The organism is Mesotoga sp. Brook.08.105.5.1 (assembly GCF_002752635.1).
In the GTDB taxonomy this organism is placed as follows: domain Bacteria; phylum Thermotogota; class Thermotogae; order Petrotogales; family Kosmotogaceae; genus Mesotoga.
Window position 1 is genome coordinate 1 of sequence record NZ_AYTW01000031.1, and the last position, 57671, is coordinate 57671.

The following is a 57671-nucleotide window of genomic DNA, read 5'->3' on the forward strand; positions in this document are numbered from 1 at the left end:
CAAAAGCAACAAGTCCTATAAGCAAAACTGCAAAAATCTTCTTCATTAAAACAACCTCCCTTAATCCCAACAGGCTAAGTGTAGATAAATCAATGACCTTCAGGAATCTTCCACAGACCCGGTCCACCATCAACGGTTATCTCGTCCTCGGGGATCTTCCAGAGTCCAGGTCCTGCAAAAGCCATACTTCCAAAAGCAACTAAACCCAATAGAATGATCGCAACAATCTTCTTCATCCAGTACACCTCCAAATCAGTCAACTTCCTTTTTACCTTCTCGATTCACCGTTGCTAATGCTCGTCTTCTTCAGGTATCTTCCACATACAATGCACCCCCTCGGTCAAGTGTTTGAGCAATAATGCGTACATTAACTGCTTTAATTCTCAGATACTTAGTTCTCACATCGTCAAGAATCAGTTGAAAAGAATAAGTCACTCGATGATCCATGGATCTAGAAACTTTCCATCAACTTAAGATTACAAGTCTATTGTAGATCACGTTCAGCTGATTTCTAAAACTTATCAAGAGAAAGCATAGAGATGATAATCGATATTGACGGTCTGTAAATGGTTATAATTGCAGATTCTCAAGATCTAATCGTGTAATCATACGCCTGAAGTATTATATAGTTTTAATCAATATATTCATTTTAATCTTCTTAATTATTCAAGTGGAGTCGTCGCTAGATCAGGAAGAAATTGATCAAATTACTCATGCGAATGAAAAATTCGATGTTTGCAATCAAAAGAATGAAGTTTTTCTTGACTCTATTGCACATGTGTGGCTCAGAAGCCAAATAATATAAGGTTTATAGGGGAAGGAACAAGCTCATGATTACTCCCATCAAACCCGTTCCGAGAACAATCCAGATAACTGAAGGTTTAAACTTATAGAGGATGTAAAAAGCAGCAATGCCAAGAATGAGTGCAAAAATACTATTGATAGATTCAATCCCAATTCTGAAAGTCGCCGAAAGAATCAGCGCGATTATGCCCAAACGTAGTGCATTGAATACTTCGACTGTATCGATCCACTTAGACACAAATTTCAGGATTTTCAATATCAAGAAGATCCAGAACACACTTGGAAGAACTACTCCAACTGTAGAGAATATCGATCCTGGTATTCCGGCAATTTGATATCCAATGAAGGTAGCAGAATTGATTGCTATCGGCCCCGGGGTCATCTGAGAGATAGAAATAAGAGTGAGAAATTCATCAAGTTCAATCCATTTGTTTATGTTAACTATTTGATCCTGAATGAGGCTGAGAGCACCGTAACCACCCCCGAAGGCAAGAAGACCGATTTTGAAGAAGGCCCAGAACAGGTTTATTAGGATCATTGCGTCCTCCGCTTGTCTATGAAGTAGATCAGCATAGAGCAGACTAGCAGGACCCAGATCGAAGATAAATTGAGAAGGACAATTGCAATTGTCCCCGCGGTAATAACCGCCAGTATCATATATCTCTTGAGACTTCTCCTCAGCAACTGGAAAGAAAGATTGGCCAATATGACGGTAACTCCGACCCTTGCTCCTGCAAAGAAGCCCTTGAAAACAGGTAGATCAACGAAATCAGTGAAGAAGCTTGCGATAACCAGTATTATTATGAATGGAGTTAACGAAGCTCCAAGAACCGCGAAAAATGCACCCCAGAATCCGGACAGTCTGCTCCCCAGTATCATCGCGGTGTTGATTGCAATTACACCGGGTACTGTCTGGGCAGTAACAATAACATCAAGAAATTCATCGTTTTGCATAATCTTGTACTTATCAACAATGAATTCTTTGATGACGGGGATCATCGCGTATCCACCACCTATGGTGAACGTGCTAACTTTGACGAATATCCAGAAAAGCCTAAGTGGGCTCATATAGCGCATTGTCCATCATATCCAAATCGGAGAGACGAACTTCCTCCTCTCGGTTTTGATTATTCCTTCAGCGAAGTGCTTTGACCAGTATCAGTATTTCTCTCTATCCTTGACCATTCAGCTCCTATATTTTACAACTCGTTCCAGTTTTCTGCAGTCATATAACCAATTGTCTTTGTGGTAGAGCATACCCTACGTGATAAACTTGTTTTAAGGGGGTGAACCTATGGAAAACAGAATTAGATGGGGTGCAAAAGCCATTTCTTCCGATGGAAAAGATCTCGGAAAAGTCATCCGGGTTGTTATTCATCCCAAGAACAATGAAGTCACTCATGTCGTAATAGAGAAAGGTATCTTCAACAGAGTGGCAAAGCTCGTGCCGATAACGACTGTCTTTTTTGCGGCTCCCGATGAGGTTAGGTTGAAAATTGAATCGAAGGATGTTGAAACTCTGCAGGATTACGAGGAGACATTCTTTGTGACCGGAGAGGAGATTGATAACTTGGAAAGCGGGGTTACTCCGGTATACTGGCTCAGACCGGTAGGTGATTATGCAGAGCTTTATCCTCTTCCGCCTCTCAATACTTCGATAAACGTTCCCAAAGATACTAAGTCACTCGAACCAGGTTGTGATATAGTTAGTGCTGAGGAAAAGATGATTGGAAGGTTAAGAAGCTTCGTTCTGAATGACGAAGGGAAGATAACTCATTTAGTTTGCGAATATGGTAGTTTTGGCTCCAAGTCGAAAAAGCTCATACCGATAGACTGGGTTGAGGAGATTGACGAATGTAAAGTAAGGGTCTCCGCGTCCTCAGTGATGGTGGAGAAACTGCCGGAAATGGATTGATGAAAAAGTTGACGGTTTACTATTTGGTAGCTACTGCAATTCTTTTTATACTCAATTTCGCCGAGGGCACTTATACGCAGCCCATTTTTTTCTTTCTTCCGCTAGTAATCGTTTTCGACTACTTGATTATAATGGGAGTACCGGGGGGTGGTCGCTCCAAGAAGATCTCTGCCTTTCTAGAAGATGTTCACAGTGTACTAACTCTTACCGATACCTTTAACGAAAGTACGAAAGGCAAGATAATCGATTCCGAGAATCTGAAGAAGCTTAAAGAAGTTGTGCTTTCTCTCGAAGAGAAGCTAAGAAAACCATCAGAGCTACAGAGAAAGCTGTACATATTCTCTGCCTATGCCGCACCGCTTTTTCCTCTTGCAGTAATGCTTTCATCGGTACTGGTTCAGAGGAGGACAGAAGTTGCGGCCGGTATATTCTCCTACTGTGCTTCAGGGATAATTGTTGCTTTATCTAGAAAGGCCTTTTCAAGTCTTGAGAAGACAATACAGAAGCTCAATAATGAGATAAGGAAAGCTGTGGACGATATTACTTTGTAGAAACTATCTTTCGCTTACTGAAAGGAGGTTCGAAATGGCGTTTGTTGAAGTTAGAAACGTTAGTAAAACTTATAGGTCAGGTGAGATTTCGGTTGAGGCTTTGAAGGGTGTATCCTTCGATATCTACGAGGGGGAGATACTGTCGATTCTCGGACCATCTGGTTGTGGAAAGAGTACGCTTCTGAACTGCCTTTCAGGAATTGATACCCCGACTGAAGGGAAAGTCATGATTAGAGGTGTGGATCTTCATTCTTTGAAGGACGACGAAAAGACTCGATTCAGGGCAATGAATATGGGATTTGTTTTTCAGTTCTACAATCTTATACCAGTACTGAATGCGGTCGAGAACGTTGAGCTTGCCATGCTTACAATGGGAAGCAACCAAAAAAAGGCTCGAGAAGCCGCTATGGAGATTCTCGCAAAAGTGAATCTCAAGGAGCGAGAGTATTATCTGCCTTCTCGACTAAGCGGTGGTGAGCGACAGAGAGTTTCCATTGCAAGAGCACTTGTTCATAAACCTGCAATCGTGTGGGCCGACGAACCCACCGGAGCCCTCGACACGAAAACCAGCGGCGACCTTATGAATCTTATAACTGAGCTGAACCAAACTCTTAATCAGACTTTCGTTATTGTAACCCACGATGAAAGAGTCTCCGATTATTCCAACAGGATTCTCCATATGGACAGCGGTCACATTCTGAAGATTGAAGAGAATAGAGAATTGAAGGTGGAAGAGTGCTAATACAGATAGTGAGTCTTTTTACGGGGATTGCTGTAATTGCAACCATTGTCTCCATGATAATGAATCCAATAATCTTCAAAATAGGTTACAGGAACGTCTACAGAAGAAAGTCCGATACTTTCCTCGTAATAATGGGATCATTGATAGGAACGGCACTGATAATGGGCTCCATGGCCATGAACGATTCCTTTCAGAAGTTTTTGTTTAGTCAGATTGAGAGAACTCATGGTGAGATAGATGAATTGGTCTACATTCCTTCAGATAATCAGAACGTCGCAAAAGAGTTCATCCCAAACTTCAAGATAGAAGCTCTTGTCGATTCACTGTCCAGAAATGAACAGGTTGACGGTGTTCTTCCCATTCTCAGCAGGACTGTTTCAGTGGGTCTCCCGGGTAACGCAAGAAGTCAAACCGGTCAGAGTATGCAGGTCACCATCATAGGAGTCTTGTTCGATCATTTGTCAAAGTGGCCCGACGCTTCCGGTATCGATCTAGCCATTCCTCCCCCAACGGATGGTGTACCCGGCGTCATAATAAACCGAGAGCTCGCTGATTCATTAAGCGTGTCGGTTGGAGACGAGATCGAAATCCTTGCGGATCCTGGACAGAGGTTGCTCTTCTGGATTCCTCTTCCACAAGTGAAAATTATTGACATTGTTGAAGGTAACGGTGTTTTTAATTATCAGATAGAGAATCAACGGCCAAACGCATTCACTATGCTTATGGATGTTGAAGTTGCGAGAGAGGTTTTGAAAATCGGTGTGGATGATTATTTCAACGCTTTGCTTGTATCCAATCGCGGTGATTTCTTAAAGGGGGAGAGGCTTACTGATGATGTTTTGGTAGCGATAAGAGAGGTGGCCGGCGAAGAGTTTGCTGTTAGAGAGGTAAAGAGGGATTCTATCAGGATGGTTGATCAAGGCAATATCGGTCTTCTATTCCTTATGTTAAGCGTTTTCGCAATATTCGCAGGAGCGCTTCTTCTGACAAATATATATTTGATGCTAGCACAAGAGAGAAGAACCGAGCTTGGAACTCTCAGAGCGATAGGCTATTCGAGAAAAAGGGTCTCAAGAACCATTTTCTATGAAGGATTCTTCTACTCGATAATATCTTCAGCAATTGGTGTGCTCGCTGGTTTGGCTATCGCAAGGTTGACTCTGGGAAGTTTTGTGAGTCTTTCCGAAGATATCGTAACGCTTATTCCCATTGAAGGAGCGAACATCGCATTTGATTCCATGCAGAGCTCGTTTGCCTTTTTTGTGCGTACCGATTCGATTGCTTATGGGTTTCTCCTTGGATTGATCATTCCATTGGTAATAATTCTATATACGGGAAGGAAAATTTCACGAACAAATATAGTTACCGCCGTAAGGAATATTCCCGAAGAACTGGACGAGCGCAAAAGACTCTTATTGAATATCATAGCTTCAGTTGGAGTTCTCTTGTCAATAGTAGTTGCATATAGCGCCTACTCTATAGGTAATGCAAACGGCTTTTTTACGGGTGTCGTATTGACAGGTCTGCTAATACCGATTGCTATTCCAGCGAGAAACAAGAGGTTAATCGAGTCGCTCTTCTCCATTGCGGTCATAGCGTTTACAATGGTCAGTAACTCTTTTTCATTAATAGCTTCCAGCGGTTCTTCCATCTATCTAACGGTTGCAAAAGGGGCTGCGATTCTTTTCGCCGGTCTTTTCCTGATTGTCTATAATCTAAAGACTTTCGAGTTTCTCCTTAATAAGTTGTTCCAAAAGGCGAGAGCTGCCGCACCAGTATTCAAGATTTCGATAGCCTTTTCTTCCAGGAATCGCATGAGGACAGGTCTTACCATTGCCATGTTTGCGGTTGTGATTTTCGTGATTACGCTTATCTCTGTAATACCTTACTCGATGGAGCAAATGCTTATAAGAAGCAGGGACGCGGTTTTCACTGGTTTTGATGCTGGCGCCTTCTCGCTTACAGGAGAGAGAACCATCTCCTTCACTGAACTTCAGTCACAGCCTGAAGTGAGAGAGATCTCGACCGTAGCGAGTTTGAACGTAGCTGTGAGAGAAGAGGATAGCTTTGGACTTGAACAGATATATCTAGTTGACGACCTTTTCATAGACAATAGCAGATTGACCGATATTCTTTATGATGAGCACCTAGACATATCAAGCGGTGAAGAGCTTTGGGATTACTTGCGTAGTAATCCCGGTACTGTAATAGTGTCTAATAGCGTTTTGCCGGATGTTGCTCCTGGAGATACTCTGGAACTCAGAGGGATAGTCGATCAGGGAGATTCCGGTCAAGGTATTGGCGGGTTGTTGAGAAGAGGGGTTTCGTCAGAGTCGATTGACACCAGTCCTGTTTATTTGGAAGTAATCGCTACAATTCCGGAAAATACTATCTCCTTCCTCAATGGACTCCTAATCTATGCAGGAAATGTTCCTAGCGAGTTAGCAGGAAGTGCTGCAGAGAGATACTTACTTTTCAACCTTGCAGGCACTTCTCCGGATCAGAAGAAAGAGAACTTTGACATCCTGCAGAGTAAGATCGAATCTAGGAGCCTCTTCCTCCTTTATGTTGACGACATAATCAATTTAACATCCTCTATGCTGCAAGGAACAGTCAACATTCTCAGATCTTTCCTTTACTTCGGGATGCTAGTCGGGATCGTAGGAATCGCGATCATTATGTTCAAGGCTCTTCACGAAAGAAAGCGAATAATCGGAATGCTTAAGGCAATTGGATTTACGAAGAAGATGGTGTTCTCCTCCTTTCTCTTGGAAAGTTCATTTATCGCGATTGTTGGTATTGTTCTCGGAATTGTAACCGGCACTCTTACAAGTATAGAGATCTACGCTTCTCCATTGATGGAAGGCATGAAACTGTATATTCCGTGGGATCAGCTTGCTGCCATGACCCTGATATTCTATTTTGCTTCACTTGTGTCTACGATTATTCCCAGTTATTCGGCCTCAAGAATAGAACCTGCTGAAGCTCTGCGGTATTTTGAATAGGAGTGGTGAGGTGAGCAGGATATTGGTGGTGGATGACGACAGTTCGGTTAGAGTGCTTCTAAAATCAATACTTGTCAGGGATAGACACGATGTGATCGAAAGCCCCGATGGTGAGTCTGCGTTGTCTTCACTGTCAAGAGACAAGCCTGATATGATTTTGCTGGATCTTATGCTGCCCGACTACAATGGACTGGATATTCTGACTGAGCTCAAGTCTAGTGAAGAGCTGCGGTCTATTCCAGTAATCGTACTTACCGGTTCTTCAGACAGGCAGAGCAAACTTACTGCTCTCAGTTCGGGGGCCGTTGATTTCATCTCAAAACCCTTTCTTCCCGAAGAGGTTTTACTTAGAGTGAATACTCAGTTGAAGTTACACGAGTTGATAAAGTCTCTGAGAATAGCTGTAGACAATCTTGAGAGTGATGTTCTTGCGGCGGGAAAGATACAAAACGCGCTTGTACCGAAAAGCGATCCACAAGGACTTGCTGTCAGATGGATCTACGAACCTTCCTACAGAGTTGGCGGGGATATATTCGATGTGTTTAGGTTGAACGAAAACCGTTTCTTCGTTTATTTGGCGGATATGTCCGGACATGGAGTAAATGCTGCAATGCTATCGGTTATGGTGCACCGGTTCATTGAAGATTTCAGATCCGGTATTAACGACATAGATTTCGACCTGAGCAGCTTCATGAAAGAGCTCGACAAGAACTTCGTGTTTGAGAGGTTCAATCTATTCTTTACTATTATCGCCGTAGTTGTTGATCTAGAAGGCTTTGCTCTTCTGGCAAATGCGGGGCACCCCTCGCCGATGATTCTTAGAAAGGGCTCTGTTGAACTGCTTGATGATAGGAGAGAAAGCCTGATTGGTATGAACATGGTTCGCGGAGAAGTGTCGAGAGTGCCGTTATTAAAGGGAGATCGTCTTCTGTTGTATACAGACGGATTGATTGAGTTGCTGAACGAAAAAGGTGAGATGTATGGTGAGAGCAGACTAAGAGATCTCTTTGAGAGTTGTGCGAATATAGACATTGAGGAAACGTCTGAGCGTCTTAAGACCTCATTTGATAGCTTCAAAGGAAGTGTGTTGGCTGAAGATGATATTACGGCGCTGCTCATAGAGTTCTAGTAAGAACGTCATATGGTCCGGAAATCTATGAAAACTAGGAGCGAGAGTAAGATGTTTGAATTGAAGATGATGGAGAATAAGATCGGAGTAATTTCCCTCTTGGAAAGAGCGAGAATCACAGGAGAGACATCGGCGAGGTTCAGAAAATGGCAAGAGACAGTCGATCTCAAAAGCTGTTCGTCAGTGATCGTCGATGGGACCAACATCGAATTCATTGACTCTATGGGCATTGCCGCTTTGATAAGCATCTACAAGACAGTTGCTGCTGAAGATAGTGATCTCGTCTTGATAAATTTGTCTGATGAGATAAAGAAGCTGCTTAATACTCTGAGGCTCGATAGGCTCTTTGTTGTAAAGGATTGTAGCCTTGAAGAAGTCATCAAGAATTCGTGTTGAGAGATGGGTGAGAAGAAGTACAATTTCAAGGTTAGACCCGAAATGGGCAAAATCGATGCTTTCTCGGCTAAAGTCTCGGAGATAGTAAGAAGGTGCATGGACAATGAAACCGGTTTCAGAGCTGGCTTGATAGTAATTGAGGCTTGCTCTAATATCGTTAAGCACGGCCAGCTTACTGAAGAAGATCTCATATCAGTCAGTCTCGCTATCGGGGAAAATGAAGTAGTAATTACAATCGAAGACACTTCAAGAGAGTTCAATCCACTTGAGGTGGATGATCCAAATCTTGAGAACATCGAGCTTCTGCAGCAAGGTGGAATGGGTATCTACTTAATAAAGAGGTTTTCCAAGAAAGCTGAATACTCCTATGTTGACGGCAGAAACATTCTGAAGATCATAATCTAACTAGAACTTGCTTTTGCTTTCCATCGCTGTGCAGGTTCACAATCAAACTAAACCGTAGTACTTGTTGGTAGTGCATCATGCTCAACTCGATAATGAGTTTGACTTGGCCTTGATCTATGTGTTATAAATTACTGATCGCAAACCAGTAGGTGCTGAAATGAAGAATAGACTTCTTTAATCTACAAAACTGAATACTTCCTCAAAAAACATCGAAAGACTTCAATCCTATTTAGCCGTTCAATTCAAATAACTTTGAGCTTCTAGCCTTACTGGAGGTGATCAATTTGCTTCAAATACACAATCTTTCAGTTTCCTTTGGAAGCGTAGACGTTCTTAAGAAAGTCAGTCTCGATCTTGCTGCAGGAGAGATTTTGGCTGTCACCGGGGCAAACGGTGCCGGCAAGTCGACTCTCCTGAAATCCATCAAAGGTGAAATCACTCCCTCGGAAGGAAAAATAACTATTGAGCAAGGTATCGACCCGCTTCTTGTTAACCAGGAGATTGCAGACTTTTATGGGACAGTGAAGGAGTATCTACTGGGGGCGAAAAAAGAGCTCTTCGACATCTACGAGAAATTGGGCAGCTCTGTAAATGATCCTATGACCTATGCGGAACTCATAAATGAATTTCATAATGTTGGGGGATTCGAGTTCGAAGCAAAGATTTCTTCATCTCTAAATGAGTTTGGCATCAATGTTGACAATCTGGATTTCCCGTACATGAATTTCTCCCATGGGCAGAAGAGAATTCTCTCCCTTGTCAGGGGAGTTCTCTCCGGTTCGAATCTTTTCTTGCTGGACGAGCCGACAAACCATCTCGACATAGAAATGACCTTAAGACTTGAAGAGATCATAACCTCACTAAGCGAGAGGGGTGTTGGAGTTATTGTTGTAAGTCATGACAGGAGATTCATCGACAGAGTCGCTCACAAGACGATCTATCTGAAAAGAGGAGAGGCAATAGGAGTTCGAGGTGGCTATTCTGAGATGCTGGCGCATCTGAAAAGTGATTTCCTATCAAGGAAGAAGAAAAGTGAAGAGATAAGTAAGAAGATACGTCAACTGGAACTCGATGCGACCAGGAGGAAGAGCTGGTCAGATTCAAGAGAGGCTTCAAAGAGATTCGCAAGCGATAAAGGCCATGAAGGACATATGGCGGCCAAACTAGCCAGACGTGCGCTAGCTGTACAGAAAAGGACCGAAAGACTGATCGGTGAACTGGAGTGCGAAAAACCGTTTGTTGAGAAGCCTGTTACTGTCAGGATTCCTAAATATGGAGTTCCGAACAGAAAAATGGTCATGGTGGAGGGCCTCTCGTTCTCTTACGAAGAAAATGAAGTCATAAGGGAGGCCTCTGTTAACATGGATACTTCCGATAGAGTTGGTCTCATAGGGCCGAATGGTTCGGGGAAAACAACTCTGATGAAATGCCTGGTAGGGATTCTGGAACCATCGAGTGGCAGAATGTACAGAAACGAGAGTGTAAACTGGATGTACATTCCACAGAATGTCGCAGAACTCTTCGAAAGAGGAACTCCCTATGAAGAAATCGCCGACCTTGGACTGGAAGTGACCGCCGTCAGAAGTCACCTGGCCAATATCGGTCTCAAGGGAGAGAAGGCCTTCTCGGAGATTAAAAAGATGAGCTACGGAGAGTTGATGAGGCTTGCCTTACTGAAATCTCTTCTTTCAAAGGTTGAGTTCATCTTTATGGACGAGCCAACCAATCATTTGGATATTGAATCTCTAGAAGTACTTGACAGACTTCTCAACGACTTCGCAGGAGGGTTTTTCTTCATTAGTCACGACAGGCAGTTCATTGCAGAACACGGGGAAAAGATTCTCACCATTGAAGAAGGTATGCTTAAAAGCTTCGAGTATTCAGAGGAGATTGATATCGACTCCTTTGATTGTACAAAAGAGATTCTTGCGGACTCCTACGATGAGTCGAACTTCAGGAGAAGCACAAAAACCTTCCTTCATAATTCTGAGGAGGAAGATTGAGAGCTCGGCACCGATGGGGATATTCTAGCAGCTGGAGAACCCAGAGAATAACGAGAAATGCCTCATCCGCATTGGAAACTTTTTTATGAGCCTATTTGATATATAATATTCCTAACTCAATCCAGGAGAAGGAGCGAACCCACATGCTAGAAGTTATTCAGGCTTACAGAAGAGCTATTTTGGGCGGATTTTTGGATTCCGTGGGTGAATGCTATCTCGTCGAGCCTGGATTGCTCTGAATTTTTACTGTAAATCAAGAGGCCGTGACGGGTGTCACGGCCTCTTTCTTTTGGGAGAAATCGTTATGAATAATATGGTTGAGCGCATGAAAAGCAACATAAAGAAGAATTACCTATTCTCTTTTCTTATGAACATGAGACTGTCTAGCGGTCTCTGGATGATCTACATGGCCTCCAAGGGAATGAGCTTGACGCAGATCGGTTTCCTTGAAGGAATATTCCACGTGACCTCTTTGACGATGGAGGTCCCTACAGGGTCTGTAGCAGACTTGTTCGGAAGAAAGCTCAGCAGAACCATGGGGAGGTGTCTATCTCTTGTAAGCATTCTAGTATTGATCGGCTCTAGGAACTTCCTTCATTTCGCACTATTCATGGTACTCGCTGCACTTTCGTATAACCTGGAATCTGGTTCTGGAGAGGCTCTTGTTTATGACTCTCTCAAATATCTGAAAAAAGAAGACAATTTCATATCGGTTCTTGGGAGGCAGGAGGCTATATTTCAAGTGTCTTCAGTTACGGCGCTTCTAATCGGCGGGTTCCTGGGAACGTACAACTATCACTATGCATTTTGGGTTTCCGCTGGGATCATCACATTTTCGGCGGTCTATTCTCTTTCGTTTACAGAACCACCAATCCTCGAATCGGTGAGCCGTAACTCAAAGACCTTCCGGGGCTTCTTGAAGCAGATTGTTGATAGCTTCTCAATAATCGCTAGAGATAAAAAGGTTGCATTTCTTATCTTTTTTGTTCAGACTATATTGGCATTCAGCGCCTGCATATTCTTTTACATTCAAAACTACTGGAAAGGACTTGGCCGCACGGAGTTTCAGATTGGCATATACCTCGCAGCCGGGTCGTTTCTTGCCGGTTTAGTGGCCATGAAGGTTCAGAGGTTATCTCATCTGCTGAAGGAGAAGAAAGTCCTGATCATACTGCCTCTTGTTTCTGTCGCATCCATGTGGGGTGTGGCTCTTTGCTCGAACAAGTTACCTTTCTTCATGGTTGTAACTATGATTGAAGCCATGCTGTTCGTAGCAGGTAACGACTACATAAATAAGCTGATTCCATCCAGGAGCAGGGCAACGATAATATCCTTTGCAAGTATGATGTATAGCTTAGTAATGATAATTTTCTTCCCAATTTTCGGAAGAATCGCTGACACAATCTCGTTTGGAGTTGCTTTTGTCTCACTGGCTGTGATGGCAAGCTGTCTTTATGTGTTCAGTATGTATTTACTCAAGAAGATCGGATGAAAGAATTGATTCGCGCTCCTTAAGGCAATGTCGGTCAAAAACCGCCTCGGGTTACAGTATTAGGAGAGTGGAACGCTCAGTAAAGGTGACAGCTTACAAAATGATCTTTCGTTACCTCGGTCATTTGCGGCTTCACACTCGAACAAATCGCCATTCTCCTGAAACATCTGGGGTGAAAGAAGCATCCAGTTGGTGGGTTCAAGGGACTGGGAGCATCACCTTCAAGTATTATTCTTTCGAGCTTATGATCGGTTTCACCGGGAATCGCCGAAAGGAGGGACTGAGTATATGGGTGAAGCGGTGATCTGTAGAGTTCTTCAGATTCGGAGAGCTCAACGATTTCGCCAAGATACATGACGGCTATTCTGTCGCAGAAGTAATGAACAACGTTTAAATCATGGGAAATGAAGAGATAGGTCAGAGAAAGCCTCTCCTGAAGATCGTTCATAAGGTTAAGCATCTGTGCCTGGATAGAGACATCGAGCGAAGAAACCGGCTCATCGGCTATTACGACTTCTGGATTAAGAATTAACGCATTCATGATTCCTACGCGCTGCTTTTGACCTCCAGAAAGCTCGTGAGGGAATCTTCCCAACAGATCCTTGTCAAGTCCCACAAGGTTCATGCTCTCCAAAATCAGCTCTTTGATCTCTCTCTTTTGCATTCCCATCGCTCTCAAAGGTTCTCTCAGTATCCACTCGACTGTTCCTTTTGGATTCAAGGATCCTGAAGTGTCTTGAAAGATTAGCTGAACCTTCTTTCTGAATTCACGTTTTTGATCTCTCTTCAGCGAAGTAACGTCGTCGCCTTTGAAGAGGATCCTCCCCTCCGTCGGTTTTAGAAGCCCCACGATTGTATAGGCGGCTGTTGATTTTCCACAGCCGGACTCACCTACAAGTCCGAAAGATTCTCCTTCAGAAATACTTAAGGAAACTCCGTTCAGTGCCTTGATCATCCCCGGCTTCTTCAGCAATCGGGTTCTTCTCAGTATGTAATGTTTTTTAAGGTTATGAATCTCCAGAATACCTCTCTTCATCAAATCTCTCCAGCAAGGAAGCATCTCGCTTCGTGATCATTGTCCATCTTTTTGAAGCCGGGGAACTCTTTCTTACATTTTTCGACAGCGTAGTCACATCTTGGCTCAAATGGGCAACCGTAAATCATGTCTGCTATTGACGGCACCCGGCCTCGAATGTCGAAGAGCTCTTTGCCTTTTGAGTCTCTCTTAGGCATGGCTTTTATGAGGCCCATTGTGTAGGGGTGGGCCGGATCTGTGAAGAGCTTATCGACAGGTGCTTTCTCAACGATGTGCCCGGCATACATAACGTAAACCATCGAGCAGATCTCCCGAACTACTCCTAGATTATGCGAAATAAAAATCATTGAGGAGTTTCTCTCACGATTTATCTCTCTTAACAGCTCCAGTATCTGTGCCTGTATTGTTACGTCCAAAGAAGTAGTCGGCTCATCTGCGATTATCAGTTTTGGATTGCAGACTATGGCTATGGCTATAGCTATTCTCTGCCTCATACCGCCCGACAGTTCGTGAGGGTACTTGCCATATGTCCTTTCTGGATCAGGAAGACCGACACCTTTGATGATCTCAAGAACCCTTGAGAATCGCTCTTCCTTGTCAAGAGAAGTGTGCATCTTAAGGTTCTCCTCAATTTGCCACCCGACCTTCAGTAGAGGATTGAGCGATGAAAGTGTCTCCTGAAAGATCATCGAGATATCTTTGCCACGTATTCGCCTGATTTTCTCCTCATTTAGAGAGAGCAGATCGGTTCCTGAGAAGAAGAGACTTCCTGTCACGTGCGAATTGCCTGGAAGCAACCTCATTATCGAAAGAGCTGTCACTGTCTTTCCGCATCCAGATTCTCCAACGATCCCGATTATCTCCTTCTCCAGCACCTCCAGAGATATGCCCTTCACTGCGTAGAGCATCCCTTCTGTAGAATCGAAGGCGATTTTGAGATCTTTGATATCTAACAGAGGCTCTATTTCAGTTCGCATATGTTCTCACCTATTTTCTCTTCTCTCTCATGTCCCGAATCCCATCTCCGAGAAAATTGAAGCCCAGCACAAGTAGGGTAATAAAGATTCCGGGTGCTATCGCGTACCAGGGGCTGACGGTTATGAAGACCTGAGACTCACTCAGCATTCTTCCCCAGCTGGGATTGGGTGGCTGGATTCCAAGTCCAAGATAACTGAGCGCCGCTTCGGCCAGAACTGCATTTGAAAAACCCATAGATGCTGCCACAACAATTGGGGAAAGTACATTAGGCAAAATGTGTCTTAACATAATACGGAGGTTTGAAACTCCTCTTACCTTTGCACTTCTTACGTAATCCAGCTCTTTATACTGAACGAAGCCACTCCTTGTGATCCTGGCAAACGAAGGAATCGACATGATACCTATTGCGACGATCGTGTTTCTCAAACCTACCCCAAAGACTGAAACAAACATCAATGCAAGGAGAATGCTGGGGAAGGCCATCATTGCATCGATGAATCTCATAATTATCTCATCGACAATTCCTCCGAAGTAACCAGACACGGCACCGATCGTTACTCCAAAGAGAGTTCCGATAGAAACGGCAACCAATCCTACAAAAAAGGCAGTTTGAGAAGCTTTCATGATCCTGCTAAGCACATCTCTTCCGAAATTGTCTGTACCCAGAAGATGGCGGACTGACGGAGGTGAAAAACGCTCTTCCCTGTTGATTTCCGTTACTGAAAACGGAGTGTAAAACAAACTCACAATCATCATTGAGAACAAAAGAGATATCAATACAATTCCAATTCTGAGATTTATGCTTCTCTTGTCCATACTATCCTCATGCGCCCAATCTGATTCGAGGGTCGATTACGGTATAGACAATGTCGATCAGGAAGTTGATAATCACAATTATAAACGCAATGTACAGTACCATCCCCTGGACGAGAGGTAGGTCACGGGTTGAGATCGCATTGATCAACAGTCTTCCAAGACCTGGGAGCGTGAAAACCTGTTCGATCACTATCGAGCCTCCAAGAATGTTTGCCGCTATCATACCGAGGACTGTAACGATCGGAATTAGAGAGTTCTTCAGCACATGCTTGTACAACACTGAGTTTATGTTCAAACCCTTTGACAGGGCCAGCTGCACATAGTCGCTCTTCATCTGATCCATTACGGAATTTCTCGTATACCTGATAATCGAGGCAATTGACGGAAGGGCTATTGCGATGGCGGGGAGCAGTAAAGACTTGAAAGCTCCTACGGCATCCTCGCTCCACGGGACGTATCCTCCAGGCGAAACCCAACGGAGAACGATTCCAAATATGTACATCAAGATTATCCCGCTCCAGAAAGAAGGAATGGCCATTCCAATTTGTGAGATCATAGAAATCAAAATGTCGGGAAGTCTGTGACCATATTTTGCACTGACTATTCCAAGAGGAATTCCCACTAGAGTAATGAACATCATGGCCATAAGCGCCAGCGAAAGAGTTACCGGTATCCTGTCTAGAATCAGATCAGACACTGGGACTGAGTATCTCATAGAAGTGCCGAGGTCTCCCGTCAAAAGACCCTTAAACCACCTCGAAAGTCTCTCGCCGAGAGGATCGTTTAGTCCCAATTCGGCTGAAAGAGCTTCGAATTGCGATTCTTCAGCGTCTACGCCGAGTCTCGACAGTGCAGGATTCCCGGGGATCACCTCGAAAGCCACAAAAGCTATGAGCGAAACCAGAAGCACTGTCAGAATCATTGCAAAGAGTTTCTTCAGATATACATACACAGATGACGCTCCTCCCTAACGGTAATAAAGAGTTGACATATCCTGTACGTACAGTGGATAGACCTTGTACCCAAATAGATTAGGAGCAAGTGCCACAAAGAAGTTGGGATCCATTATGTAAACTGCCGCAGCGTCTTCTGTGAGGATTATCTGTGCCTGCTTAAATAGAGAGGCCTTCTCTTCAATGTCCGTTTTTTCAATGGCCATTTTGACCACTCGATCGTATTCGATGTTGAAGTAGTTGTAAAAGTTTCTCGGATAATCGGAAACGTATCGCCTCAAAATATCGTATGCGCTTAGTTTCCCAGTGAGACCAATTATTGTCATTTCGTACTCTCTTGACGTATAGACCTTGTCCAGCCATACGCTCCATTCTACCAGCTCTATTTCGGCTTCTATGCCAACTCTCTTAAGCTGTTCGACAATTATCTGGGCTGTATCTATGTGAAACTGATAGTTCGAAGGTACTGTGATCTTTGTGCTGAAACCGTCGGGATACCCTGCCTCAGAAAGAAGCTGTCTTGACCTTACCAAACTGGTTTCATAGTAATCCTCGAGACCCTCCTGATGATACATGCTCATTATCGGCGACATGTTTGAACCGAGCTTCGTCCCGTAACCGCCAGCCACGATTTCTATAATCTCGTCCTTGTCCACTGCATGGTTAATCGCCCTCCTGACTCTAATGTCGTCGAAGGGGCTGACCGCATGGTTCATTGCCATCAACTGGACCATGTTTTGCTCTGCAGTAATTAAGTTGAATCGATTACCCAGAACCATTGCCTGAATTGCATCGAGTCTTGGAAGTATCTGAACGTCCCCGGCCATGAAACTCATGATAGCAGCCTGGTTGTCGGGAATTATTCTGAATTCGACTTCGTCCACTATAGGCAGCTCGGGATTCCAGTATTCGTCGAATTTCTCTATTACAAGCCTCTGACCCGGCTGATACTTGACGAATTTGAACGGTCCAGTTCCTATCGGGTTGACTTCATGGTTGTCGTTATTTGCGGGAATTATCGCGATGATGAACTTCTCGAGAAAGTCGGTGTTCAAGGTACTGAGTTCCACCTTTATTGTCTCTTCATCTACCGCTTCGATCTTTGAGACGAATTTTTCGAAGTCTGATGAAAGGCCCCTTTCCTGATTGTTTCCTTTCAGCCTGTTGAGAGAGTACAGAACATCGTCAACTGTGACCTCAAATCCGTTATGGAACTTCACACCGCTTCTTAACGTAAAAGTATAGGTCAGGCCGTCCTCCGATATATGGTAACTCTCGGCCACAGCCGGAACAACACTTCCATTCGAGTCGGGTTTGAGGAGACCCTCAAATACGTTGAACATCATTTCGTAAGTGCCCGAAGCAGCCGCTCTATGTGGATCAAGAAAATCGGGATCCTGCATCACTGCGACCACGATTTTTTGAGACAGCAAACTGGTCAAAGAAATAATAGAAAGCATTATTATCAAGAGAATCTTTCTCATTTCATTCCTCCCTAAACAAATCTTTTCAGTAACCTCTCTGGTGCAGCCGTCGGATATGCTTCGATCATTGCGTCCTCAACATTTGTTATTTTAATCTTTATGGCTGCAGAGACCTAATGCTGCTTTCAAAGTGAGACATATGAAATAGATTTGCCAACCGTTGTATTTCAACTATAGTCTAACGCAGATGATTTCATTCTGCTCATCGAAGCGATGATCGATTTGGCTCATGACTGTGCAGAAAGACTCTCTCTTTGAGCCACCAGTTAAAATAAGAGCCTCTTGGAGATTCAATAGACTTAATTCAAAGCCGGTGAAAGCGACAGATGGTTCGGTAGGAATACTGTGGATATCAATTCCGGCAGGTGAACTCAGAACGACGAGCAATTCGATTGGTTAATCCAGAATCCATCTCAGTATTGCAGAAGTGAGTTATCATTGATTATGGGCTCCACAAACTCTCTCAACTGGAGGTGCCTTTTGTTCAGAAGACTGGCTACTGTAGTGTTATCTGTCACGTCTCTTTCTTTTCTTCTATTTGCCAATCCCATAGATGAAGTTATGAATAAGAGTATTGCGTTTGAAGGCTTTTGGGGAACCGTTCTTGTCTCAAGAGGAGATGCGATCTTGCACGCAGCAGGATACGGAATGGCAGACATTGAAAGGAATATCCCCAACACTCCTGAAAAGAAGTTCAGAATTGCATCGATTACCAAGCAGTTTACCGCAGCTGCAGTTCTTAGGCTACTGGAAGAGGGGACAATATCTCTTTCAGATTCTGTTGCAAAATTCATTCCCGAATTCCCTAACGGAGAGAGAATCCTTATTCATCAGATGCTTAATCATTCTTCTGGAATTCCAACAATGATTAACACGTTAGAACTTCTTGGAGAAGTCAAGAAATTTGAGGAGGATAGAACTCTTCAAGAAGCCGAAATCGCTTACATCTCCTCTCTGCCTCTGAGATTTGAACCTGGAAGCAGCTTTCTCTACAGCAACAGCGCGTATTTTCTTCTCAGCGTCATCATAGAAAGGGCAAGCGGGAAGCGCTATGATGATTATCTGAGAACGAACTTCTTCGAACCACTGGGAATGAATAATACCGGTTACGATTACAATGAATACGATAGCGGATGGGGTCTTCCTTACTACTGTGATTCCTATGTTATAGATCTCTCTAGCGTAAGACCTGCTGATTGGGTCGATAGAAGGCTTCCCGGTGGAGCGGGGGGGTTATACTCCACTGTGTATGATCTGTATCTGTGGGACAGAGCGCTTTCCTCCGGAGAAGTGCTTTCAGAAAGCTCCTTAAGACTAATGGAGAGTCCAACGAATGAACTCTTCGAGGCAGGCTATGGAGTCTTTATCGGTAACGAGCTTATAGATGGCGAGTACAGAAGGGTCGTTTATCACGACGGGGACACGAAGGGTACCTCGACTAGAATAAATCGGTATGTCGACGACGACATCTTTGTGGTGGTGCTGAGCAACATCGAGGGAAGGGATTTCACCGCGCTCTCGCACGAACTGGCGAAAGCAGTGATAGTGAACGGTATGGGAACGGATTGACTCGACGGGTTGAACGTTCTTGTGCCGGAAGGTGAAATCAAGAGAACCGCTCTCATTCATTTGAAGAGCGGTTCTCCGTTTTGCCGAAAGTGCAATTTGCCAATGGTCTGATCTTCAATTGGTTTTGTACAGAGCTTCTACAGTCTTTTTTATGTCGGAGTAATTGAGCATCAACTTTCCGTTCTGCGGCCGATCAGTGTCGAGGCTGGTCTCGTCGACCCAGTAACTGTCCAGTTCAACGATAACGCCCTTCGAATCGACGATGAAAACCCTCTCCTCGCCTGGGAAGCCGTAGAAATCGGCCAAGCTTCTTTCGTCTCTCAAATAGATATTTTCTAACAGCGCCGCTTCCGGCTCAGCTTGCTCCTTTCCTGTGAGTATCCATAGAACCTTCAGATCTGTGTACCTCCGGGCGAGATCGATGATTCCGTCCAATCTATACCTTTCGAAAGCGCTCAGAGAACTGCAGTCGCAATCGGTGTATACGGGTTCGACGACTGTCGCAGGCGAGACTTTGCTGAGAACGATCAGGCTGGGGGACCCCTCAAAAAAGGCCGCATTAACACTTGGATCCGTCTGGAGAACTCCGGGAATTGGAAGAGGTTGTCCCTTGAGAAATTTCGGTTTCTCCGTCGGAGTCTCCTTAGTCTCCTCAAAGGAAACCTTTTTCCCGTCTTCGGAAACCTCGCCGAGTCTGTATGCCCTGCCGTTCAAAGAGAAGACTTCCTTATGCAGGAAAATTTCATATGAGTCATGGATTAGAGCTATTTCGCCGTCGCCGTCCGTATCGACTCCGAAGTAAACCTGGTCGGTAGAGTAAAAACCTTTGGGGTCTTGCGTGAAGAGTTTGATCTTTCTCGGGCCGTCTTCGCCCCAGACTAACCCCTCCATGTGCTCGTACAAACAATATCGGATCTCCAGCTCGCCAGTCAACCCCGTCTTTCTGGCTAACAGTTTGACAGATCTTGATTCCCAATAACCATCGAGTTCGTAAAAGACTTTGACTCTGGTAATCCACTCGTAGGTCGTTGTGTCTTGGTGGGACTCCTTGAAGTCCGGTGCGATCGTTGGGTCGTCAAGCACATTGCCGTTGTTGTCCGCGTCGATCCACAGGAGGGGGATCTCTCCGGGTATTAGCGCGAATACTATCGGCTTGGCGCCGAGCTCGAGAAGGCCGTACTTCAACCCTTCTATAGATGGAGTTTCCAGAGTGTCAGGTTTTGATTCGCTGAGCGGGACGAGCGTCATTTCGTTTCCGGCCATCCATGGAATCTGTTTAGTCAAGTAGCCTGTAAGGCCGGCGGCAAAGGTCGTGACGAAACACAGGGAAAGGATTAGAACAAGCATTGTTCTTTTCATAAAATCACCTCCAGTTATCTGTGACATTTCGGATAAACTTTATGAGTCCGAACAGGCACATGATGACTCATAAGTGAAACAAGAGCCTTCATAAGGCCCGGTGTTTATGAAACAACCGACCGAACCTTCAACCTCTCCGATGCCGGAAAAATCACCGCTGAAACTGCAGGACTGAACGAGGAAAAAAACGACGTAACAATCTAGATAGAGATGTAATATTACGGCCAGTGGATTTCCGTTGCCATCGAAGTTCGCCGCTCTGCCAGTTAGCACGCAGTCGTATCCCTGATCGCCCCGGAAACAGCTTCCGTAGCATCTGATGATATAACAACCCGGAAGTTCGACGCGCGTCTCCATTTCTTTAACCTGATCGTTTGCGAAAGAGACTGAGAGAAGAAAACAGAGCAGAAGTAGAATTACCGTACGCCTCATAATACCACCTCCAATGATTGAATTGGATGGGCCGCATGAGCATGTGCACCATAGTTTACCAGAACACCATATGGTAAACCAAAGGCAATAAATAGTTTTTATACACATATTTCATGATATTGGAAAAACATTGCTAGCCAGGCGGTAAAGGCGATCAGGAAACCGAACTTTTCGCTTGAGACGGTCGGAAAGAGTTTATCGGCTGAGTTATTTTTGTGCGGAGTTCTGTATAGCGCCAGCCATTGATTATTGGAAGAGGGCCATTGGGAGTCAGAGGGAGGCTGGATTGTCGCGGTAAGGAAGATAACGGCAAGCTGCCTTCAAGGTTGTGACGAACTGCCTAAAGAGTCTATAGAAACATGCGTTACTGCAGTCATTGTTGGATTTTTATCGAGAGTGGCCCGGTACTAATGGAGAGAGTGAAAATGAACTTAAAAAGGTCTCGCTTGCGACTGCAAATAAGAGTATTTGTGTATCGCATCTATATGACCTTTTTCGATTTCTTAATTGAAGTAATGGAATGTATATTTGAATAGAGAAATTTCGCAGAAGGAGTGGGCACTTTTCATTTAAGCGAAGCTTTTTGTGTAGGATTTTCTTCTCCACTTCGATAATGAATTTTCGATTCGACTTTTGGGCTCGTGGTATCATAGTTCAGTTCCCTTCCCGGAGGTGTACGATGATCCCAGAAAAGGTGCTTGCAATACTGAAGGCCAACGACCTGAAGTTCTACGAATTTCCCGAAGGGACTACACCCACAGCCACGACGGCTGCGCAGATGTTGAAGGTGAAAGTCGGCCAAATTGCAAAGTCGATTCTCTTCACTTGCAAAAGTGGAAGAGCTTATCTTGTGGTCTGCCCCGGTGATCGGAAGGTCTCGCTTTCGAAGCTGAAGAAGATAGCCGGTGAGAAACCTCGTCTGGCCGATGGGACCCTAACGCTTAGAGTGACTGGTTTCTCCCCAGGCGGAGTTTGTCCCTTTGGACTTTCAGGAGTCAAAATCATTGTCGACCAGTCTCTTCAACAGTATGATACTGTTTTTCCTGCTGCGGGGACTTCCGGTTCCGCTGTCGAGACTAATTTCGAAGAACTTGTAAGGATAACTGGTGCCGAGGCAGCCGATGTCAGCAATCCTATGTCTCAATCGTAGAACACTACCAGCGGCAGCCCGCTGACCGGGTTTTGCATGATTTTTGATTTGAGGTCGTAAACCTGCCTAATGATTTCCGGAGTAACGACATCCCAGACCTTGCCTGAAGTAATCACTCTTCCATTATTGATGAATAAGAGCGTGTCTGAAATCTCTACCGCCTGATTTATATCGTGAAAGATCGCTATTGCACTTAGTCCCTTTGCGCGGACGAGATCAGTCGCGATTTTTCCAACTCTTCTTGCGTGCCCCGGATCTAGATGAGTTGTGAACTCGTCCATAAGAAGTATCTTTCCTTCCTGGGCAAGAGCCTTTGCGATTATTACACGCTGTTTCTCGCCTCCGCTGAGTGTACTGAAGGGACGATCCTTGAATCCGTATACTTCCGTAAGCCTCATCGATTCGTCAATTATCATGTAATCCTCATTTGTTAAGTTTCCCAGTCCCCTCAAATGTGGGTTTCTTCCAAACGAAACAATAGTCTCAACTTTCAGATCGAATGACGGTTCGAAGCTCTGTGGTATGTAAGATACTATTCTTGCCAGTTTTTTTGTTGAGAGACCGTGAAGATCTTCTCCCATGATTTTCACAAGTCCGTTCCAGTTCTTTCTAATTCCACAGATAACACCCATCAGAGTTGATTTTCCACTCCCGTTTGGTCCCAGTATTCCAAGCACTTCCCCGTGCCTGAGTTCCAGATCGATTCCACTCAGAACCTCTTCCTTTCCATAACTGAAATGCAGATCTCTTACCTGTATTGGATCAACCATCATTAGCCACTTCCCTGCTTCTTAGAAGATATATGAAGACGGGAGCGCCTACCAGGGCAGTCACTGCACCGATTGGGAGTTCCGTGGGTTGAAAGAGCGTTCTCGCAATGGTATCGCAGACCACCAGAAAAACCCCGCCGAACATCGCAGTTGCAGGTAGGTTCAGCTTGCTGTCAGTGCCAAAGGCCAGCCTAACCATGTGGGGTATAACAAGCCCCACAAAACCAATCAAACCGGCTGTTGCGACTGCAATTGCCGAAACGATTGATACGGTGAAGAATACGAGGAACTTTATGCGCTCCGGGTGAACTCCGACGGTTATGGCGTGTTCTTCTCCGGCTGCCATTATTATCATTCTTCGGCGAATTATCGTGAACAAAGCATACTGAAGAATAATAATCGGAAGTAGTCTGAAAAAATCATCCCAGGTAACACCCGAAAGAGAACCGAGAGACCAGAAGTGCAAGGTAATAACATTTCGCCAGGCAAATACGACAAGAAAAGTCACCGCCGCGTTGAAAAGAAAGGAGACTATTACTCCGGAAAGAACGAGTGTTGTTATAGGGATTCTCCCTCCTCTCCGGGAGATTGTATAGGTCAGGAATGAAGAAAACAAGGCAAAGACGAAAGCAAGGAGATCCATGTTCAGCGATATTCTGCCAACATCTCTCAAGAACAAAGACAACACAGCTCCAAAGGAGGCTCCTGCCGATATGCCGATAATATATGGGTCTGCAAGGGGATTCTTTAGGGTAAGTTGAAGTCCATTTCCACCTACCGCCAACCCTGAGCCGATCAGGAAAGCCACTAATAATCTCGGAAGTCTGAGATTCACATAGATACTGGAAGCTGGTTCCGAAGAGTCTCCAAGAAATATGCCGAAAATCTCATTCAACGAATAATTGACTGTTCCGAAACTCGAGAGCCACAGCATCCCAAGTACGGATGCTGTGGAGAAAAACGCGAAAAGTGCAGCGCGTTTCAATAGAAGAACTCTTTCAACGTCTTCACGAGGTCCACAAAATCAGGGTTTGCATATGCGGTTAGGCCGTCGTAAAGCGGGTAGACTCGGTTATTCTTCACTGCAGGAAGATCTGCAAAGGGTTTGTAAGAAGTTATCATTTTTACCGCCTCTTCCTGACCGCCTTCGTAATAATATGGCACAAGAATTATGTCCGGCTGGGAGTTAAGAACAAATTCAGGACTGACGGGAAACCATCCGTTATTTCCGCTGTAAGGTGCTCCGACGTTTGCTCCGCCGGCATATGCGATTGCCTGGTTAACGAAAGATCCCGTTCCACAAGTCCAGATATCGCTTACCTCACCGACTATCATTATATACACAACTTTGGGCTTCTCACTCTGTGGAACATTATAGGAGTCTTTTGCGATTTCAAGAACCTCATCTCTGAAGTTCATCGCCGTTATACGTCCTTTATCAGGTATGCCGAACAAATTGCCGACAACCATGAGGTTTCTGTAGATATCCTCGAAAGAGTTTGGATTCATTACGAAGGTAGAGATCCCGATCTTCTCGAGCTTGGCAACTTCCGGCTCTTGAAAGCCACCAGAGATCATTACCAGATCAGGACCAAGCGAGAGAATCTTCTCAAGGTTGAGAGGAACGAGATTGCCTATTTTCTCCACTTCATTCGATAAGGCATACGGGTCCCAGTCAGTCACTCCTACGATCCTGGATGATACACCCAGAACTTCGAGATATCTGGTGATCGCAGGCGAAGCTATGACAACCCTATCGGGGGGATTGTCAATCGCCACGAGTCTTCCAAGATCATCCACGATTTCAAATGCTAGTGACAGAACAAAGAACAGTACCATAAAGCCGACTGCAAAAAACCTCTTCAAAAAACTCACCTCTTCTGCAAGGAATTTCACCACCCCTCTGCCTCGGAAGGATGGTGATATCTGAGCCTCACACAGGTCTCCTGACTTGCGGATCAATCTACTGTCTGCGCCTTCCCGGTTGCCCAGTGGCATGTGCAGAGTTCGTACCGCTTACAGTGGCGGGACCGTACCGGATTCACACCGGTTTCCCTTGATGTGAAGCATTGTTTCTGAGAGCTATCTGGAGAAGTATCTGTCCAGATCCTCCAGCCTTATTACCATGGATATCGGTCTTCCATGGGGGCATACAAGAAGATTCTTCTTCTTCAACTCTTCAAAGAGAACTTCAGCCTGCCCTATGTCAAGTCTGTTTCCAGTCCTAATTGCCGCTTTGCACGCGATTGAGGCTAACAGATTATCGAAAACCCTCTCGGGAGTTTCAAGACCTTCCAACCTCATCTCATCTAGAATTTCCTCGAGAGTCTCTATTGCACCCTCCGTCTTAATGACTTGAGGAATGGATACCATTATGATTTTATCATTGCCGAAATTGAAAGTGAACCCAAGTTTCTTCAACGCTTCCTCTCTCGCGATAATCAGATCCATTTTGGACCTCTCGAGATTCAGCTCAAGCGGCATGAGAAGATTCTGAGGGGAGATCTTCTTGCTTTCTTTGAGAGCCTCGAAAATGATCCTCTCATGAGCGGCGTGCTGATCGATCAACAAGAGACCGTCCTCGAATTCCGCAATCAAATACCGTTCTCCGAAAACGCCGATGAAGCTAGCTTTTGCTCCCACACTCTTTTCTTTGGTTGCTGATTGTTCGCGCTCTTCAGCGGGAGTGAATGATCTGAAAAGGTGACGATCTAGTCTGGACTTCGCATAAGTGTCGCTCGCACTGTTATCGAAGACTCTCTGGTTCCTCCAGGAGTGTTTTATTCCGCGATCCCTTATTAAATGCTCCTGATCAATGTCTGAGATATCTCTCCGTTCAACCGATCTTCCGGCGGTGCTCTCTTCGCTATGAACCACATCGATTGTGAAATGACCGGCGCCTTTAACGGCAGACCGTACAGCTCTCTTCACTTGATCCAGAACGGATGAAGTAGACGCAAATTTCACTTCGAGCTTCTGTGGATGGATGTTAACATCGACTTCGTGAGGATCGATATCGATAAAGAGAACTGCAAAAGGAAAATTCCCCTTTTGAAGAGTCTCTCCGTAACCCCTCTCGAGAGCATAATTCAGTTCAAATTGCCTCACATATCTACCGTTCACGAAGATGTTTTCACCCATTCTATTCTTTCTTGTGCGATTTGGAAGTGTAACAAAACCCCGTATCTTTATTTCTGCTGAGCTTTCCGAAACTGGTATCAAGTCTTTTTCAGAAAGCCCTGGATAGATAAGTGCAGCTCTGGCCTCGACCGATTCAAGGCCCCTTGTATCGAATATCACTTGAGAATCCCGAGAATAAGTGAAATCGATCTTGTCGAATGCGAGTATGAACCTCTGAACCATCTCAGTTACCATTCGGCCTTCAATTGAAGCGGATTTCAAGAACTTCCTTCTGGCGGGCGTGTTATAGAGAAGATCGTAGACTTCGACCGCAGTTCCATTTGAACCGCTGAGAGGTTTCTCTCCTATGATATCGCCTCCGGCAATGTCGAGAGCCACCCCAAGTTCCTCTGTATCTGAGACGGTTGACAGCCGCATGCGCGACACCGAGGCTATCGTTGAAAGGGCCTCTCCCCGGAAGCCGAATGTGAGAAGAGTATCGAGATCATCTATGGAGACAATCTTGCTGGTAGTATGAGGCAGAATAGCAACGCTTGCTTCTTCTCTGGTCATCCCTCTTCCGTTGTCTCTTACCATTATGTATTCTTTTCCGCCCGATTTGATCTCGATTTCAATAGCCGTTGCACCGGCATCTATACTGTTTTCCACCAGTTCTTTCACTACGGAAAAGCATCCCGTTACGACTTCACCTGCGGCAATCTTCCTAACAACATCGGACGACAGTTCGCGTATTCTCATTAGTTTTGTTCACTCTCCTCGTACGGCGAGCTGGCGTCGTCTGTCGAATAAGATAATAGCCGCAGCGGCAGCGACATTCAGTGAATCTACCGTTCTCTCCATGGGAATCGAAATGAGAACGTCGCTTCTCTCTTTCACCAACCGCCTGACTCCTTTTCCCTCATTTCCGAAGATTATCGCCGATTTGTCAGAATATTCGTTTTCGTAATAAGGGATTCCGTCCATATCTGAAGCGTATATCCAGAATCCTCTTTCTTTGAGAGATTTCTCAAATTGCGCCATATTGACTATCTTGATTACCGGGATACTAAAGGCAAGTCCTGCAGAGACCTTTACGACTGCCGGAGTAATTTCTGCAGAGTTGCTTGAAGTGATTGCAATGGCATCGGCCCCGACCGCAACCGAAGTCCTGATAATCGCTCCAAGATTATGTGGGTCCTGGATCTGGTCTAAAAGCACAATGGTTGCTGTGTTCTGTTCTTCAAGATTATCGAGCATTTCTTCGGAATCCACGTATGAGAACTCCTTGAGATCAATCACCACTCCCTGGTGCTTCTTCTCTCGGCAGAGATTTGCGAGTTTTTCCGGGGGCATCTCTTCTATTTTAAACCCCTTAGCTTTCGCTTCGTTGGCAAGTTCAAGCAACTGAGAATCGACATTCCTCTGATTGGTAAAGAGTATTCGTTTGATTCTCAGTAGTGACGAGTCGATTCCAAGCAGTTCTTTCAGAACATTTCTGCCATGGAGATACATTAAATCACCCTTTCGAGCAGATCTTTTATCCTTTTGACTCTTCCCTCAAGGAATAGATGACCAATAAGGACCTCGAGAGCGGTAGCCATTCTATAATCCTCGTCGTCCCCATGTTTTTTCGAGCCTCTTGAATTGTAACCCCGTCTGACGATCTTCCTCTCCTCTTCATCGAGAAGTCCTTCGATTTCTTCGAGAGCCTTTTTCTGACCGGGAGCGCTTACATAGTCTTTCACAATATTGTGCTGATGACCTGCCCTCCGATGCGCCTGCGGGAGAGTCCTCAATCTGAAGTAAAGAGTGTACACTGCATCTCCCACAAAGGCAAGACTGTCAAGGGAAAGCTTGTCGGGAGCGGCTGAGACGTCAAAGAGGCTGCCTAAGGAGGCATCGTCAAACTCATTATTAAAGGTATTCATCGATCCTGTCTATGATGGCTTCCAATTTTGAAACATCCTTTCCACCTGCCTGGGCGAAGTCTGGCCTGCCTCCTCCTCCTCCTCCCAGGTCGTGGGCTATCTTCTTTGCGATTTCTCCTGCCTTGAACCTGTCAGTAAGTTTCTTCTCGACCTTCACGACGAAAGAAATAGAATCTTCCAGTTCATTGAAGATAATAACTATGCCGCCATTTTCCTTGCTGAGGAGGACATCTGCACCGTTTCTCAAAGCGCTGGACGGCGCGTTCTCTACTCTTCTGATAAGCAGATTGACGCCTTTGACCGTCATTCTCTTATCTTTCATTAGTGCATCGCCTGAAAGTAGCTTCTCTTTTAATCTGACAATCTCCTGGCCTCCCGACCTAAGTTCGTCGAGTATGCCCTGAAGCCGCTGAATTATTACATCCTCAGGAACTTCAAGTACTTCTCTGATCGTCTTCTGTCTGTTGAAAAGATTGCGAAAATATTCGAGCGAAGTGGTTCCGGTTATTGCCTCAATTCTCCTTGTTCCGGCCGCTACGGAGGTCTCCGAAAGAATCTTGAAGAGGCCGATTTCTCCGGTGTTGTTTACATGAGTTCCTCCGCACAGTTCTCTGCTGAATCCCTCTACAGTGATTACTCGAACCTTGTCGCCGTACTTTTCTTCAAAGAGGGCCATTACGTCTTCACCCTTTATTTCATCGAAGCTCTTCTCTGCTTTTTCGACTGGTTTTGCTTTGAGGATCTCTTCGTTAACCATGTTCTCCACTTTATTTATCTCATCGGTTGACAAAGACTGGAAGTGTGAGAAATCGAAGCGCAATCTGTCAGGTAGAACCAGTGAACCAGACTGATGAATGTGGCCTCCTATGATTTTTCTGAGAGCTGCGTGCAGCAAGTGAGTGGCGGTGTGATTTCTCATTATTGCTTTTCTTCGGTCTGTGTCTACAATTAGCCTGGCTTGATCCTTCACCCGCAGCGTTCCTTCTTCGACTGAAATTCTGTGGACTATCATCTCTTGATAAGGAATGAACACACTCTCAACTCTAGCCAGTGCTGTCTCGGTCTCGATAAGCCCGGTGTCCGTTACCTGCCCGCCTCTTTCGGGATAGAAGGGAGTCTTTTCAAGGATGACGTCTCCAGTCTCTCCTTCTTCAAGGGCTTCCACGGCATCGCCGTCCTTTAAAATCGCGACTATGGTCGATCTGTCTTCAAGTCTCGAGTAACCTGTGAATTTTGAATTGCCGGTCGTTGGAAAGATACTGGAGTAGACCTCGATGTTTCCCAGATATTTCCTGTCTCCCAACGCCTCTCTTGCCCTCTCCCTTTGCAACTTCATTTCTCTTTCATAACCTTCTTTGTCTAGTGTAACGCCGGTATCTGCAACGATCTCTTCGACAAGTTCCAGTGGAAATCCATAAGTGTCGTGAAGAATGAACAACTCGGAGCCAGACAGTTCCTTCTTATCTACTAGAATTGATTTAAGCCTCTTCTCGCCGTTCAGCAGCGTTGAAAGAAATCTCTCCTCCTCTTTCATTATGATTTCCTGCGTAAACGAAAGCCGGTCTTTTAGCTCTGGATATACGTTCCCCATCTGTTCAGCGACCGTCTCCACTATTCTGTAAAGAAATGGAGAATCGTAGCCAAGTAAAGAACTGTGCCTCACAGCCCTCCTTAGGACTCTCCTGAGCACGTAACCCCTTCCCTCATTGGAAGGTAAGACTCCGTCGGAAACCATGAATGCAATTGATCTCGCATGATCTGCGATAACTTTGATCGAGACATCGGAGATTTCCTTCTCCTTGTACTTGACTCCCAGAAGCTCTTCTATCTTCCTGATTATGGGTATGAACAGATCAGTATCGAAGTTTGAGTCGACATTCTGAAGAATCGAGGCAGCTCGTTCAAGCCCGAATCCGGTATCGATATTCTTTCTTTCTAGATAGGAGAGATTTCCTTCCTCATCCTGGTTAAACTCAGTAAATACAAGATTCCAGAATTCAAGGAATCTTCCGCAGTCACAAGCAGGACTGCAGTTTTCGGGATCAGGGCAGTTGTTTCCGTAACCCCTGTCTATGAAAATCTCTGAATCAGGTCCACAAGGACCCGAAGGGCCGGCTGGTCCCCACCAATTATCCGCCTTCCCAAGCCTAACAATCTTCTTCTCGGGGACTCCGACTTCATCTCTCCATATTGAGAACGCTTCATCGTCATCTAGGTAAATCGAAACCCATAGGAGCTCATCCGGTAGAGCCAAATGCTCCGTAACGAACTCCCAGCCCCACTTTATTGCTTCTCTCTTAAAATAATCTCCAAACGAGAAGTTTCCAAGCATTTCAAAAAAAGTCTGATGTCTGGGAGTTCTACCAACATTTTCAATATCGTTGGTTCTCACACACTTTTGACAAGTTGTGACTCTCTTGTATGTGGCTTCGACTTTTCCCCAGAAGATTGGTTTGAAAGGAACCATACCGGCAACAGTGAACATCAGTTGTGGATCGTTAGGGATAAGAGAAGCACTCTGTATTCTTTTGTGGCCCTTCGATTCAAAGAAGTTGAGATAACTCTCCCTTATCTCAGCTCCGGTCATGAATTTCATTGGTTAGCCCCCTTAAGTCAAAAGAGTAAGGAATATATAGAACATGGGTGTTACAAAAAGAACACCATCTATTCGATCTAGCATACCACCATGGCCGGGAAGTAGATTACCGGAATCTTTAACGCCGTGATACCTCTTGAAAGACGACTCCACAATGTCTCCAATAGTGCCAAATACGGATACAACAACCGCCAGAACCATGAAATGGGGTATCCCGAGATCGGGTCCGTTGTAGAGTCCTACGAGCTTACTCATAGAGACGAAAAGCAGCATGAAGAGAAGCGTGGTAACATATCCTCCGATTACACCTTCGAGACTTTTCTTAGGGCTATAACTTGGAGATATTCTGATCCGACCGAAGCGTTTACCTATGAAATAAGCTCCCGTGTCGAAGAGCCACACCGATGTGAGAGCCATCAAGGCCATTGAAGAACCAAATCCTAGATAGATGTGATAGAAAAATGCCAAATCGAAACCAACATAGATTAATGAGAACACAGAATTGGCAATAATCTCTTTGGCACTTCTAACATTGGATACTGTTACTATCACCACAGACGCAAGTGCAATTACCCCCACTGCGAAAATCAGTTCAGGTCTCGGAGCAAAAGTTTCAACATCGTTGAACCTGTCAAGCAGTATCCCGTATATTACGATTATTGCAGGAATAATACCTGACAGGGCAATTCTAACTGTCTGATGATTACTGTCCTTCAGGCTGAACTTCAAGTATTCGTAGTTCGAAAAGAGAACAACGGCAGATACCAGACCAATGAAGGAGTAGTAATTTGCGAAACAGAGAACCACGAAAGGTGCCACAACTGCAGCCGTAACTATTCTGATATTTGTCTCCGAGATCTTCTTCATCAGCTCAATGCACCAAACCTTCGCTTGCGTTTAGAGTACTCATCCAATATCCTCTCAAATTCCTCTTTCTCGAAATCAGGCCACAAGGTTCTTGTGAAGAAGAGCTCGCTGTAAACCGACTGCCAGGTTAAGAAGTTGCTTACTCTCTTTTCCCCAGAAGTCCTTATTATCAGGTCTGGTTCAGGCACATCGGGGAGATACAAGTTCTCTTCTATATCCTCTTCAGATACCCTATGCTTTCCGCTCTCAATAACTCTGTTGACTGAATCGACAATCTCTGCCCTTCCTCCATAATTCAAAGCAACTATAACATTCAGTTTCCTGCACAGTGAGGTTTTCTTCTCGATTTCTTTTGTGAACTCGTTGAGTTTCTGAGGGAGTTCATTCAATCTTCCAATGAAGCGCATCCTCACTCCCTCTTCCAGCATATTGTCGAGCTTGCTGCTTATGTAAATGAGCATCAGTTGGAAAAGGAAATCTATTTCTTGCCTGGGTCGTCTCCAGTTTTCCGTTGAGAATGCATAGAGAGTTACATAACTAATACCGAGATCGGCACACCAATGAGAGGCGGAGTCTGCAATTTCTGCCCCCTTCTTGTGCCCCTCAATTCTCTCGAGTCCTCTCCTCTGAGCCCAACGGCCGTTTCCATCCATTATGAAAGCAACGTGAACGGGAAGGGACATTAAAACTCCATGATCTCCTTGCTCTTCTTCTCGAAAGCCTTGTCCATTTCTTCTATGTACTTGTTCGTAAGTTCCTGAATATCCTCCTCAAATTTCTTCAGGTCATCTTCGGTCATTTCAGAAGCCTTCTCAAGATCTCTAGCTTCCTTTATCGCGTCCCTTCGAATGTTTCGAATCGCTATTTTACCCTTTTCCGAATTGTCTCTTGCGAGCTTCACCCATTTTTCTCTCTGTTCCGTTGTCGGTATAGGGAAATTTAGCTTAATGTTTGCTCCATCATTAATTGGTGTAAGGTCTAGTTTTGACGCAAAGATGGCCTTTTCAATCTGACTGAGAACGGTCTTATCCCAAGGCTTAATAATCAGTGATCTTTCTTCAGTCACGGTGATTGTCGCCATCTGATTGATCGGAGTAAGGACCCCGTAATAATCGACTTTTACAGACTCAAGAAGGGCAGGAGAAGGTCTACCCGTTCTCATCTGACCGTACTCTTCAACGATCTTTTCAACACTTTTTTTCATTCTGCTTTCGGCATCTTTTAGCAGGCTATTCATGATCTTCCTCCCTTTCTTCCATTCGTCAACGGAATTATATCATGTAAGACTTTTCGTATTATGAGCGACTGAACTCCAAAAAGGCTTGTTAGTTGAATTGGATAGTCTATTCTGGTAAAATCATACAGGTGCTCTAACCATGACAGGAGGTATGTAAATGTTTTCAATCCTTAGTTTCATAGCATATGCCCCGGCCGGAGATGTAGCGGCTCCTTCGGCGGATGCTGGGGCTTCAACTGGGGGCTTTTCGGGGATTATTATCTGGCTAGTCCTTATGGTTGCCTTCTTCTACTTCTTGATAATTATGCCTCAGAGAAAGAGGGATAAGCAGTTCAAGCAGATGATGGAGAAGCTTAAGGTTGGTGATAAAGTCGTCACAGCCGGCGGAATAATCGGGAAGATTACCATGATAAAACCGGATAGTCTCAGGATCAGGACCGGCACCGGTACGGAACTGGACGTCACAAGAAAGGCGATCGCCGTTGTAGTGAACAAGGGTGAGAATGAAAAGGAAGAAGTAGAACCCGACGTAAATGTTAAGCAGTAATAGTTTCAGTTATATTCGTAGATATTGGAAGGGGGTGTCTGTCCGAGTCTTTCGGGCAAAGTCCGTATGAGAGCAAACCGAAAACGTTTGATCGTCACCATGGTGGTGTTGATTGCAGCATTGCTCCCGCTGTTAATACCACATGGTAGTGCGCCAGCCGATAGCAGCTTCCTCGACAAATTAGCTGCAAACATCAAGTTAGGGCTTGATATAAAGGGTGGAGCTCTTCTTGAGTACCAGATGGTTACCGATGTGTCAGATTCAGAAATGAATGCCCTTGCAGACAGGGTTATTGAAGTCTTAAGGGCAAGGCTAGATGCTGCAGGATTCACAGAGGCAACCGTAGAAAAAGTGACCACAGGAATCTCATTTGGCGAGGATATTCCGCCGGTAAGAGTAAGAGTCCAAATTCCTGGAATTACTGACGTTTCGAGAGCGGAGAATCTTGTTGGGAAGACAGGTAAACTCTACTTTGCCGATGTTCTTGCTATCGAGACCTCGGTTTCTACGCCCTCGATCCCTGCAGGTATGTCCCTAGAGATTAGCAGGAGGAAACTTCAGGGAGCCGAACCTTACTGGGTTAAGGAGCTTCACTACGGGGAGTATGTTGGCGGAGTACAGAACAATACCTGGTACTTTATCAGTCCAATGATTAGCGTAGGTTCAAGTTATGCTGAACTAGACGGAAGTGTAGTCACCGATGCCAAGGCTCTCGTCAATAATCAACCGAGACCTGGCCAGGGACGTTTCATGGTTTCTTTGAAGTTCAGTTCAGACGGTGCTCGAACCTTCAGGGACATCACTTCTGTGAAGTCCACTTATGCCGATTCAGACATCAAGAAGAGACTCGCCATAGTACTGGATGACAGGGTGATTATAGCTCCGCTTGTTCAGTCTCAAATCTCTGATGGTAACGCAGTTATCGAAGGTTTGAATTCGATTGAAGAGGCTAGAGAAGTGTCGATTTTGGTCGGAAGTGGAAACCTTCCAGTCGATCTTGCATCCTTTAATAAGAGGGTTCTCTCTCCTACTCTCGGCAGAGATATCATCAATGCAAGTCTGTGGGCGGGGGTTGCAGGAATTTTCATTATTATGATCTACATGGTTATCTTCTATAAGAAGATGGGTCTCGTAGCCGATCTTGCGCTGTTGTACAATGCGATCCTCCTGTTTGGCATGATTTCGCTGACCGGTTCAATACTTACATTACCCGGTATAGCTGGTATCGTACTGACCATAGGAATGACGGTCGATGGAAATGTGCTGATCTTTGAGAGGATAAAGGAAGAGCTAAGACTGGGCAAGACGCCAGAGAACGCTATAGACTCGGCATTTTCGAAAGTTGTATGGACGATCTTTGACGCGAACCTCACCACAATTCTTGCCGGACTAGTTCTCTTCTACTTTGGAACGGGTACAGTGAAGGGATTCGCTATTACTTTGATAATCGGTGTTATAGGCGCCATGTTCACAAACATCGTTGTGTCGAGAACGGTCTTGACTGGAATGTCGGGAAGCTTGAAGCCTCATCACTATGTCGAAGTTGAAACGGAAGGGAGAGATGCAAGATGACCTTCAAAGCTGACTTTGTTGGAAAAAGAAAGTACTTCATTGCTCTTTCTCTTGTACTGATTCTTGTTTCACTTGTCTTCATCTTTACCAAGGGCTTCAATTTCGGAGTGGATTTCACTGGTGGAATTGAAATCAGCGTATCCGTTCCCGATATTGACATGACCGTAGCGGAGATCCGAGAGCTCCTCAGTGCAGAGGACCCAAGCTTTGCCGCAGCTAGAATCATTAAACAGAGGCCTTTGATTGAAGAAGGTTCTTCCGAACAAAGAAGCAGATTCTCGATAATCGTTAACACTAGCGAAAGCGACGAATCGGTGACATCAAAGATCCTGGCCGGTCTTGAGAGCGAGGGAGTAACGGAGAGTAATATTCTATCTGTTAGTACAATCTCCGGTTATGCAGCTCAGGAAATCAGAGGGTATGCCTGGATTGCAGTCATCGTGTCGATGGCTCTTCTGTTGTTGTATATAACAATTAGATTCAAGTTTTCATTCGGAGTTGGCGCGATTATTACTCTGATACATGATGTGATTATCGTAATGGGTTTCTACAGTATTTTCGGAATTGAATTCAATGCACCGGTAGTAGCATCTCTTCTTACGCTTGTTGGATACTCTTTGAATGACACTATCGTAGTCTACGATAGAATCAGAGAAAACACCAAGAAGATGAGAGGCAAGACAATAGAGACAGTAGTCAACACAAGCATCAACGATGTGATAGTCAGGTCTATCAATACCTCTTTGACGACGTTCCTTGCGGTTCTAACGCTCTTCATATTCTCCGGAGAGGTTTTGAGGCCATTTGCATTTGGAATGCTGGTTGGTGTGATAGTTGGAACATACTCCTCTCTTTACATCTCCAGTCCGGTGGTTATCGAATGGCTCAAGCGAGTCGAGAACAGAAAGCATGCTTGATCGTTGTCTACCTCTTGAAATGTGAAACCTGGTAGAGTATAATTTTTCTTGAGTGGGGACGTAGCGCAGTTGGGAGCGCGATACAATGGCATTGTATAGGCCGAGGGTTCGAATCCCTTCGTCTCCACCAGGCGGGGAACGTGAGTTCTCCGCTTTTTTGTTACGGTGATTTGTATGAAGAGATTTTTTCTGGCGGTTGTTATTTTATTGGTTGCTGTAACTCTTCCCACGGTTTTTTTCACCGATGACGGGAGAGCCATTGAAAGGATAGTTGAAATACTGGAAAGAGCGCAGGAAGAAGTGGTTCTTGTAAGTTATTCCCTTGACGAGCAGGAGGTGATTGACTGCCTCAACCGCCTATACATCAAAGGTCTCAATGTCTCGGTTGTGATTGACAATTCCACTGTTTCGAGAACCTTTGCGAAGTCTCCTCAGTTTAAGGTTATGACTGACACAACCGCGGCGCTCGTTCATTCGAAATTCATCGTTGTTGATAGTCAAATAGTGGTCTTCGGAACAGGAAACTTCACCGAGGGTAGCCTCAGAGAGGACTCAAATAGCTTCATCATGATTGAGTCGGAAAAACTTGCCTCCCTGTTTCTTGATTACTACAAGGCGATTCTGACTGGAGACTCAAGAGGAGTGACAAGCGTCGGAAATATGACCCTATTTCTCTGCCCTTCTGAAGAAGCGCGCAAGAGAGTAATCAAGGAGTTGATGAGTGCCAAAGAGGAGATCCGATTCGCCATGTTCGCTTTTACAGATCCCAAAATTCTCGCGGCTTTGAAGTTCTGTGCTTCAAAAGGGGTTAGGGTTTTTGGGATGGTTGACAGCTGGAACGAAGATTCTCCGCTCAAAGACTATCTCACAACCGGAATGGAGGTATCACGTGGTGTTTCCATAACTATTCACGATAAAACGTTCGTAATAGATCGAAACATCGTGATTACGGGATCGGCCAACGCATCACTTAGCGGATGGGGAAAAAACCGCGAGATAGTTGTTATAATCGAGTCTAGGGACGTTGCAAATCAATTCATAAGCCATTTCGAATACGTCAGGGAGGTCTCGAAATGATAGTCAGGACGGCGCTTGCTCAGATAAACACGACGGTTGGGGATCTTGATGGAAACAAAAGGAAGATAATCGAAGCGATCGACAGGGCGACAGCGCTTGATTCAGGAATTGTTCTATTCCCTGAGCTTACGATAACCGGTTATCCGCCTGAGGACCTCTTGCTGAATACAGGGTTTCTAAGAGAGAATTTCGCTGTGCTCAAAGAAATCGCGGGTCAAACTGCCAGAAGCAAAGCAATGATCGTTCTTGGATTTGTTGACTTCGTCAATGAGATCTATAACGCGGCAGCAATTCTCCAGAGAGGGGAAATCAAATCAGTCTATCAAAAGATGAGTTTGCCCAATTACTCTGTGTTTGACGAGAGAAGATACTTCTCTCCAGGAGCACACCCGCTTCTCGTTAGATTTGGCGAAGCAAAGATTGGGATCAATGTTTGCGAGGACCTCTGGGTGCCGTCTGGCCCAATAAATGATCAGACTATTGCGGGAGCGAATCTTATTCTCAATCTATCTGCTTCACCGTTCACCTCGCAGAAGCATAAAACCCGGTCTTCTCTTCTGCTGACGAGAGCGATGGAGTATTCCAGCACCATAGCCTACTGTAACCTGGTTGGTGCTCAGGATGATCTAGTATTCGATGGAAGGAGCTGCGTAGCAATGCCAGACGGAAGGCTGGTGGTCGGGAGGGCCTTTGAGGAAGATCTGCTTGTGCTGGACATAGACACAGATATTTCCACCAGATACAACCTCTTTGAAGGAAAAAGGAAGGTCTACTCCAAGAACGTGAGTATCGAAGAAGTGACAGTTGAACCATCATACAGAGAAACAGCTTCAGAGCTTGCTGTTCGAAGAGAATCAGAACTGAGTAAATGCGACGAGTTGATAGCCGCTTTGGAACTTGGTATAGGAGACTACTTGAAGAAGAACAACTTCGAGAGGATAGTTCTTGGGCTAAGTGGAGGAATGGACTCCTCCCTAGTAGCGGCTCTTGCAGTAAGGGCGATAGGTAAAAACAATGTCAAAGGCGTGTTCATGCCTTCACGAATAACCTCGAATGAGTCTAGAAGAGATGCAATGGAGCTTGCAGAGAATCTGGGAATTGAGATCCTTGAGGTACCGATCGAGAGCATAGTGGATTCTACTCTAAAGGCCTTAAAGACTACCTTCAAGGATGCAGCGGAAGATGTTACTGAAGAAAACCTGCAGGCAAGAATCAGGGGAAACATTCTCATGGCGCTTTCAAACAAGTTTGGATGGCTTGTACTTGTAACAGGCAACAAGAGTGAGATGGCAACGGGATACTCAACTCTCTACGGAGATATGGCGGGTGGACTTGCGGTTCTTAAGGATCTCTACAAGACTCAGGTCTATATGATCGCAGAACGCTTGAATGAACTTGAAGAGAAAGATGTCATTCCGAGCAATGTATTCTTGAAGGCACCGTCGGCAGAACTTAAGGAAGGTCAGAAGGATCAGGACACTCTCCCTCCATATGAGATTCTAGATGAAATCCTCAGGTTTCACATAGAAGAAGGTCTCTCAGCGGAGGAGATCGTACTCGAGGGGTTCGAAAGGTCGACAGTAGAGCATTCGCTGAAACTGTTGAGAAAGAACGAGTACAAGCGCAAGCAGTGCGCTCCTGGGATAAAGGTTTCCAAAAGAGCGTTTGGGAAAGACTGGAGAATGCCAATCACAAATCATTACTGAATGTTTTTGGCCTAGGAAATACAGTACTTGGCAAGATAAAAATCCAGAACCCAGGATTAACTGTTTAGCCTCTTATGTTAGAGTGCTCAAATCTGTAACTTCTTCCCGTAAAAACGATCAGATGGCAATGATGAACTAGTCCGTCAATTATTGCGCTTGTCAGTCAATCGTCATGATGTCGTTCACGAAGAGGTGCTTGAACGGCAAGACTCATAGTAGCTCGGTTTCGGAATCTAGAATGACTCAACCAATATGGCCGCTTATGCGGGGAAATGCAACTACCATTAATTGCTTAATCTTTGTTACAGCTTATTACTTAGTCCGTCTGCCTTCCTAGAAAGATGGTGCCTACCTCTCTGCCGGAATCGCGCACAATCTTCTTGGTGAACTCAACTGGGGGTTCTGAGTTGCTGTTGGCGGGGAATCTTATTCTCTCTCCTGATGATTCAGAAGATCTAGATGCAGCCATCTCAAGAAAGGCCCGAAGAGTCTTAGAATTCGTTTCGTTAGAACTTCTTCCTTGTTCTTCTTCGAGTTTTGTGTTGAAGTATTCTTCGGCAGCTTCATTCATGTAGATCAATCTATTCTCCATGTCTGTCGCGACAGCCAGGTCTCCCGTTCCGTTGAGGAGCAGTGAATGGAGATTGGCTCGTTTCTGAAGCTCGATGCTCTCGGTGACGTCAATTCCAATCACAAGCTCATATACATTCTCATCGACTCTCAACATACTTCTTTTCTCTTCTACAGTAAATACGGAACCGTCTTTTCTCTTGTGCAGGTGTCTTCCTTTCCATTTTCCAGACTTCATAATGGAGAATTGCATGGACTTTGCTTCTACCTCGTCTTGCACCAGATACGAAGTGAGACTGTCCCCTATCATTTCCTCAAGATCATAACCATGAATCTCCGCAGCAAATCTGTTCAGATAGACTATTCTTCCCTTCTCGTCAACGGCTATCGCAATCTCCTCAGCATTGTCCAGAAAACGCCATTGGAAGATTAGTTCTTCCCTATCCCTCTTCTGCTTCGAAACGTCCATGAATGTTAGTTGTACAACTCTCTCTGCACCGTATAACATTTCTGAAGTGTTGAAAATCACGTAGATTTTCCCCCCGGCCTTCGTCAGCATTACGATCTCTCTATCGATGTCAAAGTTCTCTCTACCAAGAATAGTCTGCAAGGCAAAGGGTTCATCGTATAAAAGATCCTGTATACTCATCTTCTCGATCTCTTCTTCTGAGTACCCGAGAAGGCTCTGCGCAACCTTATTACAGAAGATTACGTTTCCATCTCTCTTTCTAAGGATGAGCATTCCGCATCCCATACTATTGACGAGTCCCATATACTTTTCTCGCTCGAAATCCAGAGTCTTCTGAAGTCGGTGCTTTTCAAGCATTGAGTAGACGATTTCGGGAAGATAATGCAGATAACCCGGTCCCTTTAGCAAATACTCGCCAGGTACCAGGGAGAACTTCTCTATTGACTTCTCACTTCCGACAAGGCAAAGGTATGGAATTGTTCCTGCACGAAGATTATTGATGATGTCTTCACTGACATAATCAAAGATCATAGCATCTGAAAATCGACCAAACTCGTCAGACACCTCTTCGACGTATCTGACGTCAAAACGATCATCGAAAGCCTCAATTAACCTTCTTGCATCCTTCTGGCTTCTTCCCACCAGGATTATTCTTGGCTTTGAATAGAAATCAAACACAGACTTCACCCCTGAATAGAACGCACCGAACAGCGAGAGTACCTATACATCCACCCAAAAAAGCAAAGAATTGCCAAATCTGACCGTAAACGGAGCTAGACTCACAGTGTTCTTACCGGAGGTTACAGTCGTATTGCTTACAAATACCGTTCAAAGCCTTACAAGGAGAACTGGATGGTTATAGCTACGCAAAGAAAGTTACATTTTCATTCTAGCATAGATTGTAATAAGATCCAAAATTAGTACTTTTTCGCATGCTCAAAAAACAACCGGACTTTCGTCCGGTTATAAAGATGGAGCAGGCGATGAGATTTGAACTCACAACCTCCGCCTTACCAAGGCGGCGCTCGACCGATTGAAGCTACGCCTGCTCTGCTGAAACTATGATATCACAGCACTTTTCAAGTTTCAATATCAAGTTCCCTTGCTCCACCTTGTCTTTGGCTTTCTTGAAGCAGTTGCTTCATCAAGTCTTCCGACAACTGTCTTCTGAGGAGCAGCTTTAAGTATGCTGGGATCCTCCTTTGCCTCTTTCAGAATTTTCTCGAAAGTATCGGCAAAAGCATCTAGAGCCTCTTTGGTCTCAGTCTCTGTAGGTTCTATCATCAATGCTTCATCCACAATCAGCGGAAAGTAGACTGTAGGAGGGTGTATTCCGTAGTCTAGGAGTCTTTTGGCAACATCCAGGGTCTTCACTTCATATTCTGATACAAGCTTGCTGCCTTTCAGAACGAATTCATGCATGCATATATCGGGATAGGCAGTCGGAATGAGCTTGTTGAGTTTGACTCGAAGATAGTTGGCATTTAAGACGGCCATCTCGCTAGCTCTCTTGAGACCATTGCCGCCCATGGATAATATGTATGCGTAAGCCTTCAGTAAAACACCGAAATTACCGTAGAAACTCCTAACTTTTCCTATTGAATTCGGAAGATTGTAATCAAGTGAGAACTTCCGACCATCAAAATTAACCACAGGAACAGGTAGCAAGTCTGCAAGAAAGCTCTTCACTCCCACAGGGCCGCTTCCGGGGCCTCCCATTCCATGAGGTGTCGAAAAGGTTTTGTGCAAGTTTAAGTGAACGATATCAAAACCCATGTCGCCTGGCCTCGCGTGGCCCATTATCGCATTGAGATTGGCGCCGTCATAATAGAGCAAAGCGCCCTTCTTGTGCGCGGCCTCCTGAATCTCGCAGATCTCGTTTTCAAAAAGGCCCACTGTGTTCGGGTTGGTAAGCATTATTCCTGCTACGTCTTCATCAAGCATCTCAACAAGGCTATTAAGGGCAACCCTTCCATTGCTTCCTGAAGGTACTTCGACGACCTCAAAGCCTGCCATGACTGCCGAGGCGGGGTTAGTCCCATGTGCTGAGTCAGGTACAATAACCTTCTTTCTGTTGCTTTCACCCCTCAGTTCGAAGTATTTTTTCATCAGAAGCATTCCGACCAGCTCGCCATGTGCCCCTGCGGCCGGTTGAAGAGTGAAGTTGCTCATTCCGGTGATCTCGCACAGAGAGTTCTGTAAGTTGAACATCACTTCTAAAGCTCCCTGGACAGTCTCTTCAGATTGGTACGGGTGTATCTGACTGAAACCTTCAAGACCAGCGACTTTCTCGTTGAGCCTTGGATTGTACTTCATTGTACATGATCCAAGAGGATAGAAACCGGTATCAACTGAGTGGTTTTTCTCCGAGAGTCCGGTGTAATGCCTGATTACCTGAAGCTCGCTAAGCTGAGGAAGACCGGGATTCTTCTCTCTCAACCAGTCCTCACGTAGCAGATCTGAAGGGTCATAACCGTAGCTCTCTTCTTTCGGGAGATGAAAGGCCTTTCTTCCTTCAGTTGAAAGATCGAAAATCGTCATGATATCTCCTCCAGTCTGCCGGCAAAAAACTCAATCTCCTCGTTAAGATTAGCTTCTGTTGTACAGATAAGCCCATAACCCTTCATCTCTTCATTAAACCTTTCCAGTTCTAGCGGTCCTAATATCTTGTCTTCTAGTAGCTGTTCGTTAAACTCTTTCAAGTTACAGTCAAACTGTGCAACGAATTCGTTGAAAAAGGGGCCTGTGAAGACCAGCCGCACACGATCTGTTCTTCCAATTCTCTCTGCCAAATAATGAGCTTTGTCAAAAGATCTTTTCGCGATCTCTCTTATCCCATCAGAACCTATCATACTCATGTAGATTGAAGCGATCAGTGCGTTGAATGCATGGTTCGAGCAAATGTTGGATGTGGCCTTACTTCTTCTGATATGTTGTTCCCGGGTCTGGAGAACCATGACATACCCTGCGCGTCCATCACTGTCTTTTGTCTCTCCGATAATTCTTCCGGGCATCTTTCTTATATAGCTCTCTTTTGACGCGAAGAAGCCTAGACCCGGTCCGCCAAATGAAGGAGAATTGCCCAACGATTGACCTTCTCCCACAACAATATCGGCTCCAAGCTTTCCGGGAGCTTCAAGTATTCCGAGAGCGATTGGGTCAGCGCTTACTATAAGCATTGTCTTCTCGCCGATTTTGGTTCGAACCTCCGAAATGTTCTCGATTATTCCGAAGAAGTTTGGGTAGCCCAGCACAAAACCGGAAGTATCCTCGGTGAGTTTCTTTTCTAGATCGGCAAAATCCACCTGTCCTGTTTCGGAATCGAAAGCAACGGTTTCAACGCTTATGTCACTGCCAAAACAGTAGGTCTTGATCGTATCTATATACTCGGGATGAAGTGACCCCGAAACCAGAACCTTCTGACCCCCTCTTACCCTAACAGCCATCAGCGCGGCTTCTGCAGCTGCGCTTGCGCCATCGTACATAGATGAATTTGCTACATCCATTCCTGTTAGCTCGCAGATCATCGTCTGGAATTCAAACAGCATCTGAAGAGTCCCCTGTGAGACTTCTGCCTGGTAAGGTGTATATGCGGTGAGAAACTCGCCTCTCGATGCGATCGCCTGAACCACGCTTGGAACGAAGTGTTTGTACACACCGGCCCCTCTGAAGACGGACAGGTCCTCAAGCGTTATGTTTTTCTCACTAAGTTCTTTCAGATCTCTGAGTACACTGAATTCATCCTTGCTTTCGGGTATTGAGATATCGACATCAAACTTATCGGGGATATCCTTGAAAAGCTCCGAAACGCTCTTGACGCCAACTACCTCCAGCATTTCCTCGACATCCTTGTTGGTCTGGGGCAGATAAGAAAACTCAGGCATATTAGCCCTCCTCTTCACAGTGCTTCTTATACGCCTCCAAGTCCATCAGACTGTCAAGTTCCGATTCATCTGCAACTTCAATTCTCACTATCCAGCCTTCTCCTTCGGCATCATCGTTAATCTTCTCGGGTGAGGAATCAAGCTCCTCATTCACCTCAACGATTTTCCCACTTACGGGAGCGTAGATGTCACTTGCCGCTTTTACAGACTCTATCGTGCAGAAGACATCGCCCTTCTTAAGAGACTTGCCTACTTCGGGAAGGTCTACATACACAATGTCACCCAGATGGTCTTGAGCGTGATCTGAAATACCAACTGTTGCTACCTTTCCTTCAATCGATACCCATTCGTGAGTTGCCGCGAACTTCTTCATTACAAATCTCCTCCTTAACTTTTCGATTTTACAGAGCCTCTATAGAAAGGTGTTTTGACAACTACAGCAGGTGCCTTCTTCGATCGAATTTCGACCTGCACTTCTGAGCCGCTCTTCCAGTAATCCTTTTCCAGATATGCTAGAGCGAGAGATTTGCCCAGCGTTGGAGAAAATACTCCGCTCGTGATCCAACCGACCTTCTTCTCACCGTCAAAGACCTCAAATCCATGCCTCGCGATACTCCTGCCGGATAGTTCTAGTCCCTTGAGCTTGTATTTTGTCCCGTTTGCTAGTTGTTCTTCCAGAACAGCTTTGCCGATGAAGTCTTTGTCCATCTTTACCGTCCATTTGAGACCAGCCTCAAGAGGGGTTGTCTCATCGGTGAGTTCGTTGCCATAAAGCATGTAGGAAGCCTCAAACCTTAGTGTATCTCTTGCTCCAAGGCCGATAGGCTTCACACCTAAATCAGCTCCCGTCTCAAGTATCTTTCTCCAAAGAGGGATAGCACCCTGAGGGTCGATATACAGTTCAAACCCGTCTTCTCCCGTATAGCCTGTACGAGAAACCAACGCCTGGATGCCGTTCACTCTGCCGTACACGAAATGGTAGAAGGGAATGTCCGCCAATTTGACCTGCGATATTTCCCGTAATATCTCCTCTGCATGAGGTCCCTGAAAGGCGATCTGCGCAAAGTCGTCGGATGCGTCTTTAATTTGCACGTCGAAAGCACCCTTGTTTTTCTTGATCCACTCGAAATCTTTGTCTTTGTTTGAAGCGTTAACTACGAACATCACCTTTCCATTGCCTATTCTGTAGACCAATACGTCATCGACTATCCCACCATTTTCATTGCACATTGGAGAATAGACTATGGCTCCGTTCTTCAGCGAAGAGACAGAGTTTGTTATCAAATAGTCCGAAAATCGAATAGCGTCGGGTCCCACAATTTCGATTTCTCCCATGTGCGAGACATCAAAGAGGCCGGCTTTCTTCCTGACAAGATTGTGCTCGTTGATTATAGAATCAAACTGCAAAGGCATCTCCCATCCAGCAAAATCAACCAACTTTCCCTTTAGTCTCACATGTTCGCTGTAAAGCGGCGTTCTCTTTAGATCACTCATCCGTTTCTTCCCTCCCCCTCTCTTGCAAGTCTTCAAAGATCTGAACGGCTTCTTCGAAATCATCGTCGGCTATAATAATGTCCACCAAGCCGCCCGAACCAAAGTAAACACTGTCGGTGTATGCGAAATGAGAATCCACCAGTTCCGAGAAGATTCCTTCTTTTAGAAGGATTTCCTGATACATTTTTGCTTCAAACTCCGGAATTCCTGACTTGAGGACCTTCATTCGATCACCTCCTGTTTCACCTGAAATTATACACCAAGTAATTAGATAAGTTAACTTCTGGACGCATTTCTAGCTGGTGATTTTAGAATTGCAATGTGCTAGAATGTAGTCGGTTAGCTAAGTGCAGTCATCGTTAGGAGGGATAATGATGATAAAGAAGGTCGGGGTCCTCACCAGTGGAGGGGATTCGCCAGGGATGAATGCAGCTATAAGGGCAGCTGTAAGAACTGCCCAGACAGATGAAATAGCCGTTGTAGGAATTAGGAGAGGGTACTCTGGTCTGCTTGATGAAGAGTTCGTCGATATGGACTACTCCTCGGTCGGAGGAATAATGGAGAAAGGTGGAACGGTCCTCAGGAGTTCCCGATGCGAAGAGTTCAAGACCGAGGAAGGCAGAGCTAGGGCTGCCGAAGTCCTGAGAAATAATCACATTGAAGCTCTTATTGTCATCGGAGGAGAGGGGAGTCTTTCCGGTGCAAAACTGCTTATGGAAGAAAACGGAATTCCAGTTGTCGGCATTCCGGGAACAATAGATAACGACATTGCTATGACAGACATGTGTATCGGGGTGGATACGTGTTTGAATACCTGTGTCGAAACAATTCAGAAGCTCAAAGACACGGCTTCTTCGCATGAAAGAGCCTTTGTAGTAGAGGTCATGGGGAGAAATTCCGGTTATGTGGCACTTGCTTCGGGTATTGCGGTTGGAGCCGAAGCAATAATCGTTCCGGAGCTTCCCGTAGATTATGAATCAATAGCCGATAAGATTTTAAAAGAAAGGAAAAGAGGAAAGATCAACTGCATCATTGTAGTTGCCGAAGGTGCATCAAGTGCCTACACTGTTGCCAGACATGTAGAACACAGGATTGGGTACGAGACGAGAATAACCATCTTAGGTCATATTCAGAGAGGCGGTTCACCGACTGCTTTTGACAGGGTTCTCGCTTCGAGAATGGGATACGCTTCCATTAAGGTGCTCGAAAAGGAAGAAGGCGGCCTTATGATGGCATTGAAAAGCGGAAAAATCGCCGCTGTACCTCTCGAAGAAGTTCTTTCCAACAAAAGGACGTTGGATGTGGAACTGGTTGAAATGGCGAAAATACTCTCCTGACGGGGTGATCTGCTTTGAGAAAGACGAAGATTGTCTGCACTATCGGACCTGTTACTGAGACTCCGGAAATGCTGAGGGCTCTCATACAGAGAGGGATGGATGTTGCCAGGCTGAATACAACTCATGGCAATATTACTGAACACAAGGATAGAATCAGGAAATTGAAAGAGATTCGCCAATCAATGAGATCTCCGCTCACGATCTTGCTGGACCTTTCAGGTCCAAAGATCAGAACAGGTGTCTTCAGAAGTCCTTATGTGGAGCTCCCGAAGGGAGGCGAGTTTGTTCTTACAACTGAAGACATTGAAGGAGACGATACGATTGTAAGTGTTAACTACAATAAGCTCCCAGAGGAAGTGAAGGCCGGGAATCTTATTATGATGGATGATGGAAAGATCAAGCTTAAGGTTTTATCCGTCACAAAGTCCGAAGTTAGAACAAGAATCTTGAGTGGGGGAGTTGTAACTCACAGAAGAGGAATCAACCTTCCGGGAATAGACATAAGCATACCGGCAATTACAGAAAAAGACAGGCGGTTCATTGAACTGGGAATCGAGGAACAAGTTGACTACTTTGCGCTATCCTTTGTCAGGAGACCAGAAGACGTTCTTCACGCAAAGAAGGTAGTTGAGGAGTTTGGAGGATCTATTCCTATAGTCTCCAAGATAGAGACGGAACAGGCGCTGAAAAACATTGAGAAGATAGCAGAAGTTTCCGATGGTATGATGGTTGCAAGAGGCGATCTGGGTGTTGAGATACCCGTTGAGGAGGTGCCGGTCGCTCAGAAGAAGATCATTAGGGTCGGCAATCAGAAGCGGATTCCCGTGATAACGGCAACCCAGATGCTTGAATCTATGATAGAGAATCCAGCGCCAACGAGGGCCGAGGCAACGGATATTACCAATGCGATCATTGACGGTACTGATGCCATAATGCTTTCCGGTGAGACTTCGATTGGCAAATATCCTCTGGAAGCTGTGACAGTTATGGATCTAACGGCAAGATCAGCGGAAAGGTATCTTAAGCAGGATCCCGGTTTGCTGAGGTGGACAAGAGAAAAGGTTTCAACAGACGATCACACAGATGCTATCTGCAGAGCAGCGTGGGATATTAGCGAAGCGCTGAAGGTGAAGGTCATCGTAAGCTCCACTTTCTCTGGACACACTGCAAGAAATGTCTCGGGGTTCAGGCCAAGGGCTCATATACTTGCGGTTACTCCCAATGAAGCAACGTATTATAGGCTAAACCTCGTTTGGGGAGCTCATCCAGTATTAATGGGTCTTGGCAATTCTACAGACGATCTTGTTGAAGTTGCCGGGCCTCTTGCAAGACAGCTTAAGCTTGTGAAAAGCGGGGATACGATAATTCTTACCGCTGGCATTCCCTTTGGAACTAGTAACTCTACCAATATATTGAAACTGGAGATTGCGTAGCCGTGAGCTCGAGTGGCGAGAGTGGGCCGAAGATAATCAGAAAAACCTGGGGAAAAAGAGCATAAACGCCCTCGAACACCCTTAATCTTTCATGTTTACGATCATTTAACACTGGAAGCCCTTGAAGAAATCACAATGTTGTTTTATCATTTATTAGCAGACTGTTACTTTGAGTGCTAACTATACAATACGAAAGGAGGCTTTTTATGAAGGTAGTTCCCCTTGGTACAAGATTACTGATTAAGCCTTATGAGGAAGAGAAGAAGACATCAGGTGGTATCGTTCTTCCAGACGCTGCGAAGGAAAAGCAGATGACTGCGAAGGTAATTGCAGTTGGTGAGAAAGTCGAGGATATTGACCTTAAGGAAAACGACAAGGTCCTCTATTCCAAGTATTCCGGTACGGAGATCAAGATCGATGAAGAAGACTACATAATCATCGATCAGGATGATATCCTGGCAAAGATCGAAGATTGAAGGAGGAATCAGTATGGCTAAGATTCTGAAATACAGCGAAGAAGCACGAAGATCACTTGAAAAAGGCGTAGATGCTATAGCAGATGCAGTTAGGATAACGCTTGGTCCGAAAGGTAGAAACGTAGTTCTCGAGAAGAGCTGGGGTTCTCCAACGATAACCAATGATGGTGTATCGATTGCAAAGGAAATCGAACTGGAAGATAAATTCGAAAACCTTGGGGCGCAGCTCGTAAAAGAAGTAGCCTCCAAGACAAATGATATTGCCGGTGACGGAACCACAACAGCCACAGTTCTTGCTCATGCAATGATCAAGGAAGGTTTGAAGAACGTTACAGCCGGAGCCAACCCTATTCTCATGAAGAAGGGAATCCAGAAAGCAACCGAGACTGCCGTTTCTCACATAAGATCTCTCTCCAAGAAGATTTCTTCAAGAGAAGATATCGCTTCCGTTGCGGCTATCTCGGCCAATGACACTGAAATTGGCGAACTTATAGCCGAAGCAATGGACAAGGTTGGTCAGGATGGAGTAATAACGGTAGAAGATTCAAAGACTCTGGAAACATACGTTGAATTCGTCGAGGGTATGCAGTTTGACAGAGGCTACATCTCCCCGTACTTTGTTTCCGATCCTGAGAAGATGGAAGCAATCATCAAAGAGCCTCTGATTCTTATCACAGACAAGAAAGTATCGGCAGTGAAACCGCTTGTTCCGATCCTGGAAAAGGTCGCGCAGGCAGGAAAGCCGCTTGTCATAATTGCCGAGGATATTGAAGGCGAAGCCCTTTCCACTCTAGTTCTGAACAAACTGAGAGGAACACTGGATTCAGTAGCCGTTAAGGCCCCTGGATTCGGGGATAGAAGAAAGGCAATGCTCCAGGACATCGCCATTCTCACTGGAGGCACTGTAATAAGTGAAGAAGTTGGGCTTACTCTGGAAAACGCAACGATAAACGATCTCGGTAGCGCGGGTGTTGTGAAGGTTAAGAAGGACGATACCATAATCGTTGACGGAAAGGGAGATCCTGAAAAGATCAAGCAGAGAATCGGTCAGATCAAAGTTCAGATCGATCAGACAACTTCCGAATACGAAAAAGAAACTCTACAGGAAAGGCTTGCAAAGCTTTCCGGCGGCGTGGCAGTGATCAAGGTCGGCGCTGCAACCGAAACAGAACTCAAGGAGAAGAAGCACAGAATCGAGGACGCCCTTTCCGCTACTAGAGCAGCTGTGGAGGAAGGAATCGTAGCCGGAGGCGGAGTTGTTCTTGCAAGAGCCAAGAAATCCGTTCAAGAGCTTTTCGATAGCACAGAGAATCCTGATATCAAGATCGGTGTTAAGGTAGTTCTTAAGGCTCTCGACACTCCGATCAGGCAGATTGTAGAGAACGCCGGTTTAGACGGAGCAGTAGTTGTCGACAAGATACTCCATAACGATGATAACGCGTTTGGATACGATGCTCTTAATGATACTTACACAGACATGTTCAAGGTCGGTATCATTGATCCCGCAAAGGTTACAAGAAGTGCTCTTCAGAACGCAGCTTCTATTGCCGCAATCCTTCTAACGACCGAAGCGGCTCTGACCGAGAAGCCCGAAGAAAAGCCTCAGGCTCCGATGCCACAGATGCCCGAGTACTGATAAGAGAATCACTTTGAAGGGAGAGCTTGCTCTCCCTTTTTTGCTGTCGTTACTCTGAAAATGACTGAACTCATCTTGACTAGCTTAACTGGCATAGATCTTTTACGCAAGCAAACGCGGCGCATATACACCCGAGCCTACAGTGTTAACCCGCACGATCCTTCAGCAGGATGTGGTGTTTCACCATCAGAACTCACAACTTCGAACTTGCAGTGTCTTCTTCCATCTGCGACCTACATATAGAATTGAGTGGTTCTTCCTACCACTTTGCATGTACGCGGATTTGCCTGGACTCAAAACCCGAAGGCTTTTTAGGATGTGCTATAAGAAATCACGGGCTAATTTGTGGCAGAATAGACACATGAGAGACTTCATAGTTATACTCAAGTGGAGAACTATAGAAGGTTACAGAATGCTGACAAGGCAGGGTAAGAGAGCGATTATTGCAACTTTCCTTGCAGTAATCATTGTGATAGCTATAGGTGTTCCGATTACTTTCTATCTGAGAGGCTTTCTTGTTCCGAATTTCTCTAGAGTTGCAGGTTTATCCGACCAGCTCAAAGAGCTTACCGGAATCGACCTGAAGCTAATAGTCATCTCCTTTTTTTCCGCGATAATATTCTCTATACTTCTGGGTAGCGATCTTCCAATCGTAGTTTCGAATCTTTTCTTCTCCGATAGGGCTGAGATGCTGCTCAGCTTGCCGGTTAAGAAGTCTACGGTTGCGAATGTACAACTGCTTGAGGTTCTCGCTGCAGGAGGATTGCCCATACTTCTATTTGCGCCGATCTTCATGGCTGCACTGAGAGGGCTTGGCTATTCGGGAGGGAGATTCTGGATGGCCCTGGTCTTGTTGTTTGTATTTGTGCTTGACACTCTGGTGATAACCGCAATTATCTCTTTTGGAATAGTATTCCTTTCCAAGGGGCGGTTTCTCAAGACTCTCTCTGCCATGATGACTATGGTGACTATCTTCGTCTTCATTTTCACGTTGCGCTTCATGGACTTCTCTACTATAGATCTTGCAAGGCCGGATCAGGTTGCCGATCAGTTCGGAGGTCTCCAGAGAGTCATCACCTCTCCATATCTACCTTGGACACCCTTTGTAAGGGCAATAACCGGAGAGACCACGGATCTTCTTGTTTTCGTTACTACTTCGGCAGTTTTGTTTGTTTTGCTTGGCTTCCTAGAAGTCTTTGTTTATCCAACCGTTCTTCAGAAGCTTATGACAAGACCAATAGGAAATGCAGCTCTTCATTCAAAAGAGAGGTTTAGGAGACACAGCGTACTATTCGGTTTGATTATTAAGGATCTCCTTCTGCTGGTCAGGGAGCCTAAACTGACGTTTGCCTTTCTCTATCCCTCACTGTTTGTGCCTGTAGTAGTGTTTGTTAACCCTACGCTTCTGAGCAGCTTCGGGGTTCTGCAGCTCCTTGGTCTTATAGTCTTTCTTTTCAGTAACTACACAACTGTCTCTTCAACGGCTCTATTTGCCTTTGAACGTCAGATTGGGGATGGCGTATGGTTGTTTCCAATAAGAAGGATAAAATCTGTGCTTTCAAAGTCTATTGTTGTCAGCTCGCTATATTCTTTGATAATACTGGTTGTCGGTTTGTATGTGTCTTCAAATGCATCTCAGTATAGGGCTTTCATGATGAATTTCCTGATTCTAATGATTCCAACGATTTTCACGCTCTCATTGTTCGGGGGCTTTCTTGAGAAGAGCTTCGGGACCAAAGATACAAGAAATGTCTTCAAGGCGCTCAGCCTACCGGGTGCAATACTCTCGTTCTTACTTTCCACACTGTTGCCGGTTTTTTCTACCCTTCCACTTACCCTCTATCTTGCAGGAGATATCGGCCTCTTTCTTGGTTTCCTCAATGTTCCGGTTGCCTCTCCATTCACATGGTTGTTTGGGCTGGTATTCCCACTCGCTCTATGGGCAGTCATTACATGGGCATCGTTAAAGTCGCTGTGCTATAATTTTGTCTGAATGAGGATTTTGGAGGGATAGGCTTGAAGGTTCAGGACGTAAAACACTTGAGCAGGAAGATCATGGAATCCGGGGAGATCCCGCTTCTTTGGGGTCACTTTGGGGTAGGAAAGACCGATCTTGCTAGGGAGATTGCAGCTGAGACGGGCAGAGAGTTGATAATCCTAGTCATATCACAGATGGAGCCAGGTGACCTTATCGGGATGCCGTCGAGAGACGGCGAACGAACCTTGTTTTTGAGGCCCGATTGGTGGCCGACTGAAGGCAATGTGATACTCATGATAGATGAGATAAATAGGGCTCATAGATCAATCAGGAATGCAATTATGCAACTTCTAATAGATAGAAGAATACACAACCATTTTCTACCCGAAGGTTGTTGGATAATGGCCGCGGCAAATCCGCCGGATGAGGAATATGATCAGGTTGAACTTATTACGGATCCTGCCTTTATGTCGCGATTCTTCCACATAGAACTGACTCCCGATCCAGAAGAATGGCTTAAGTGGGCAGAACTCCAGAAGATGCCGGAGACTGTTACCAACTTCATAGGTGAGTATCCAGAGTTTCTTTCAAGAGACACGGTTGTCTCGATGCGGCTGGAATTGAGACCGAGCCCCCGTAGCTGGTACAAATTGGGCAGAGTATACGCAGGTCTTTCAAGCATGGAGATCGAAAAGTTCGGCTATGTAATCGCCGCTGGCATAGTAGGACCGGAAGCGGCCAGAACTTTCATGAGTAAGATTCAGGGCAGCGAGCTCCTTCCTTCTCCCCGAACTCTGCTTCTCGAACTGGATGAGAATATCCTTTCGAGACTCTCTAAAGGTGATATCTCGGGGACTAGCGCCTCGATTCTCCGTATCACAAAGCATCTTTCTGAGCTAGATGATTTACAGGTTCAGGAATACTTTCAGAATGTACCTGTAATCTCGGAAAACCTTCTAAGGATAGGCAGAGTTATCCCGAAAGACTCGTTCTTTTCGGTAATAAGACATATTGTTCACCAGGTCGAGGGGGAAAAGGGATTAAAACGGGCCTTCTACGAGAATCTTCTCGAAGAACTTGCCATGGACCATGATGTTCTGAAATTCCTTCAGAGGAGCGAAAAGGATGAGAAATGAGGAGTTGATGGAAAGGGCTGTTTTCGAATTAGGCAAGGACAGCCCCTTCTACAATTTCCTGCTTCTCTTCATCGACAGAATTCCCTCTCCTTCGGTCAGGACGATGAAATTGAGGGTGAGCTCCAGGGGGAGATTTCAACTTCTATACAATCCGGATACACTTCGAAACAAACCACTTACATTTTCGAAGGCGCTTTTGAAGCACGAGTGTCTTCACATAGTGAATGGACACATTCTGATACCCGTCAACAAATCCAGAGAGAAGATGCTCTGGGATCTATCCATGGATGCCGCCGTAAATCAGTTCATACGCGAGCTTGACGCTTTCAGTCTTCCTATGGATTCTCTTCTTCAGGAGGGCTGTGGAACCGATAATGAGAGATTCTTCGTTGGGCCTCCGATGCAGCATCCAGGAATGACGGCAGAGTTCTACCACGACTGGGGCCTTGACTTCATGAAGAAAAACAAGACCATTGATCTTGAGCTTCTGGACTCAAACATATCCAGGCCCGATTCACATGAGGATTTTGGAAGGTTTGAACTCCCGAAAGAGTTCGTTGAGGATCTTCTTAAACAGGTGATCTCAGAGACTATGGAAAAGGCTAAGGACGGGATGCCGGAGGGTCTTGAGGCGGTAATGAAACTGGTTCTTGACAACCCGATCCTTGACTGGAGAAACATGATTAGGCGGTTCTTCGGTTCATCGATGCAGGTTGGCAGATACCGAACTCCTATGAGACCTAACAGAAGATATGATGATCAGCCCGGCTGGAGAAACGATTACGCAGCGAAACTCGTTGTCGTAGTCGATACTAGCGGGAGCATAATAGAAGAGGAGTTCAACGCCTTCTTCAGTGAGATAGATGAGGTTACTAGAGTCACAGACTCACGGGTCTGGCTGGTGCAGGTGGACGAGACTGTGCAGAGTGTCATGAAGTATGGAAAAGGTATGTGGAGAGATCTTAAGTTAATGGGTAGAGGGGAGACCGATCTTCAGCCTGCCGTTGACTACGCTCAGGAAAAACTCAGACCGGAAGGACTACTGCTTTTCACGGATGGATTTACCGATCTTCCTACAATTTCGAGAAGGGCGTTGTTTGTTCTTCCAAAGAGCCACAATCCAGAGTTCGCCCAGGAGGCAAAATCTATCTATGGACGATCATCGGTGGTGTTCCTTAAGTGACATACTATGCCGGTCCAGAAAGCTATAGAAACAAGCTCAAGGCGGTTTACGAGACCGTCGAAAGCAATTTTCCATCTTACGCGAAGTTGGTTGTTGAGCGGTCTGATAGACTTGACAATGCTTTCGGTCATTTCATGACGCTTGTAGTTCAAACTTCGAAGGGGAATGCGCCGGTTCTTTCAATTTTTGTGGACAGTGAGGGCAGAGGCTTTGTGGGACTCTCCAATTCGTCGCCTTTCGAGACGGCCAGCGCCTTGTACAGATTCTCAAACGAAGAGGAAGAGCCTATCGTTGATGATTTCTCCGGTGTCTTCGAAGAGGGAGCTGAGCTGGTATTCCATAGGGCGATCTTTCAGAGTCCGTTGAAGCTGTACTTCCTAGCTTATTTTGGCAATGAAAGACTTCTTCGTAAAGAGATTTTGAAGGATTCTCTCCGAGGAAAGGACTACTTCAGGCTGCCTGAAATGATTGACGATGCCCTCTTTTCTATATGCAGAGAGAACTATAGAAGATGGATAGAGTTCGATGACGGGGAGGTCCTGATATTCCCCTTTCAGAATATCTTGAAGATTGCTTTTGGTCCTCCCAAAATAAACGAGAGTATCGACCATTCAATAATCTTGGAACTTTCAAGGTTATTCAGGATCGAAGTCACAAAGAAGTGCGGTGTTCTGAGAAACGCCAGCGTCACTCCTAACATGAAAATAGCGAGACCGGTTTCAACCGTCTTCGAAATCGATCTGGTTGAATCCAAGCCGGTATACGATAGGCTCGAGGAATTCTATAAGTTCTACTCGAAATTTATATCTGAGACGGTAGACAAGATGCTGGAATTTATTCACAGAGATTTTCCGCTTGACGAATAGGGTGGTGTATCTTGGCAAGACAGACTTTGAAGATGTTTTATCCGATATCTATAAAGAACATCCGGAGATTGAAGGCCGGGGATCTTATCGAATACTCCGGACAGGTCTTACTTGCAGACGAAAAAACAATCGATAAGTATAGAATGTATGAAAGGCTTGAAGGAACACCCTTTCTAAATCTTTCACGAGAGTTGATTCTCTTCTGTTTACCTGTTGAGGGGACACTCTACTCTGAGCCAATGAAGATCGAACCCGACGAGCTTGAATACCTCTTCATGTCTGGAATAACGGCAACCATTGGGCTGAATGTCGAAGAAGAAGAAATAACGGCAATCTACAGGCGGTTTTCCAGAGTAAACCTTTCTCTGTGCGACCGCACGGCCCTCTATCCGCTGGATGTGAGTGAATCCGTTCCGGAGGAAGTAGAGTGTGGTATGAGCATATCTCTGAAAGACGTGCTTCTGTATGTCGATGTCTCGAGTCAGGGAACGAAATTTGGCAGTGATGCCGATGCCGGACTTTAGAACGCATGTTTACTGGGGAATAGCGACTTATCCTGTCTTCATCTTTCTCTCACTGACTTCAATCGAGCTCTTGCATGTCTCTCCTCTTCAAGACAGCAGGCTGATAGGCTATGGATATCTCTTGTTTTTGTTGGGAAGCGATGTACCTGATATTGATTCAAAAAGCGCTTTAATAAAGAGAATCTTCGAAGTGCTTATCGCTGGTCTCTTTGCCTGCGTCTTTTACTCTTCGGTGATTTCGCCAGAGATTCAGCCTTTTATTCTATCCTGGCTCAATTCTATGTCTCTTGCTGTTGCAATTTCCTTTTCTCTCTCTATTGGACTGGGCGTGATCGTCTCAAAAGCGATAAATCTTCTCAGTCACAGAGGCTTCTTTCATTCACTATGGGGAGGATTCCTCTATGGCCTGATCATCGTGACAACGGTGCTTCTAAGATCGGAACTGCTTGGGGGCGAGATGAACTACACAGAAGTGTTGTTTCTCGGTGTTGCCGGTTCTGTCGGCTACTTTCTTCATCTGATTCTCGATGGAGCCCACGGCTTTGCAAGAGGCCGGAGAGTACCTGCCGCTCAAAATGAAAAGGATAGTATATGAACTTAATGCTGCGTCCGAAAAGGGACTTCTTCCAAAAAGCCAGTCAATGAAACAGACTCACAAGAGATATCACTCCAAAGTTCCTAACGGTTGTACTATTCACTTGTTTTTCGGGTCTTGTCCATAGTACGCGTCTTTCCCATGCTTTCGGAAATAGTGTTTGTCCATTATGTATCTTGGAAGAATGCTTGTTTCCGCGTTTATTAGAAGTGAAAGACATGCCGTCTTGGCTATCTCTTCAAGAATTATGCCGTTCTTGACTGCGTCCAGTACATCCTTTCCCCATGTGAAGGGCCCATGACCGGCGACGAGGACGCCTGGGGTTCCGAGGTAATCTCTCTCGGAAAAAGCTTCTTCGATTACCCTGCCTGTGTTCAACTCGTAATCAGTCTCTGTCTCTTCGGCGTTCAGATATCTAGTACAAGGTACTTCATTGTAGAAGTGATCGGCGTGAGTCGTCCCAAAGCAGGGAATGCTTTTTCCCGCCTGTGCCCACGAAGTTGCCCAGGTTGAGTGGGTATGGACCACGCCGCCGATTTGCCCGAAGCATCTGTAAAGAAGGACGTGAGTTGGAGTGTCGGAAGAAGGCCTCAGCTCTCCTTCGACCACTCTTCCTTCAAGATCTACAACAACCATACTGTCGGGGGAAAGATCGGAATAGTCTACCCCGCTCGGCTTAATAACTACGAGACGCTCCTTTCTGGAGATTCCGCTTGCGTTTCCCCACGTGAGTTTTACCAGTCCGGATTCAATGAGCGTAACATTCGCTCTGTAGACTTCCTCTTTTAGTTCACGTAGCATAGGCTTCCCCCTACCAAGAGATTAGCGTGCACTTTCAGTGATTTGAACCTGCAAATCACAGCTTTTTCAATTTGTAGTATACCTCGTTGTATCTAAGCTCCTTCTTTAACTCTGTGATATCAGTCTTATCGTCAATAACTACTATCTCAATTCCAAACATGTCACTAAGGTCTTCAAGCTGTTCTGCAGTAACGGTGTAGCTCATACTTGAATGGTGCGCCCCGCCGGCAAGTATCCACGCGGTCGCTGCTGTTGCCAGATCTGGCTTTGGGACCCATAACGCCCTTGCAACAGGGAGCTTCGGCATGTCCTCGTCCTGCTTCACTACCTCTAGTTCATTGACTATCATCCTGAACCTGTCTCCGAACTCGACTATGCAGGCCTGGACTGCAGGGCCTTCCTTTGCATTGAATACCAGTCTCGCTGGAGGTTCTTTCCCTCCAATTGAAAGTGGATGCACTTCAAGGGAAGGTGTGCCGTCCGCTATGGATTCACAAACTTCTAACATGTGAGATCCCAGTTCCTTTATGTTCCCCGGTTCGAAATGATAAATGTAGTCTTCGATGAAGGAGGTTCCAATATCGATGCCTTCGGCCATCACTTTCATAATTCTTACAAGGGCCGCGGACTTCCAGTCACCTTCACCCCCGAATCCGTAACCATCTCTCATAAGTCTCTGTACAGCAATTCCCGGAAGCTGTCTCATCCCGTGGAGGTCCTGAAAAGTGGTTGT

Annotated in this window: 55 protein-coding genes, 2 tRNA genes and 1 riboswitch (1 of these 58 running past the window's edge); of the genes, 27 read left to right on the plus strand and 30 right to left on the minus strand. The window is 45.3% G+C overall.

The window, feature by feature from the left end; genetic code table 11:
- Nucleotides 1-89: 89 nt before the first annotated feature.
- The 3 genes from V512_RS14655 to V512_RS10245 form a co-directional block, all read right to left on the minus strand.
- On the minus strand, nucleotides 90-236 hold the full coding sequence (locus tag V512_RS14655; protein ID WP_165775390.1) for a hypothetical protein: 147 nt from the start codon (nucleotides 234-236) through the stop codon (nucleotides 90-92).
- A gap of 572 nt (nucleotides 237-808) precedes the next feature.
- Nucleotides 809-1342 (minus strand): chromate transporter, encoded by a 534-nt coding sequence (locus V512_RS10240; protein ID WP_099830371.1) that lies wholly within the window; start codon nucleotides 1340-1342, stop codon nucleotides 809-811.
- On the minus strand, nucleotides 1339-1881 hold the full coding sequence (locus V512_RS10245) for a chromate transporter (protein WP_243392380.1): 543 nt from the start codon (nucleotides 1879-1881) through the stop codon (nucleotides 1339-1341). Before V512_RS10245 ends, V512_RS10240 begins: the two co-directional genes overlap by 4 nt.
- 217 nt (nucleotides 1882-2098) lie before the next feature.
- Here V512_RS10245 and V512_RS10250 point away from each other — a divergent pair, with 217 nt between their 5' ends.
- From V512_RS10250 to V512_RS10290, 9 genes are all read left to right on the plus strand, one after another.
- Entirely contained in the window at nucleotides 2099-2719 is a 621-nt protein-coding gene (locus tag V512_RS10250) for a PRC-barrel domain-containing protein (protein WP_099830372.1), read from the plus strand.
- Nucleotides 2719-3270, plus strand: coding sequence for a hypothetical protein (locus V512_RS10255; protein WP_099830373.1), 552 nt, complete (start codon nucleotides 2719-2721; stop codon nucleotides 3268-3270). Before V512_RS10250 ends, V512_RS10255 begins: the two co-directional genes overlap by 1 nt.
- 34 nt (nucleotides 3271-3304) lie before the next feature.
- Nucleotides 3305-4012 (plus strand): ABC transporter ATP-binding protein, encoded by a 708-nt coding sequence (locus V512_RS10260; protein ID WP_099830374.1) that lies wholly within the window; start codon nucleotides 3305-3307, stop codon nucleotides 4010-4012.
- Nucleotides 4006-7017, plus strand: coding sequence for an FtsX-like permease family protein (locus V512_RS10265; RefSeq protein WP_099830375.1), 3012 nt, complete (start codon nucleotides 4006-4008; stop codon nucleotides 7015-7017). The genes V512_RS10260 and V512_RS10265 overlap by 7 nt, the downstream gene beginning before the upstream one ends.
- 10 nt (nucleotides 7018-7027) lie before the next feature.
- The gene (locus V512_RS10270; protein WP_099830376.1) at nucleotides 7028-8146 is read left to right on the plus strand and encodes a fused response regulator/phosphatase; all 1119 of its coding nucleotides are present in this window, start codon (nucleotides 7028-7030) and stop codon (nucleotides 8144-8146) included.
- Between the two features lie 51 nt (nucleotides 8147-8197).
- Complete coding sequence (locus tag V512_RS10275; RefSeq protein ID WP_099830377.1) at nucleotides 8198-8542, plus strand: STAS domain-containing protein; 345 nt, start codon at nucleotides 8198-8200, stop codon at nucleotides 8540-8542.
- 3 nt (nucleotides 8543-8545) lie between these two features.
- The gene (locus tag V512_RS10280; protein WP_099830378.1) at nucleotides 8546-8947 is read left to right on the plus strand and encodes an ATP-binding protein; all 402 of its coding nucleotides are present in this window, start codon (nucleotides 8546-8548) and stop codon (nucleotides 8945-8947) included.
- Nucleotides 8948-9222: 275 nt separating this feature from the next.
- Complete coding sequence (locus V512_RS10285; RefSeq protein WP_243392381.1) at nucleotides 9223-10950, plus strand: ATP-binding cassette domain-containing protein; 1728 nt, start codon at nucleotides 9223-9225, stop codon at nucleotides 10948-10950.
- A gap of 304 nt (nucleotides 10951-11254) precedes the next feature.
- Nucleotides 11255-12442: an MFS transporter gene (locus tag V512_RS10290; RefSeq protein ID WP_099830380.1), complete on the plus strand. Its 1188-nt coding sequence runs from the start codon at nucleotides 11255-11257 to the stop codon at nucleotides 12440-12442.
- A gap of 76 nt (nucleotides 12443-12518) precedes the next feature.
- Here V512_RS10290 and V512_RS10295 read toward each other — a convergent pair whose 3' ends face one another.
- From V512_RS10295 to V512_RS10315, 5 genes are read right to left on the minus strand one after another with little or no spacing between them, the layout of a single operon-like run.
- Nucleotides 12519-13478 (minus strand): ABC transporter ATP-binding protein, encoded by a 960-nt coding sequence (locus V512_RS10295; RefSeq protein ID WP_099830381.1) that lies wholly within the window; start codon nucleotides 13476-13478, stop codon nucleotides 12519-12521.
- Nucleotides 13478-14455 carry an ABC transporter ATP-binding protein gene (locus V512_RS10300; RefSeq protein ID WP_099830382.1) on the minus strand — a complete coding sequence of 326 codons (978 nt, stop codon included), beginning with the start codon at nucleotides 14453-14455 and terminating at the stop codon, nucleotides 13478-13480. Before V512_RS10300 ends, V512_RS10295 begins: the two co-directional genes overlap by 1 nt.
- Nucleotides 14456-14465: 10 nt before the next feature.
- Nucleotides 14466-15272, minus strand: coding sequence for an ABC transporter permease (locus V512_RS10305; protein ID WP_099830383.1), 807 nt, complete (start codon nucleotides 15270-15272; stop codon nucleotides 14466-14468).
- Nucleotides 15273-15279: 7 nt separating this feature from the next.
- Nucleotides 15280-16224: an ABC transporter permease gene (locus tag V512_RS10310; protein WP_099830384.1), complete on the minus strand. Its 945-nt coding sequence runs from the start codon at nucleotides 16222-16224 to the stop codon at nucleotides 15280-15282.
- A 15-nt stretch (nucleotides 16225-16239) separates the two neighbouring features.
- Nucleotides 16240-17709, minus strand: coding sequence for an ABC transporter substrate-binding protein (locus V512_RS10315; protein ID WP_099830385.1), 1470 nt, complete (start codon nucleotides 17707-17709; stop codon nucleotides 16240-16242).
- 480 nt (nucleotides 17710-18189) lie between these two features.
- On the opposite strand from V512_RS10315, the gene V512_RS10320 reads away from it, so the two are divergent.
- Nucleotides 18190-19278, plus strand: coding sequence for a serine hydrolase domain-containing protein (locus V512_RS10320; RefSeq protein WP_099830386.1), 1089 nt, complete (start codon nucleotides 18190-18192; stop codon nucleotides 19276-19278).
- 114 nt (nucleotides 19279-19392) lie between these two features.
- Here the strand turns inward: V512_RS10320 and V512_RS10325 are convergent, their stop codons facing one another.
- Together V512_RS10325 and V512_RS10330 are read right to left on the minus strand one after the other, a co-directional pair.
- Nucleotides 19393-20637 carry a hypothetical protein gene (locus V512_RS10325; RefSeq protein WP_099830387.1) on the minus strand — a complete coding sequence of 415 codons (1245 nt, stop codon included), beginning with the start codon at nucleotides 20635-20637 and terminating at the stop codon, nucleotides 19393-19395.
- A gap of 39 nt (nucleotides 20638-20676) precedes the next feature.
- Complete coding sequence (locus tag V512_RS10330; protein WP_099830388.1) at nucleotides 20677-21069, minus strand: hypothetical protein; 393 nt, start codon at nucleotides 21067-21069, stop codon at nucleotides 20677-20679.
- A gap of 679 nt (nucleotides 21070-21748) precedes the next feature.
- Here V512_RS10330 and V512_RS10335 point away from each other — a divergent pair.
- A complete protein-coding gene (locus V512_RS10335) occupies nucleotides 21749-22219 on the plus strand; it encodes a YbaK/EbsC family protein (RefSeq protein WP_099830389.1) in 471 nt (156 codons plus the stop codon).
- On the opposite strand, the gene V512_RS10340 is transcribed toward V512_RS10335, so the two are convergent.
- The 10 genes from V512_RS10340 to frr all read right to left on the minus strand — a co-directional run bounded on the left by V512_RS10340 (nucleotide 22210) and on the right by frr (nucleotide 32740).
- On the minus strand, nucleotides 22210-22992 hold the full coding sequence (locus V512_RS10340; protein WP_243392382.1) for an ABC transporter ATP-binding protein: 783 nt from the start codon (nucleotides 22990-22992) through the stop codon (nucleotides 22210-22212). The two genes, V512_RS10335 and V512_RS10340, sit on opposite strands and share 10 nt — an antisense overlap.
- Nucleotides 22982-23974: an iron ABC transporter permease gene (locus V512_RS10345; RefSeq protein WP_099830390.1), complete on the minus strand. Its 993-nt coding sequence runs from the start codon at nucleotides 23972-23974 to the stop codon at nucleotides 22982-22984. Before V512_RS10345 ends, V512_RS10340 begins: the two co-directional genes overlap by 11 nt.
- Nucleotides 23971-24864, minus strand: a complete 894-nt coding sequence (locus V512_RS10350; protein ID WP_243392386.1) for an ABC transporter substrate-binding protein — start codon at nucleotides 24862-24864, stop codon at nucleotides 23971-23973. Before V512_RS10350 ends, V512_RS10345 begins: the two co-directional genes overlap by 4 nt.
- Nucleotides 24865-24907: 43 nt before the next feature.
- Nucleotides 24908-25069, minus strand: a riboswitch (cobalamin riboswitch).
- Nucleotides 25070-25071: 2 nt separating this feature from the next.
- Entirely contained in the window at nucleotides 25072-26868 is a 1797-nt protein-coding gene (mutL, locus tag V512_RS10355) for a DNA mismatch repair endonuclease MutL (protein WP_099830391.1), read from the minus strand.
- 9 nt (nucleotides 26869-26877) lie between these two features.
- On the minus strand, nucleotides 26878-27621 hold the full coding sequence (gene rlmB, locus V512_RS10360) for a 23S rRNA (guanosine(2251)-2'-O)-methyltransferase RlmB (RefSeq protein WP_099830392.1): 744 nt from the start codon (nucleotides 27619-27621) through the stop codon (nucleotides 26878-26880).
- Nucleotides 27621-28037, minus strand: a complete 417-nt coding sequence (locus V512_RS10365) for a ribonuclease III domain-containing protein (protein WP_099830393.1) — start codon at nucleotides 28035-28037, stop codon at nucleotides 27621-27623. Before V512_RS10365 ends, rlmB begins: the two co-directional genes overlap by 1 nt.
- The gene (gene alaS, locus V512_RS10370) at nucleotides 28024-30633 is read right to left on the minus strand and encodes an alanine--tRNA ligase (RefSeq protein WP_099830394.1); all 2610 of its coding nucleotides are present in this window, start codon (nucleotides 30631-30633) and stop codon (nucleotides 28024-28026) included. Before alaS ends, V512_RS10365 begins: the two co-directional genes overlap by 14 nt.
- Before the next feature lie 12 nt (nucleotides 30634-30645).
- Nucleotides 30646-31500 carry a phosphatidate cytidylyltransferase gene (locus V512_RS10375; RefSeq protein WP_099830395.1) on the minus strand — a complete coding sequence of 285 codons (855 nt, stop codon included), beginning with the start codon at nucleotides 31498-31500 and terminating at the stop codon, nucleotides 30646-30648.
- Entirely contained in the window at nucleotides 31500-32183 is a 684-nt protein-coding gene (uppS, locus tag V512_RS10380) for a polyprenyl diphosphate synthase (protein ID WP_099830396.1), read from the minus strand. The genes V512_RS10375 and uppS overlap by 1 nt, the downstream gene beginning before the upstream one ends.
- Nucleotides 32183-32740, minus strand: a complete 558-nt coding sequence (gene frr, locus V512_RS10385; protein WP_180977903.1) for a ribosome recycling factor — start codon at nucleotides 32738-32740, stop codon at nucleotides 32183-32185. The genes uppS and frr overlap by 1 nt, the downstream gene beginning before the upstream one ends.
- Before the next feature lie 154 nt (nucleotides 32741-32894).
- Here frr and yajC point away from each other — a divergent pair, with 154 nt between their 5' ends.
- The 6 genes from yajC to V512_RS10415 all read left to right on the plus strand — a co-directional run bounded on the left by yajC (nucleotide 32895) and on the right by V512_RS10415 (nucleotide 38556).
- The gene (yajC, locus tag V512_RS10390) at nucleotides 32895-33284 is read left to right on the plus strand and encodes a preprotein translocase subunit YajC (protein WP_099830398.1); all 390 of its coding nucleotides are present in this window, start codon (nucleotides 32895-32897) and stop codon (nucleotides 33282-33284) included.
- A 99-nt stretch (nucleotides 33285-33383) separates the two neighbouring features.
- On the plus strand, nucleotides 33384-34856 hold the full coding sequence (gene secD / locus V512_RS10395; RefSeq protein WP_243392383.1) for a protein translocase subunit SecD: 1473 nt from the start codon (nucleotides 33384-33386) through the stop codon (nucleotides 34854-34856).
- A complete protein-coding gene (gene secF, locus V512_RS10400; protein ID WP_099830400.1) occupies nucleotides 34853-35773 on the plus strand; it encodes a protein translocase subunit SecF in 921 nt (306 codons plus the stop codon). Before secD ends, secF begins: the two co-directional genes overlap by 4 nt.
- Before the next feature lie 54 nt (nucleotides 35774-35827).
- Nucleotides 35828-35903 (plus strand) — tRNA-Ala (locus V512_RS10405).
- A 44-nt stretch (nucleotides 35904-35947) separates the two neighbouring features.
- Nucleotides 35948-36850, plus strand: coding sequence for a phospholipase D-like domain-containing protein (locus V512_RS10410; RefSeq protein ID WP_099830401.1), 903 nt, complete (start codon nucleotides 35948-35950; stop codon nucleotides 36848-36850).
- Entirely contained in the window at nucleotides 36847-38556 is a 1710-nt protein-coding gene (locus tag V512_RS10415; protein WP_099830402.1) for an NAD+ synthase, read from the plus strand. Before V512_RS10410 ends, V512_RS10415 begins: the two co-directional genes overlap by 4 nt.
- A gap of 64 nt (nucleotides 38557-38620) precedes the next feature.
- Here V512_RS10415 and V512_RS15130 read toward each other — a convergent pair whose 3' ends face one another.
- The 8 genes from V512_RS15130 to V512_RS10455 form a co-directional block, all read right to left on the minus strand.
- Entirely contained in the window at nucleotides 38621-38719 is a 99-nt protein-coding gene (locus V512_RS15130; protein WP_308410403.1) for an ATP-binding protein, read from the minus strand.
- A 153-nt stretch (nucleotides 38720-38872) separates the two neighbouring features.
- A complete protein-coding gene (locus V512_RS10425; RefSeq protein ID WP_099830403.1) occupies nucleotides 38873-40273 on the minus strand; it encodes a PAS domain S-box protein in 1401 nt (466 codons plus the stop codon).
- Between the two features lie 294 nt (nucleotides 40274-40567).
- Nucleotides 40568-40644 (minus strand) — tRNA-Thr (locus V512_RS10430).
- A gap of 43 nt (nucleotides 40645-40687) precedes the next feature.
- Nucleotides 40688-42136, minus strand: a complete 1449-nt coding sequence (gene gcvPB / locus V512_RS10435) for an aminomethyl-transferring glycine dehydrogenase subunit GcvPB (RefSeq protein WP_099830404.1) — start codon at nucleotides 42134-42136, stop codon at nucleotides 40688-40690.
- The gene (gcvPA, locus tag V512_RS10440; protein WP_099830405.1) at nucleotides 42133-43479 is read right to left on the minus strand and encodes an aminomethyl-transferring glycine dehydrogenase subunit GcvPA; all 1347 of its coding nucleotides are present in this window, start codon (nucleotides 43477-43479) and stop codon (nucleotides 42133-42135) included. The genes gcvPB and gcvPA overlap by 4 nt, the downstream gene beginning before the upstream one ends.
- A 1-nt stretch (nucleotide 43480) precedes the next feature.
- A complete protein-coding gene (gene gcvH, locus V512_RS10445) occupies nucleotides 43481-43852 on the minus strand; it encodes a glycine cleavage system protein GcvH (RefSeq protein WP_099830406.1) in 372 nt (123 codons plus the stop codon).
- A gap of 14 nt (nucleotides 43853-43866) precedes the next feature.
- Complete coding sequence (gene gcvT / locus V512_RS10450) at nucleotides 43867-44973, minus strand: glycine cleavage system aminomethyltransferase GcvT (protein ID WP_099830407.1); 1107 nt, start codon at nucleotides 44971-44973, stop codon at nucleotides 43867-43869.
- Nucleotides 44966-45199 carry a DUF2007 domain-containing protein gene (locus tag V512_RS10455; RefSeq protein WP_099830408.1) on the minus strand — a complete coding sequence of 78 codons (234 nt, stop codon included), beginning with the start codon at nucleotides 45197-45199 and terminating at the stop codon, nucleotides 44966-44968. Before V512_RS10455 ends, gcvT begins: the two co-directional genes overlap by 8 nt.
- A 151-nt stretch (nucleotides 45200-45350) precedes the next feature.
- On the opposite strand from V512_RS10455, the gene pfkA reads away from it, so the two are divergent.
- From pfkA to V512_RS10505, 10 genes are all read left to right on the plus strand, one after another.
- Nucleotides 45351-46310, plus strand: a complete 960-nt coding sequence (gene pfkA / locus V512_RS10460; RefSeq protein ID WP_180977904.1) for a 6-phosphofructokinase — start codon at nucleotides 45351-45353, stop codon at nucleotides 46308-46310.
- A gap of 14 nt (nucleotides 46311-46324) precedes the next feature.
- Complete coding sequence (gene pyk / locus V512_RS10465; protein ID WP_099830410.1) at nucleotides 46325-47743, plus strand: pyruvate kinase; 1419 nt, start codon at nucleotides 46325-46327, stop codon at nucleotides 47741-47743.
- A gap of 206 nt (nucleotides 47744-47949) precedes the next feature.
- A complete protein-coding gene (gene groES / locus V512_RS10470) occupies nucleotides 47950-48219 on the plus strand; it encodes a co-chaperone GroES (RefSeq protein WP_099830411.1) in 270 nt (89 codons plus the stop codon).
- A gap of 13 nt (nucleotides 48220-48232) precedes the next feature.
- Nucleotides 48233-49855, plus strand: a complete 1623-nt coding sequence (gene groL, locus V512_RS10475; RefSeq protein ID WP_099830412.1) for a chaperonin GroEL — start codon at nucleotides 48233-48235, stop codon at nucleotides 49853-49855.
- 361 nt (nucleotides 49856-50216) lie between these two features.
- Nucleotides 50217-51848, plus strand: a complete 1632-nt coding sequence (locus V512_RS10480; RefSeq protein WP_099830430.1) for a hypothetical protein — start codon at nucleotides 50217-50219, stop codon at nucleotides 51846-51848.
- Nucleotides 51849-51871: 23 nt separating this feature from the next.
- On the plus strand, nucleotides 51872-52969 hold the full coding sequence (locus V512_RS10485) for a MoxR family ATPase (protein WP_099830413.1): 1098 nt from the start codon (nucleotides 51872-51874) through the stop codon (nucleotides 52967-52969).
- Nucleotides 52959-54152, plus strand: a complete 1194-nt coding sequence (locus V512_RS10490; protein ID WP_099830414.1) for a VWA-like domain-containing protein — start codon at nucleotides 52959-52961, stop codon at nucleotides 54150-54152. The genes V512_RS10485 and V512_RS10490 overlap by 11 nt, the downstream gene beginning before the upstream one ends.
- Entirely contained in the window at nucleotides 54149-55018 is an 870-nt protein-coding gene (locus tag V512_RS10495; RefSeq protein WP_099830415.1) for a DUF4895 domain-containing protein, read from the plus strand. Before V512_RS10490 ends, V512_RS10495 begins: the two co-directional genes overlap by 4 nt.
- Nucleotides 55019-55029: 11 nt before the next feature.
- Complete coding sequence (locus tag V512_RS10500) at nucleotides 55030-55542, plus strand: hypothetical protein (RefSeq protein WP_099830416.1); 513 nt, start codon at nucleotides 55030-55032, stop codon at nucleotides 55540-55542.
- Nucleotides 55529-56137, plus strand: coding sequence for a metal-dependent hydrolase (locus tag V512_RS10505; protein WP_243392384.1), 609 nt, complete (start codon nucleotides 55529-55531; stop codon nucleotides 56135-56137). The genes V512_RS10500 and V512_RS10505 overlap by 14 nt, the downstream gene beginning before the upstream one ends.
- Before the next feature lie 99 nt (nucleotides 56138-56236).
- On the opposite strand, the gene V512_RS10510 is transcribed toward V512_RS10505, so the two are convergent.
- Both V512_RS10510 and araA read right to left on the minus strand, forming a co-directional pair.
- A complete protein-coding gene (locus V512_RS10510) occupies nucleotides 56237-56938 on the minus strand; it encodes an L-ribulose-5-phosphate 4-epimerase (RefSeq protein WP_099830418.1) in 702 nt (233 codons plus the stop codon).
- Nucleotides 56939-56993: 55 nt separating this feature from the next.
- Nucleotides 56994-57671, minus strand: partial view of an L-arabinose isomerase gene (gene araA, locus V512_RS10515; protein ID WP_099830419.1) — the 3' end only. 855 nt of this gene lie beyond the right edge of the window; only the last 678 of its 1533 coding nucleotides appear in the window; its start codon lies beyond the right edge, outside the window; its stop codon occupies nucleotides 56994-56996.

Bases quoted from the DNA above. Each gene is read 5' to 3' on its own strand.
- V512_RS10300 (WP_099830382.1), bottom strand. From the start codon at position 14,455: ATGCGAACTGAAATAGAGCCTCTGTTAGATATCAAAGATCTCAAAATC.
- alaS (WP_099830394.1), bottom strand. From the start codon at position 30,633: ATGAAATTCATGACCGGAGCTGAGATAAGGGAGAGTTATCTCAACTTC.
- V512_RS10315 (WP_099830385.1), bottom strand. From the start codon at position 17,709: ATGAGAAAGATTCTCTTGATAATAATGCTTTCTATTATTTCTTTGACC.
- V512_RS10305 (WP_099830383.1), bottom strand. From the start codon at position 15,272: ATGGACAAGAGAAGCATAAATCTCAGAATTGGAATTGTATTGATATCT.
- V512_RS10255 (WP_099830373.1), top strand. From the start codon at position 2,719: ATGAAAAAGTTGACGGTTTACTATTTGGTAGCTACTGCAATTCTTTTT.
- V512_RS10295 (WP_099830381.1), bottom strand. From the start codon at position 13,478: ATGAAGAGAGGTATTCTGGAGATTCATAACCTTAAAAAACATTACATA.
- V512_RS10415 (WP_099830402.1), top strand. From the start codon at position 36,847: ATGATAGTCAGGACGGCGCTTGCTCAGATAAACACGACGGTTGGGGAT.
- yajC (WP_099830398.1), top strand. From the start codon at position 32,895: ATGTTTTCAATCCTTAGTTTCATAGCATATGCCCCGGCCGGAGATGTA.
- V512_RS10325 (WP_099830387.1), bottom strand. From the start codon at position 20,637: ATGAAAAGAACAATGCTTGTTCTAATCCTTTCCCTGTGTTTCGTCACG.
- rlmB (WP_099830392.1), bottom strand. From the start codon at position 27,621: ATGTATCTCCATGGCAGAAATGTTCTGAAAGAACTGCTTGGAATCGAC.
- V512_RS10250 (WP_099830372.1), top strand. From the start codon at position 2,099: ATGGAAAACAGAATTAGATGGGGTGCAAAAGCCATTTCTTCCGATGGA.
- mutL (WP_099830391.1), bottom strand. From the start codon at position 26,868: ATGAGAATACGCGAACTGTCGTCCGATGTTGTTAGGAAGATTGCCGCA.
- V512_RS10480 (WP_099830430.1), top strand. From the start codon at position 50,217: ATGAGAGACTTCATAGTTATACTCAAGTGGAGAACTATAGAAGGTTAC.
- V512_RS10245 (WP_243392380.1), bottom strand. From the start codon at position 1,881: ATGCGCTATATGAGCCCACTTAGGCTTTTCTGGATATTCGTCAAAGTT.
- V512_RS10375 (WP_099830395.1), bottom strand. From the start codon at position 31,500: ATGAAGAAGATCTCGGAGACAAATATCAGAATAGTTACGGCTGCAGTT.
- secD (WP_243392383.1), top strand. From the start codon at position 33,384: ATGGTGGTGTTGATTGCAGCATTGCTCCCGCTGTTAATACCACATGGT.
- V512_RS10260 (WP_099830374.1), top strand. From the start codon at position 3,305: ATGGCGTTTGTTGAAGTTAGAAACGTTAGTAAAACTTATAGGTCAGGT.
- gcvT (WP_099830407.1), bottom strand. From the start codon at position 44,973: ATGAGTGATCTAAAGAGAACGCCGCTTTACAGCGAACATGTGAGACTA.
- secF (WP_099830400.1), top strand. From the start codon at position 34,853: ATGACCTTCAAAGCTGACTTTGTTGGAAAAAGAAAGTACTTCATTGCT.
- V512_RS10510 (WP_099830418.1), bottom strand. From the start codon at position 56,938: ATGCTACGTGAACTAAAAGAGGAAGTCTACAGAGCGAATGTTACGCTC.
- V512_RS10410 (WP_099830401.1), top strand. From the start codon at position 35,948: ATGAAGAGATTTTTTCTGGCGGTTGTTATTTTATTGGTTGCTGTAACT.
- V512_RS10505 (WP_243392384.1), top strand. From the start codon at position 55,529: ATGCCGGACTTTAGAACGCATGTTTACTGGGGAATAGCGACTTATCCT.
- V512_RS10340 (WP_243392382.1), bottom strand. From the start codon at position 22,992: ATGATGGTTGATCCAATACAGGTAAGAGATCTGCATTTCAGTTATGGA.
- gcvH (WP_099830406.1), bottom strand. From the start codon at position 43,852: ATGAAGAAGTTCGCGGCAACTCACGAATGGGTATCGATTGAAGGAAAG.
- uppS (WP_099830396.1), bottom strand. From the start codon at position 32,183: ATGTCCCTTCCCGTTCACGTTGCTTTCATAATGGATGGAAACGGCCGT.
- V512_RS10490 (WP_099830414.1), top strand. From the start codon at position 52,959: ATGAGAAATGAGGAGTTGATGGAAAGGGCTGTTTTCGAATTAGGCAAG.
- V512_RS10240 (WP_099830371.1), bottom strand. From the start codon at position 1,342: ATGATCCTAATAAACCTGTTCTGGGCCTTCTTCAAAATCGGTCTTCTT.
- V512_RS14655 (WP_165775390.1), bottom strand. From the start codon at position 236: ATGAAGAAGATTGTTGCGATCATTCTATTGGGTTTAGTTGCTTTTGGA.
- V512_RS10280 (WP_099830378.1), top strand. From the start codon at position 8,546: ATGGGTGAGAAGAAGTACAATTTCAAGGTTAGACCCGAAATGGGCAAA.
- V512_RS10455 (WP_099830408.1), bottom strand. From the start codon at position 45,199: ATGAAGGTCCTCAAGTCAGGAATTCCGGAGTTTGAAGCAAAAATGTAT.
- gcvPB (WP_099830404.1), bottom strand. From the start codon at position 42,136: ATGACGATTTTCGATCTTTCAACTGAAGGAAGAAAGGCCTTTCATCTC.
- V512_RS10330 (WP_099830388.1), bottom strand. From the start codon at position 21,069: ATGAGGCGTACGGTAATTCTACTTCTGCTCTGTTTTCTTCTCTCAGTC.
- V512_RS10365 (WP_099830393.1), bottom strand. From the start codon at position 28,037: ATGAATACCTTTAATAATGAGTTTGACGATGCCTCCTTAGGCAGCCTC.
- V512_RS10275 (WP_099830377.1), top strand. From the start codon at position 8,198: ATGTTTGAATTGAAGATGATGGAGAATAAGATCGGAGTAATTTCCCTC.
- V512_RS10335 (WP_099830389.1), top strand. From the start codon at position 21,749: ATGATCCCAGAAAAGGTGCTTGCAATACTGAAGGCCAACGACCTGAAG.
- gcvPA (WP_099830405.1), bottom strand. From the start codon at position 43,479: ATGCCTGAGTTTTCTTATCTGCCCCAGACCAACAAGGATGTCGAGGAA.
- groL (WP_099830412.1), top strand. From the start codon at position 48,233: ATGGCTAAGATTCTGAAATACAGCGAAGAAGCACGAAGATCACTTGAA.
- V512_RS10290 (WP_099830380.1), top strand. From the start codon at position 11,255: ATGAATAATATGGTTGAGCGCATGAAAAGCAACATAAAGAAGAATTAC.
- groES (WP_099830411.1), top strand. From the start codon at position 47,950: ATGAAGGTAGTTCCCCTTGGTACAAGATTACTGATTAAGCCTTATGAG.